At 69.0% G+C, this 55,918-nt stretch carries 52 protein-coding genes (2 of these 52 only partly in view); 28 read left to right on the forward strand and 24 right to left on the reverse strand.

Features of this window, described 5'->3' with window-relative positions; genetic code table 11:
- On the forward strand, positions 1–1,603 hold the 3' portion of the coding sequence (locus P7A99_RS10255) for an efflux RND transporter permease subunit (RefSeq protein ID WP_277793788.1). Its footprint begins 1,505 nt before the window's first position; the window shows 1,603 of its 3,108 coding nt (coding positions 1,506–3,108); its start codon lies off the left edge, out of view; its stop codon occupies positions 1,601–1,603.
- 43 nt (positions 1,604–1,646) lie between these two features.
- On the opposite strand, the gene P7A99_RS10260 is transcribed toward P7A99_RS10255, so the two are convergent.
- Positions 1,647–2,987 (reverse strand): PLP-dependent aminotransferase family protein, encoded by a 1,341-nt coding sequence (locus P7A99_RS10260; RefSeq protein ID WP_277793789.1) that lies wholly within the window; start codon positions 2,985–2,987, stop codon positions 1,647–1,649.
- Positions 2,988–3,048: 61 nt separating this feature from the next.
- Here P7A99_RS10260 and P7A99_RS10265 point away from each other — a divergent pair, with 61 nt between their 5' ends.
- Positions 3,049–3,462: a DUF983 domain-containing protein gene (locus P7A99_RS10265; RefSeq protein WP_277793790.1), complete on the forward strand. Its 414-nt coding sequence runs from the start codon at positions 3,049–3,051 to the stop codon at positions 3,460–3,462.
- 11 nt (positions 3,463–3,473) lie between these two features.
- Here the strand turns inward: P7A99_RS10265 and P7A99_RS10270 are convergent, their stop codons facing one another.
- Complete coding sequence (locus tag P7A99_RS10270; protein ID WP_277793791.1) at positions 3,474–3,785, reverse strand: polyhydroxyalkanoic acid system family protein; 312 nt, start codon at positions 3,783–3,785, stop codon at positions 3,474–3,476.
- 113 nt (positions 3,786–3,898) lie between these two features.
- Here P7A99_RS10270 and didA point away from each other — a divergent pair, with 113 nt between their 5' ends.
- The 3 genes from didA to P7A99_RS10285 are packed head-to-tail and all read left to right on the forward strand — an operon-like array spanning position 3,899 to position 6,507.
- Positions 3,899–4,120, forward strand: coding sequence for a DNA damage-induced SOS-independent cell division inhibitor A (gene didA, locus P7A99_RS10275; RefSeq protein ID WP_277793792.1), 222 nt, complete (start codon positions 3,899–3,901; stop codon positions 4,118–4,120).
- Positions 4,121–4,160: 40 nt separating this feature from the next.
- Positions 4,161–5,174 carry an N-acetyl-D-Glu racemase DgcA gene (gene dgcA, locus P7A99_RS10280; RefSeq protein WP_277793793.1) on the forward strand — a complete coding sequence of 338 codons (1,014 nt, stop codon included), beginning with the start codon at positions 4,161–4,163 and terminating at the stop codon, positions 5,172–5,174.
- Between the two features lie 40 nt (positions 5,175–5,214).
- Positions 5,215–6,507, forward strand: a complete 1,293-nt coding sequence (locus P7A99_RS10285) for a dicarboxylate/amino acid:cation symporter (RefSeq protein ID WP_277793794.1) — start codon at positions 5,215–5,217, stop codon at positions 6,505–6,507.
- A 160-nt stretch (positions 6,508–6,667) separates the two neighbouring features.
- On the opposite strand, the gene murB is transcribed toward P7A99_RS10285, so the two are convergent.
- Complete coding sequence (murB, locus tag P7A99_RS10290) at positions 6,668–7,570, reverse strand: UDP-N-acetylmuramate dehydrogenase (RefSeq protein WP_277793795.1); 903 nt, start codon at positions 7,568–7,570, stop codon at positions 6,668–6,670.
- A 6-nt stretch (positions 7,571–7,576) separates the two neighbouring features.
- Positions 7,577–8,995, reverse strand: coding sequence for a UDP-N-acetylmuramate--L-alanine ligase (gene murC, locus P7A99_RS10295; RefSeq protein WP_277793796.1), 1,419 nt, complete (start codon positions 8,993–8,995; stop codon positions 7,577–7,579).
- Between the two features lie 102 nt (positions 8,996–9,097).
- Between murC and lepA the strand changes: the two genes are divergently transcribed.
- Together lepA and P7A99_RS10305 are read left to right on the forward strand one after the other, a co-directional pair.
- Positions 9,098–10,906 carry a translation elongation factor 4 gene (gene lepA, locus P7A99_RS10300; protein ID WP_277793797.1) on the forward strand — a complete coding sequence of 603 codons (1,809 nt, stop codon included), beginning with the start codon at positions 9,098–9,100 and terminating at the stop codon, positions 10,904–10,906.
- 124 nt (positions 10,907–11,030) lie between these two features.
- A complete protein-coding gene (locus P7A99_RS10305; RefSeq protein WP_277793798.1) occupies positions 11,031–11,525 on the forward strand; it encodes a RebB family R body protein in 495 nt (164 codons plus the stop codon).
- On the opposite strand, the gene P7A99_RS10310 is transcribed toward P7A99_RS10305, so the two are convergent.
- Genes P7A99_RS10310 through P7A99_RS10320 form a run of 3 tightly spaced genes read right to left on the reverse strand, consistent with a single transcriptional unit; the run spans position 11,522 to position 15,119 of the window.
- On the reverse strand, positions 11,522–12,538 hold the full coding sequence (locus tag P7A99_RS10310) for a cytochrome-c peroxidase (RefSeq protein ID WP_277793799.1): 1,017 nt from the start codon (positions 12,536–12,538) through the stop codon (positions 11,522–11,524). The genes P7A99_RS10305 and P7A99_RS10310 overlap by 4 nt on opposite strands.
- 17 nt (positions 12,539–12,555) lie before the next feature.
- Complete coding sequence (locus tag P7A99_RS10315) at positions 12,556–13,080, reverse strand: homogentisate 1,2-dioxygenase (protein WP_277793800.1); 525 nt, start codon at positions 13,078–13,080, stop codon at positions 12,556–12,558.
- Between the two features lie 11 nt (positions 13,081–13,091).
- Positions 13,092–15,119, reverse strand: a complete 2,028-nt coding sequence (locus P7A99_RS10320; RefSeq protein ID WP_277793801.1) for a TonB-dependent receptor plug domain-containing protein — start codon at positions 15,117–15,119, stop codon at positions 13,092–13,094.
- 122 nt (positions 15,120–15,241) lie between these two features.
- Between P7A99_RS10320 and P7A99_RS10325 the strand changes: the two genes are divergently transcribed.
- The 6 genes from P7A99_RS10325 to P7A99_RS10350 all read left to right on the forward strand — a co-directional run bounded on the left by P7A99_RS10325 (position 15,242) and on the right by P7A99_RS10350 (position 19,622).
- Positions 15,242–15,868 (forward strand): glutathione S-transferase family protein, encoded by a 627-nt coding sequence (locus tag P7A99_RS10325; RefSeq protein WP_277793802.1) that lies wholly within the window; start codon positions 15,242–15,244, stop codon positions 15,866–15,868.
- Positions 15,869–16,234: 366 nt separating this feature from the next.
- Complete coding sequence (locus tag P7A99_RS10330) at positions 16,235–17,827, forward strand: flavin monoamine oxidase family protein (protein WP_277793803.1); 1,593 nt, start codon at positions 16,235–16,237, stop codon at positions 17,825–17,827.
- A 3-nt stretch (positions 17,828–17,830) separates the two neighbouring features.
- Entirely contained in the window at positions 17,831–18,265 is a 435-nt protein-coding gene (locus P7A99_RS10335; RefSeq protein ID WP_277793804.1) for a c-type cytochrome, read from the forward strand.
- 121 nt (positions 18,266–18,386) lie between these two features.
- A complete protein-coding gene (locus P7A99_RS10340; protein ID WP_109101518.1) occupies positions 18,387–18,563 on the forward strand; it encodes a hypothetical protein in 177 nt (58 codons plus the stop codon).
- A gap of 27 nt (positions 18,564–18,590) precedes the next feature.
- Positions 18,591–19,124 carry an AAA family ATPase gene (locus P7A99_RS10345; protein WP_277793805.1) on the forward strand — a complete coding sequence of 178 codons (534 nt, stop codon included), beginning with the start codon at positions 18,591–18,593 and terminating at the stop codon, positions 19,122–19,124.
- A 3-nt stretch (positions 19,125–19,127) separates the two neighbouring features.
- Positions 19,128–19,622, forward strand: a complete 495-nt coding sequence (locus P7A99_RS10350; RefSeq protein WP_277793806.1) for a GNAT family N-acetyltransferase — start codon at positions 19,128–19,130, stop codon at positions 19,620–19,622.
- A gap of 513 nt (positions 19,623–20,135) precedes the next feature.
- On the opposite strand, the gene flhA is transcribed toward P7A99_RS10350, so the two are convergent.
- The 10 genes from flhA to P7A99_RS10400 form a co-directional block, all read right to left on the reverse strand.
- Positions 20,136–22,253, reverse strand: coding sequence for a flagellar biosynthesis protein FlhA (gene flhA, locus P7A99_RS10355; RefSeq protein ID WP_277793807.1), 2,118 nt, complete (start codon positions 22,251–22,253; stop codon positions 20,136–20,138).
- Between the two features lie 142 nt (positions 22,254–22,395).
- Positions 22,396–23,781, reverse strand: coding sequence for a sigma-54-dependent transcriptional regulator FlbD (locus tag P7A99_RS10360; RefSeq protein ID WP_277793808.1), 1,386 nt, complete (start codon positions 23,779–23,781; stop codon positions 22,396–22,398).
- Positions 23,782–23,875: 94 nt separating this feature from the next.
- Positions 23,876–24,208, reverse strand: coding sequence for a flagellar motor switch protein FliN (gene fliN, locus P7A99_RS10365; RefSeq protein ID WP_058346608.1), 333 nt, complete (start codon positions 24,206–24,208; stop codon positions 23,876–23,878).
- A 5-nt stretch (positions 24,209–24,213) separates the two neighbouring features.
- Positions 24,214–24,861: a flagellar assembly protein FliH gene (locus tag P7A99_RS10370; protein ID WP_277793809.1), complete on the reverse strand. Its 648-nt coding sequence runs from the start codon at positions 24,859–24,861 to the stop codon at positions 24,214–24,216.
- Between the two features lie 10 nt (positions 24,862–24,871).
- Positions 24,872–25,888, reverse strand: coding sequence for a flagellar motor switch protein FliG (gene fliG / locus P7A99_RS10375; protein WP_101712594.1), 1,017 nt, complete (start codon positions 25,886–25,888; stop codon positions 24,872–24,874).
- 4 nt (positions 25,889–25,892) lie between these two features.
- Positions 25,893–27,557: a flagellar basal-body MS-ring/collar protein FliF gene (gene fliF / locus P7A99_RS10380; protein ID WP_277793810.1), complete on the reverse strand. Its 1,665-nt coding sequence runs from the start codon at positions 27,555–27,557 to the stop codon at positions 25,893–25,895.
- A 238-nt stretch (positions 27,558–27,795) separates the two neighbouring features.
- On the reverse strand, positions 27,796–28,077 hold the full coding sequence (sciP, locus tag P7A99_RS10385; protein ID WP_007675208.1) for a CtrA inhibitor SciP: 282 nt from the start codon (positions 28,075–28,077) through the stop codon (positions 27,796–27,798).
- A gap of 168 nt (positions 28,078–28,245) precedes the next feature.
- Entirely contained in the window at positions 28,246–29,925 is a 1,680-nt protein-coding gene (gene flgE / locus P7A99_RS10390) for a flagellar hook protein FlgE (protein WP_277793811.1), read from the reverse strand.
- A 132-nt stretch (positions 29,926–30,057) separates the two neighbouring features.
- Positions 30,058–30,765, reverse strand: coding sequence for a flagellar hook assembly protein FlgD (locus tag P7A99_RS10395; RefSeq protein WP_277793812.1), 708 nt, complete (start codon positions 30,763–30,765; stop codon positions 30,058–30,060).
- A 12-nt stretch (positions 30,766–30,777) separates the two neighbouring features.
- The gene (locus P7A99_RS10400) at positions 30,778–32,388 is read right to left on the reverse strand and encodes a flagellar hook-length control protein FliK (RefSeq protein ID WP_277793813.1); all 1,611 of its coding nucleotides are present in this window, start codon (positions 32,386–32,388) and stop codon (positions 30,778–30,780) included.
- 46 nt (positions 32,389–32,434) lie between these two features.
- Here P7A99_RS10400 and P7A99_RS10405 point away from each other — a divergent pair, with 46 nt between their 5' ends.
- The 4 genes from P7A99_RS10405 (at position 32,435) to mnmA (ending at position 37,141) form a co-directional block, all read left to right on the forward strand.
- Positions 32,435–32,803 carry a hypothetical protein gene (locus tag P7A99_RS10405; RefSeq protein ID WP_277793814.1) on the forward strand — a complete coding sequence of 123 codons (369 nt, stop codon included), beginning with the start codon at positions 32,435–32,437 and terminating at the stop codon, positions 32,801–32,803.
- Complete coding sequence (gene flgK, locus P7A99_RS10410; RefSeq protein ID WP_277793815.1) at positions 32,803–34,911, forward strand: flagellar hook-associated protein FlgK; 2,109 nt, start codon at positions 32,803–32,805, stop codon at positions 34,909–34,911. Before P7A99_RS10405 ends, flgK begins: the two co-directional genes overlap by 1 nt.
- A gap of 8 nt (positions 34,912–34,919) precedes the next feature.
- Positions 34,920–35,843, forward strand: a complete 924-nt coding sequence (locus tag P7A99_RS10415; RefSeq protein ID WP_277793816.1) for a flagellin — start codon at positions 34,920–34,922, stop codon at positions 35,841–35,843.
- A gap of 65 nt (positions 35,844–35,908) precedes the next feature.
- On the forward strand, positions 35,909–37,141 hold the full coding sequence (mnmA, locus tag P7A99_RS10420) for a tRNA 2-thiouridine(34) synthase MnmA (RefSeq protein ID WP_277793817.1): 1,233 nt from the start codon (positions 35,909–35,911) through the stop codon (positions 37,139–37,141).
- A 182-nt stretch (positions 37,142–37,323) separates the two neighbouring features.
- Here mnmA and P7A99_RS10425 read toward each other — a convergent pair whose 3' ends face one another.
- Both P7A99_RS10425 and P7A99_RS10430 read right to left on the reverse strand, forming a co-directional pair.
- Positions 37,324–37,854: a phosphoribosyltransferase gene (locus tag P7A99_RS10425; RefSeq protein ID WP_058346618.1), complete on the reverse strand. Its 531-nt coding sequence runs from the start codon at positions 37,852–37,854 to the stop codon at positions 37,324–37,326.
- 15 nt (positions 37,855–37,869) lie between these two features.
- Positions 37,870–38,841, reverse strand: a complete 972-nt coding sequence (locus P7A99_RS10430) for an MJ0042-type zinc finger domain-containing protein (protein WP_277793818.1) — start codon at positions 38,839–38,841, stop codon at positions 37,870–37,872.
- 57 nt (positions 38,842–38,898) lie between these two features.
- Between P7A99_RS10430 and ftsE the strand changes: the two genes are divergently transcribed.
- From ftsE to P7A99_RS10450, 4 genes are read left to right on the forward strand one after another with little or no spacing between them, the layout of a single operon-like run.
- Positions 38,899–39,633 carry a cell division ATP-binding protein FtsE gene (gene ftsE, locus P7A99_RS10435; RefSeq protein ID WP_277793819.1) on the forward strand — a complete coding sequence of 245 codons (735 nt, stop codon included), beginning with the start codon at positions 38,899–38,901 and terminating at the stop codon, positions 39,631–39,633.
- Positions 39,630–40,523 (forward strand): cell division protein FtsX, encoded by an 894-nt coding sequence (locus P7A99_RS10440; RefSeq protein ID WP_277793820.1) that lies wholly within the window; start codon positions 39,630–39,632, stop codon positions 40,521–40,523. Before ftsE ends, P7A99_RS10440 begins: the two co-directional genes overlap by 4 nt.
- Entirely contained in the window at positions 40,520–41,170 is a 651-nt protein-coding gene (locus tag P7A99_RS10445) for a YdcF family protein (RefSeq protein ID WP_116488107.1), read from the forward strand. The genes P7A99_RS10440 and P7A99_RS10445 overlap by 4 nt, the downstream gene beginning before the upstream one ends.
- Complete coding sequence (locus tag P7A99_RS10450) at positions 41,167–41,874, forward strand: lysophospholipid acyltransferase family protein (RefSeq protein WP_277793821.1); 708 nt, start codon at positions 41,167–41,169, stop codon at positions 41,872–41,874. Before P7A99_RS10445 ends, P7A99_RS10450 begins: the two co-directional genes overlap by 4 nt.
- 167 nt (positions 41,875–42,041) lie before the next feature.
- On the opposite strand, the gene P7A99_RS10455 is transcribed toward P7A99_RS10450, so the two are convergent.
- A complete protein-coding gene (locus tag P7A99_RS10455) occupies positions 42,042–42,590 on the reverse strand; it encodes a gamma-glutamylcyclotransferase (RefSeq protein WP_277793822.1) in 549 nt (182 codons plus the stop codon).
- Positions 42,591–42,628: 38 nt separating this feature from the next.
- On the opposite strand from P7A99_RS10455, the gene P7A99_RS10460 reads away from it, so the two are divergent.
- The 7 genes from P7A99_RS10460 (at position 42,629) to P7A99_RS10490 (ending at position 50,551) form a co-directional block, all read left to right on the forward strand.
- Complete coding sequence (locus tag P7A99_RS10460; RefSeq protein WP_277793823.1) at positions 42,629–43,648, forward strand: DUF2125 domain-containing protein; 1,020 nt, start codon at positions 42,629–42,631, stop codon at positions 43,646–43,648.
- A 123-nt stretch (positions 43,649–43,771) separates the two neighbouring features.
- The gene (locus P7A99_RS10465; RefSeq protein ID WP_277793824.1) at positions 43,772–44,563 is read left to right on the forward strand and encodes a chorismate mutase; all 792 of its coding nucleotides are present in this window, start codon (positions 43,772–43,774) and stop codon (positions 44,561–44,563) included.
- Between the two features lie 42 nt (positions 44,564–44,605).
- Positions 44,606–45,721 (forward strand): histidinol-phosphate transaminase, encoded by a 1,116-nt coding sequence (gene hisC, locus P7A99_RS10470; RefSeq protein WP_277793825.1) that lies wholly within the window; start codon positions 44,606–44,608, stop codon positions 45,719–45,721.
- Positions 45,718–46,659, forward strand: a complete 942-nt coding sequence (locus tag P7A99_RS10475; RefSeq protein WP_277793826.1) for a prephenate/arogenate dehydrogenase family protein — start codon at positions 45,718–45,720, stop codon at positions 46,657–46,659. The genes hisC and P7A99_RS10475 overlap by 4 nt, the downstream gene beginning before the upstream one ends.
- Positions 46,660–46,906: 247 nt before the next feature.
- Entirely contained in the window at positions 46,907–48,532 is a 1,626-nt protein-coding gene (locus P7A99_RS10480) for a phytoene desaturase family protein (RefSeq protein WP_277793827.1), read from the forward strand.
- Positions 48,533–48,704: 172 nt separating this feature from the next.
- A complete protein-coding gene (locus P7A99_RS10485; RefSeq protein WP_277793828.1) occupies positions 48,705–49,844 on the forward strand; it encodes an aromatic ring-hydroxylating oxygenase subunit alpha in 1,140 nt (379 codons plus the stop codon).
- Between the two features lie 122 nt (positions 49,845–49,966).
- Positions 49,967–50,551: a TetR/AcrR family transcriptional regulator gene (locus P7A99_RS10490; RefSeq protein ID WP_277793829.1), complete on the forward strand. Its 585-nt coding sequence runs from the start codon at positions 49,967–49,969 to the stop codon at positions 50,549–50,551.
- A gap of 70 nt (positions 50,552–50,621) precedes the next feature.
- Here P7A99_RS10490 and P7A99_RS10495 read toward each other — a convergent pair whose 3' ends face one another.
- The 4 genes from P7A99_RS10495 to P7A99_RS10510 form a co-directional block, all read right to left on the reverse strand.
- Positions 50,622–50,867 carry a hypothetical protein gene (locus P7A99_RS10495; RefSeq protein WP_277793830.1) on the reverse strand — a complete coding sequence of 82 codons (246 nt, stop codon included), beginning with the start codon at positions 50,865–50,867 and terminating at the stop codon, positions 50,622–50,624.
- 131 nt (positions 50,868–50,998) lie between these two features.
- A complete protein-coding gene (locus P7A99_RS10500) occupies positions 50,999–52,306 on the reverse strand; it encodes a metal-dependent hydrolase family protein (RefSeq protein ID WP_277793831.1) in 1,308 nt (435 codons plus the stop codon).
- Between the two features lie 10 nt (positions 52,307–52,316).
- On the reverse strand, positions 52,317–53,624 hold the full coding sequence (locus P7A99_RS10505) for an APC family permease (protein ID WP_277793832.1): 1,308 nt from the start codon (positions 53,622–53,624) through the stop codon (positions 52,317–52,319).
- Positions 53,625–53,703: 79 nt separating this feature from the next.
- Positions 53,704–55,918 carry the 3' portion of a TonB-dependent receptor gene (locus P7A99_RS10510; RefSeq protein WP_277793833.1) on the reverse strand. It continues 128 nt past the right edge of the window, so the window shows 2,215 of its 2,343 coding nt (coding positions 129–2,343); the start codon falls outside the window, past its right edge; the stop codon is at positions 53,704–53,706.

The raw sequence follows: 55,918 nt of genomic DNA on the forward strand, positions 1-55,918 counted from the left end.
CTGGATGCCGGGTTACCTGAAGGCGCTGAGCTGGGGCCTGGACAACAAGTGGAAGGTCGCCCTGATGGCCCTTCCGATCCTGGTCGGCTCGTACTTCCTGGCCAAGAGCCTGCCGTTCGAGTTCCAGCCGGCGGCCGACCGCGGCCGCGCGCCGTTCTCGATCGAACTGCCGCCCGGCGCCACGCTGGACGAGACCGACGCCGTGGCCCAGCGCGTCACCCGCGAGCTGAAGGCCCGCCCTGAGGTCAAGAGCGTCTACGCCTCGGTGGGCAACGACGGGGTGAACAAGGCCCGGATCACCGCCGACCTCGTGCCGAAGGGCGAGCGGATGAACCAGCAGCAGTTCAGCCGCCTGATGGTCGACCAGTTCAAGGCCATTCCCGGCGCACGCATCGGCGCGGGCAACAACAGCGGCGGCGGTCCCGGCGACGGCGGCAGCTACACCCTGCGCCTCGTGGGCGACGACGGCCCCGAGCTGGAAGCGGCCGCCCGCCGCGTCGAGGCCCAGATGCGCACGGTTCCGGGCCTGGCCAACGTGGTCAACACCGCCTCGATCGCCCGTCCGGAGATCATCGTCACCCCGCGTCCCGACCAGGCCGCCCGCATGGGCGTCTCGGCCGGCGCGATCTCGCAGGCCGTGCGGGTGGCGACCATCGGCGACATCGACCAGTCGCTGCCCAAGTACAATCTGGGCGACCGCCAGGTGCCGATCCGCCTGCGCCTGACCCAGAACGCCCTCGAGGACCTGTCGGTGCTCGAGACCCTGAAGGTGCCCTCGTCCACCGGCGCCTCGGTGCCGCTGAACGCGGTGGCCGACATCCGCTTCGGCGCCGGTCCCTCGCAGATCAACCGGCAGGACCGCGCCCGCGTCGCCGAGATCACCGCCGAACTCGACGGCATCGTGGTCGGCGAGGCCGGCAAGCTGGTGCACGCCCTCAGCTCGGTCAAGGACCTGCCCACCGGCGTCAAGGAAGTGGCCGCCGGCGACGCCGAGTTCATGATGGAGATGGCCACCGGCTTCGCCATGGCGCTCTTCACGGGCCTGCTGCTGATGTATGTCGTGCTGGTGCTGCTGTTCCGCAGCTTCGCCCACCCGGTGACCATCATGGCCGCCCTGCCGCTGGCCATCGGGGGCGCCTTCGCCCTACTGAAGCTGGTCAACAGCAGCTTCTCGATGTCGAGCCTGATCGGCATCCTGATGCTGATGGGCATCGCCGCCAAGAACTCGATCCTGCTGGTCGAGTACGCGATCATGGCCATGAAGGACGGCCAGATGACCCGGCGCGAGGCCCTGCTCGACGCCGCGCACAAGCGGGCCCGCCCGATCCTGATGACCACCGTGGCCATGGGCGCGGGCATGGTGCCGGTGGCCGTGGGCTTCGGCGCCGACGTCGAGTTCCGGGCTCCGATGGCGATCACCGTCATCGGCGGTCTGATCACCTCGACCTTCCTGTCGCTGCTGTTCATCCCAGTGGTGTTCGTGCTGATGGACCAGCTGAAGAACTGGTCCAACAAGCTGCTGGGGCGGTTCTTCCACCACTCCCACCAACACCCCGCCCATGGGACGCACCAGGATGAACCGGTGCTGGTCGGCCGGGACTGACGATCAGGGGCGGACCTTCGGGTCCGCCCCTTTTTCGTGCGCGTCAGGCAGGCGAGCCGGCGACGCGCCGCAGGGCCGAGGCCAGGATCGCGCGCTTGCCCGGCGCGCCCAGCGACAGCCGCGCGCCCCGCGCCTCGACGCCCGGCGCGGCGAACAGCGACGCCGCCGCCAGCGACAGCCCCTGGGCCGGGCCGCCCGCCGCCCGCTCCAGCCAGACGTGCAGGCAGCCGTCCGGGCCGATCGCCTCGGGCAGGATCTCGGCCGCCAGGGCCCGGCGGGCGGCGGCCTCGGCGCGGACCCCGGCCAGGATCGCCTCGGCGGTTCCGTCGCGGATCCAGGCGGTGGCCACGGCCGCCATCAGCGGCGCGGGCATCTGGCACAGGGCATGGCCGGCGGTCGCCAGACGCGCGGCCCCCGCAGCGTCGGGCGCGGCCACATAGGCGATCCGCAGGCCCGGCGTCAGGGCCTTGGCCAGAGTCGCCACGTGCCAGGTCCGCTCCGGCGCCAGACGCGCCAGGGCGGCCGGCGCGGGATCGGGCAACCGGCCGTAGGCGTCGTCCTCGAGGATGCGGGCGCCCGCCGCCGCGCAGACGTCGACGATCGCCGCGCGGCGGGCCGGGCTCATCGTCGCCGTGGTCGGGTTCTGCCAGGTGGGCGTGACCACCACCAGCCGCGCGCCCCTGGCCGCCAGACGCTCGGCCAAGGCCTCGGGGACGATCCCCTCCCCGTCCATCGGGCAGGACAACGCGCGGACGCCGCGCGCGGCCAGGGCCGCCAGCAGGCCAGGATAGGTCAGGGCCTCGACGATCACCGTATCGCCGGGCGCGGTCTCCACCGTCAGGATCGCCGATAGGGCCGCCTGCGCCCCGGCGCAGATCACCACCCGTTCGGGGTCCACTACGCCCAGGCCCGGCGCGAGCCAGGCCGCCCCCGCCGCCCGCTGGGCCAGGGAGCCTGGACCGGCGTGATAGGCCATCAGCGTCGCCGGATCGGTGCGGGCCAGCACGCCCGCCGTCGCCTCACGCAGCAGTGCGGCCAGCGACAGCCCCTCGGGCGGCGGCGGCAGGTTCATGGAGAGGTCGATGAGGCCGGCCTCCTCTTCGCCCGTCCGCCGGCGCACGAAGGTGCCGCGCCCGGCTGCGCCTTCCACCAGCCCCTGCTCGCGCGCCAGGGCGTAGGCGCGGGTGACGGTGGTGAAGTCGACGCCCAGCAGGCCGGCCACCGTCCGCTGCGGCGGCAACTGCTCGCCGGCCGACAGCTCGCCGTCGGCGATCGCGCCGCGCAGGGCCTCGAACACCCGGCGATAGATCGGCCCCTCCCCCGCGGCCACCCGCCGCAGCCATGCCGCGCCCGCCGGCAGAACGGCGTCTCTTGCGTCGCCCATCATTGATCCATACATTTATACAGTAATGTATGGATCAATTTTCGGATTGTAGGTAGGGGTCATGACGCCCGGACACGAGTTTTTCGATCCGCCCTCGCCCATCGTCAGCGGCTTTCGCCAGCGCTGCCCGCGCTGCGGCGAGGGCAAGCTGTTCAAGGGCTTCCTGGCGCTGGCCCCGTCCTGCGACCAGTGCGGCCTGGACTACGGCTTCGCCGAGCCGGCCGACGGCCCGGCCTTCTTCGTGATGAGCGGCGTCGGCATCCTGGTGACCTTCGTCTTCGCCTGGGTCGAGGTGGTCTACCGCCCGCCGATCTGGGTGCACTTCGTGACCGTGTTCCCGGCCCTGATCCTAGGCTGCCTGGCCACCTTGCGGCCGGTGAAGGCCTGGCTGGTGGCCTCGCAGTTCGTCAACAAGGCCGAGGAGGGCAAGTTCGAGAGCCTGGGCCGCCACGACCACGATCCGCGGCGGCTCTAGAGGCCCCTCGCCTACTTCTTCTCGAGCAGCAGCGTCCCCTGCTTCTGGACCTGGCCGGTGATCTTGCCGGCGATCATGCCCAGCAGGCCCGGCAGGACGATCTCGACGATCACCACGTTGGCGGCGACGTTCAGCTTGCCGGTGATGTTCTGGCCCATGACCAGGGCCGAGAAGTCGAGCACGTCGTCGCGCCAGGCCTTGGTGACATTGGCCAGGCCGCCGGGGATCTGGGCGCCCAGCTGCTCGAAGCCGTTCTCGATCCGTCGCTTGGCCTCGGCCACGCCGAGTTCGTGCGGGATGTTGATGGTGACGGGCTTCGACATGGGAACTCCAAAGGCGTGTTGCGCCCCTGACATAAGGATCCGAGGGGCGTTCGGCTATACGTCCAGTTCTGACGCACCAGAGGCGCAGGGTCCAAGCGTCCACGGAGGAAGCCATGACCGACATCGCCATGACCCAGTACTTCGACGCTCCCGTTCGCAGCGCCTCCGTCCGCCGGACCCGTCCGGGCCGCCCCTCGGGGCTGTGGGGCTCGATCAGCTACGCCGGCGTGCTGCTGGTCTGGGCCGGCCTCTTCGTCATCCGTCCGCGTCTGGCCTTGCAGGTCATGGCGGAGCGCCGCGCGGACTCGCCGATCCCGCGCCTCTCCAAGCGCTGATCCTCTCGCCAAACCCGTCGAACGGCGCCAAGCCAGGGGCATGAGCCGCCTCGTCGCCGTCCGCCCCGTCAGCTATCCCCTTGCCGCCCCGTTCCGCATCTCGCGCGGAGTCAAGACCGCCGCCGACGTCGTGATGGTCGAGATCGCCGAGAACGGCCATATCGGCCGCGGCGAGAGCGTGCCCTACGCCCGCTACGGCGAGACGGTGCAGGGCGTCGAGGCGCAACTGGCCCCCGCCGCCCGGCTGATCGCCATGGGCGGCGACCTTGCCGAGGCCCTGGCCCTGCTGCCGGCCGGCGCGGCCCGCAACGCCCTGGACTGCGCCATCTGGGACCTGCGGTCCAAGACCACGGGCGTGCCGATAGCCGCCGCCACGGGCCTTGTCGTCCCGCCCGCCCTCGTCACCGCCGTCACCGTCAGCCTCGATACGCCGGACGCCATGGCGGAGGCGGCCCGCAAGGTCGCCGAGGCGCCGCTGATCAAGATCAAGCTCTCGGCGGAGGACCCAGCCGCCCGCCTGGCCGCCGTAGCCGCCGCGGCTCCAGACTCCGCCCTGATCGTCGATCCCAACGAGGGCTGGACCTTCGACATCCTGCGCGGCCTGGAAGACCAGCTGTCGCGCCTGAACATAGCCCTGGTCGAACAGCCGCTGTCGGCCGGCGAGGACGCCGCCCTGGAAGGCTACGCCCCGCCCTTCCCGATCTGCGCCGACGAGTCGGTGCACACCGCCGCCGACCTGCCGGCCCTGCGCAAGCGCTATCAGGCCGTGAACCTCAAGCTCGACAAGTCCGGCGGCCTGACCGAGGCGCTGGAGATGCTGCGCGCGGCCAAGGACCTGGGCTTCACCCTGATGACCGGCTGCATGGTCGCCTCGTCCCTGGCCATCGCGCCGGCCCTGCACCTTGCCGCCGAATGCGCCTTCGCCGACCTCGACGGACCGTGGTGGCTGAAGGACGACCATCCCGGCGGCCTGCGGGTGGTCGGCGGCCGGATCACGCCGCCGGCCGCGGGCTTCTGGGGCGACGGCGTTGACGCCGAGGGGCTATGGCTGTGAGGGCTTGACCCGCCTCGCATAACGCCGTGCTCTGGCGGGCATGACCGACGCCCTCGCCGAGCCGCCTCCGTCCCCAGGCCGCAAGAACCCGCTGCAAGTCTGGTTCGGAATCTCGCTGTGGAAGCGGATCCTGGCCGCTCTGGTTCTAGGGGCCGTGGTCGGCTATTTCTGGGGCGAAGGCGCCACCAGCCTCAAGTGGATGGGCGACATCTTCGTGCGGCTGATCCGCATGATGGTGGCTCCGCTGGTGTTCGTGATCATCGCCTCGGGCGTGGCCCAGTTGGGCGACGCCAAGCGGCTGGGCGGCATCGGCGTCAAGACCATCGCCATGTACGTGCTGACGACCCTGATCGCGGTCTGCATCGGCCTGTCCATCGCCAGCCTGCTCGGTCCCGGCGTCGGCGCAGACCTGCACAACGCCGCCCCACAGGCCGTGGCTCCGCCCAAGTCGCCGGCCGAGCTGTTCATCGGCATCGTGCCGCTCAACCCGATCAAGGCCCTGGCCGAGGGCGAGACCCTGGCGATCATCTTCTTCGCGGTGCTGGTCGGGGCGGGCGTGATCGTCGCCGGCAAGGACGGCGAGCCCGTCGCCAGGCTGCTGGCCAGCGCCAGCGAGGTGATGCTGCGCATCGTCGGCTTCGTGATGGAGGCCGCGCCGTTCGGGGTGTTCGCCCTGATCGCTGTGGTCATGGGCACGAACGGACCCGAGACCTTCCTGCACGTGGCCAAGCTGGGGGTCTGCGTGATCATCGGTGCGGCGATCCAGACCTTCGTCACCCACGCCGCCGTGGTGCGGCTGGGCGCGTGGCTGCCGCTCCTGCCGTTCTATCGCGGCTGCATGGACGCCATCCTGGTCGGCTTCTCCACCTCGTCCAGTTCGGCCACCCTGCCGGTGGCGATCCGGGTGGCCGAAGAGAACCTGGGGATCAAGCCGTCGATCTCGTCCACCGTCCTGCCGCTGGGCGCCACGATCGGCATGGACGGCACGGCGATGTACGTGGCCATGCTGACCCTGTTCGCCGCCCAGGCGTTCGGCGTGCCGCTGACCCTGGCCGACTACGCCCTGGTGGCGCTGACCACCACCATCGTGGCCATGGGCGTGGCGCCGGTGCCGTCGGGCTCGCTGTTCGTGCTGGCCGCGGTGCTGGCCACCGTCGGCGTCGGCCCCACCCAGACGGCGATCATCGTCGGCTTCATCCTGCCCTTCGACCGCATCCTCGACATGATCCGCACGGTGCCGAACGTGACCTGCGACCTGTCGATCGCCACGGCCGTGGCGCGCTGGGAGAAGGAGATCGACGTCGAGGAATATCTGTCGAAGAAGGACGTGTGACCCTTCTCCCCTTGCGGGAGAAGGTGTCGACAAAGTCGACGGATGAGGGGTCGCACCAACGAAAAGCGCCGCGACGGCTGATCGGCTATCGCGGCGTCTGATTTCTGAGAGACCCCTCACCCGGCCCTTCGGGCCACCCTCTCCCGCAAGGGGAGAGGGATCAGGATCTGCCGATCCGCTTGATTTCCCAGTCCAGCTGGACGCCGGTCTTGGCCAGCACGTCGGCGCGGACGGTGTCGCCCAGGCCTTCCAGGTCGGCGGCCGTGGCCTCGCCGGTGTTGATCAGGAAGTTGCTGTGCAGCGGCGAGAACATCGCGCCGCCAAACAGCTTGCCGCGCCAGCCGGCCTCGTCGACCAGCTTCCACGACGAGTGGCCCGGCGGGTTCTTGAAGGTCGAGCCGCCGGTCTTTTCGCGGATCGGTTGGGTGGTCTCGCGACGGCTGGTGATTTCGGCCATGCGGGCCTTGATCGCCGCCGGCTCTTCGGCGGTCCCTTCATAGGTCGCATCGAGCACGATCACCGTCTCGCCATCCTGCAGGGCGCTGTGGCGGTAGGTGTAGTGCAGATCGTCGACCGACAGCTCGCGCACCACGCCCGCGCGATCCATGACACGCACCGACTTCACGACATTGACGGTCTCGGAGCCGTAGCAGCCGGCGTTCATGATCACCGCGCCGCCGATCGTGCCGGGGATGCCGGCGTAGAACTCCAGCCCGGCGATACCGGCCTCGGCCGCCTTGCGGGCCAGGATGGCGTCGGGCACGGCGCTGCCGGCCTTGATGCGATTGTCGCCCAGGGCCTCGACCGTGTTGAAGCCCTTGCCCAGCCGGATGATCACGCCCTCGACGCCGCCGTCGCGGACCAGCAGGTTGGAGCCGACGCCGATGGCCATCACCGGCACGGCCGGGTCCAGGCTTTTAAGGAAATCAGCCAGGTCCTGCTCGTCGGCCGGCAGGAACACCACGTCGGCCGGCCCGCCGACGCGGAACCAGGTGAACGGGGCCAGGGCCTCGTCGATCAGCAGCTTGCCGCGCACGGCGGGGAGATTGGTCTTCCAGGTCATGGACAACTACTTCGCCAGCGCTTCCAGCTGACCCGGCAGGGCGTAGGCCCACGAGGTAATGTCCCCGGCGCCCAGCAGCACCACGAGGTCGCCGCTGGTCGCCTCGGCCGCGATCAGCTCCGGCAGGGCGGCCGGGCTTTCCAGCGGCAGGGCGCGGCGGTGGCCGAACTTCTTGAGGCCCTCGACCAGGTGATCGCGGTCGACGCCCTCGATCGGCTGCTCGCCCGCCGTATAGACGTCGGCGACGACCACGGTGTCAGCGTCGTTGAAGCAGCTGGAGAACTCGGTCATCAGGTCGCGCAGGCGGGTGTAGCGGTGCGGCTGCACCACGGCGATCACCTTGCCTTGCGTCACCGCGCGGGCGGCCTTGAGCACGGCGGCGATCTCGACCGGGTGGTGGCCGTAGTCGTCGACCACGCGAATGCCGTTGGCCACGCCGGTGGTGGTGAAGCGGCGCTTGACCCCGCCGAAGGCGGCCAGGCCCGCGCGGATGGCGTCGGCGTCCAGGCCCAGTTCGCGGGCCACGGCGACGGCGGCGGTGGCGTTGAGCACGTTGTGGTGCCCGGCCATCGGCATCTTCAGACCCTCGTAGCGCACCGGCTCGCCTTCCAGCGGCGAGACCACGATGTCGAACTTGGCGCCTTCCGGGCCCATCTCGATGTTGGAGACGCGCACCTCGGCCTGCGGGTTGGTGCCGTAGGTCACCAGGCGGCGGTTCTCGATCCGCGAGGTCAGGGCCTGCACTTCCGGATGGTCGGTGCAGACGGCCGCGAAACCGTAGAAGGGGATGTTCTGGATGAAGTCCTGGAAGCCCTTCTTCACCGCGTCGAAGTCGCCCCAGTGGTCCAGGTGCTCGGCGTCGATGTTGGTGACGATGGCCACGGTCGACTTCAGCTTCAGGAACGAGCCGTCGCTCTCGTCGGCCTCGACGACGATCCAGTCGCCCTCGCCGACCTTGGCGTTGGTGCCATAGGCGTTGATGATGCCGCCGTTGACCACCGTCGGGTCCAGGCCGCCGGCGTCGAGCAGGGCCGCGACCATCGAGGTCGTGGTGGTCTTGCCGTGGGTGCCGCCCACGGCGACCGAGAACTGCAGGCGCATCAGCTCGGCCAGCATCTCGGCGCGGCGCACCAGCGGCAGGCGCTTGTCGCGGCCGGCGACCATCTCGGGGTTATCGGCCTTCACCGCCGTCGAATAGACGATGGCCGAGGCGCCTTCGACATTGGCCGCGTCGTGGCCGACGAAGATGCGCGCGCCCAGCTTCTCGAGCCGTTCGGTATTGGCGCTGGCCTTCGCATCGCTGCCCTGCACGGTGTAGCCGATGCGGATCATGATCTCGGCGATGCCGGACATGCCGATGCCGCCGATGCCGATGAAGTGCACGGGGCCGAGTTCGAAGGGGACGGGTCGTCGACGCTGGATCATCGCGTCGGATTAGACGATTTGAGGCCCGCCGTGAACGGGGTCGATGACGCAAACCCGTCACGCCCCCTCGCGAACCGGTGCAAATGTGATAGACGCACGCGCATGAGCTCTACGCCCCTCGACAAGATCCGCAATTTCTCGATCGTGGCCCACATCGACCACGGCAAGTCGACCCTGTCCGACCGCCTGATCCAGACCACGGGCGGCCTGACCGCGCGCGAGATGAGCGCCCAGGTCCTCGACAACATGGACATCGAGAAGGAGCGCGGCATCACCATCAAGGCGCAGACCGTGCGCCTGAACTACAAGGCCGCCGACGGCGAGACCTATGTCCTCAACCTGATGGACACCCCCGGGCACGTCGACTTCGCCTACGAAGTGTCGCGCTCGCTGGCCGCCTGCGAAGGCTCGATCCTGGTCGTCGACGCCTCTCAGGGCGTGGAAGCCCAGACCCTGGCCAACGTCTACCAGGCCATCGACAACAACCACGAGATCGTTCCGGTCCTCAACAAGGTCGACCTGCCGGCCGCCGACGTCGATCGGGTGAAGGCCCAGATCGAGGACGTCATCGGCCTGGACGCCTCGGACGCCGTCGAATGCTCGGCCAAGACCGGCATCGGCATTCCCGACGTGCTGGAAGCCATCGTCACCCGCCTGCCCGCCCCGAAGGGCGACGTCAACGCGCCGCTGAAGGCGCTGCTGGTCGACGCCTGGTACGACGCCTATCTGGGCGTGGTCGTGCTGGTGCGCATCTTCGACGGCACGCTGAAGGCCGGCCAGCAGGTCCGCATGATGCAGACCGGCGCCACCCACCGCATCGACAAGGTCGGCGTGTTCACGCCCAAGGCCACCGACGTGGCCCTGTTGGGCCCGGGCGAGGTCGGCTTCTTCACCGCCTCGATCAAGGAAGTTGCCGACGCCGCCGTCGGCGACACCATCACCGACGAAAAGAAGCAGACGGCCGAACCGCTGAAGGGCTTCAAGGAAGTCGTGCCGGTGGTGTTCTGCGGCCTGTTCCCGGTCGACGCCGCCGACTTCGAGGACCTGCGCGCCGCTGTCGGCAAGCTGCGCCTGAACGACGCCAGCTTCACCTTCGAAATGGAAAGCTCGGCCGCGCTGGGCTTCGGCTTCCGCTGCGGGTTCCTCGGCCTGCTGCACCTGGAAATCATCCAGGAGCGTCTGAGCCGCGAGTTCGACCTCGACCTGATCGCGACCGCCCCGTCGGTGGTCTACAAGATCAAGATGCGCAACGGCGAAGAGATCGAGCTGCACAACCCGGCCGACCTGCCGGACGTCATGCAGATCGAAGAGATCGCCGAGCCCTGGATCAAGGCGACGATCTTCACCCCGGACGAGTATCTGGGCGGCGTCATCAAGCTCTGCCAGGATCGTCGCGGCATGCAGCGCGAGCTGTCCTACGTCGGCAACCGCGCCATGGTCATCTACGACCTGCCGCTGAACGAGGTGGTGTTCGACTTCTATGACCGCCTGAAATCGATCTCGAAGGGCTATGCCAGCTTCGACTACCAGCTCGAGGACTACCGCGCCGGCGACCTGGTGAAGATGTCGATCCTGGTCAACAGCGAGCCGGTCGACGCCCTGTCGATGCTGGTCCACCGCAGCCGCGCCGAAAGCCGCGGCCGCGGCATGTGCGAGAAGATGAAGGAGCTCATCCCGCAGCACATGTTCGTCATCCCGATCCAGGCGGCCATCGGCGGCCGGATCATCGCCCGCGAAACCGTCCGCGCCCTGCGCAAGGACGTGACCGCCAAGTGCTACGGCGGCGACGCCAGCCGAAAGCGCAAACTTCTGGACAAACAGAAGGAAGGCAAGAAGCGGATGCGCCAGTTCGGCAAGGTCGAGATCCCGCAGGAAGCCTTCATCGCCGCCCTCAAGATGGACGAGGATTGATCGGCGGAAGGCCTCGCCCTCCCCGCCTTGTGCGAAATTTCCTATTCCGAAAGCCGCGGCCATCCATTGTGGGTGAGCCGCGGTTTTCATTTCGAAGGCCGCCGGGTCCAGCGCGGAGACGACCATGGCCTTCCCGACCAACGTCAACGACCAGATCACCGACTCCGTCAGCCAGGTGAACACCAAGGTTCTGGGCGACGCGCCCGCCATGGCGATGGGCAATCTGTTTCAGGCCACCTCCCAGGCCCTGTCGAACGCCGCCCACAACGCCACCGAAGGCCAGCAGCAGTCCGACCTGACGACACAGGCCTCGACGACGCAGGGCGTCTCGACGCTGCTGTCGGTCGACACCGCCAGCGCTGGCGAGGCGACGAAGGAAATCTTCGCCGCCACCCCGCCTGCACCGCCGAGCGAACCTTCCGAGCCGGCGATAGAACAGGCCCTCCGAGCCGCCCAGGCGGCGCAGGAAGCGGAGGAGGCGGCGATACAGGCGGCGATGGAACAGGTCGACCCAGCCATACGAGCCGCCATGGCGGCGCAGCAGGCGGCGATGGCGCAATCCGAAGCCGAGGTCCAAGCCGCCATGGCCGCTGCGGCGGCGGGCGTTCCGGAAGACTAGGATCCGCACCCAGGCTTGGGCAGTGAAAACCGCGAATCCTTGACGAAGGTCTCGTCGGTCAGCGTACCCAGGAACGCGACGAGGTCCGCAACCTGGCGATCCTCCAGCCGCATCGCCACGCGATGCCGGCGGATCGCCGTTTCCAGCGTCGGGGCCGAGCCGTCGTGCAGGTAGGGCGCGCTCAGGGCTGCATTGCGCAACGAAGGCGTGCGGAAGCGCCCCGCATCGGCCGCCTCGCCTGTGACGTCGGCGAGGCCCTGGTCGCCGGTGAACGGCGCATCGATGCGGTGGAAGCGAGGCTTGTCCGCGTCGGTGAACAGCGGGCCGGCATGGCAGCTGGCGCAGCGGGCCTTGAACAGCCGCTCGCCGCGCTCGGCCTCGGCTGACACCGCGACGTCCTCTCCCCGGCGCCGCCGATCATAGGGACTGTCGAAAGAGACGAACGTGCGCTGGAAGGCGGCAAGGGCCTTGGCGATGGTGGTCATGCTGACCTTGCCGCCCGCCTCTGGGAACGCCTCGCCGAACATCCTGCGATAGCAGGCTTGGCCGGCCAGGCGCGCGGTCAGCACCGCCTCCTGGCCCGCAAAGCCCATCTCGACCGGCTTGGTCCCGGCGATCGGGATCAGGGCCTGGCTCTCCAACGTCTTCACGCTCGCATCACCCCAGGTCAGCGCGCGGAAATAGCCGACATTGGCCAGGGTCTGGATGTTGCGACGCCCGGGATCGCCATGCACGCCCGGACGGGTGCGGTTGCTGTCGGTAAAGCCGCGCCGCTGCTCGTGGCAGGTGGCGCAGGACATCGTGCCATCGATAGAGAGGTCGGCATCGTAGAACAGCTTGCGGCCCAGTTCGACCTTGGCGTCCGACATCGGATTGTCGGCCGGGACCGGCGGCGGCGCGACGCCCGCCGGCAGCTTCCAGTCGAAGGTCGATACGGCGGCAGGCGCGAAGGCGGCGCTCAGCAGCAGACTGGCCGCCAGAGCCAGCGCCTTACCATAGACCTCCAGCCGCACGCCCCTCCCCCGCCGCGTCAGGGCTTGCGGGCGACCATGATCGGCAGCTCCGGCTGGGCGTTGGCCGAGATCTGGATCAGGTAGTCGCCGGGTGCCAGATCGAAGGTCACCATCTTGCGCACGGTCGAGCAGGCCGGACCCCGGCCGTGGGCGGTCGAGCGCTGGGCCGCGCCGTCCTTCAGAACGTCGATCCAGGCGCCGGTCCCCAGCGCGATCACATAGGCCCCGGCCGTCTCGACCTTCAGCGAGAACAGGCCGCCCTTGCTGACCGTGCCGCCGGGCTTTTCCGGCTGGACGGCGTAGACCACGTCCGGGGTCGGCGCGAGAGCCGCAGCATAGGCCTGGCCGGGCGCCAGCACGGCTTTCGGCAGGCCAGCCGTCGAAGTCGCCGCCGCCAGCGGGACCTTGGCCGCCCAGGCCGCCAGCTCCGGCGGCAGGCCGGCCTCGACGCCGGGCGCGCAGGCTGCGTCCGATTGGGTCTGGGCCAAGGCGGCGGGCGCGGCCAGGGCGAGACCGGCGGCGAGGATCAAGGCAAGACGCATGGCGGGGCTCCTCAGAACTTGACCCGCAGGTCGGCGCGGAAGTTGCGGCCTTCCTCGGGGAAGCCGTCGACCAGCTGGTACTTCTGGCCCAGCAGGTTTCGGGCGCCGAGGATGACGTCGATCTTCGGCGTCACTGTCACCTGGGCGGTCAGGTTGGCCAGCACGTAGCCGCCGGTGCGATAGTAGCGGGCGGGGCTGACCAGCGAGCTCGACGTCACCGTCCAGCGCTTGGACGCCGCCTCGATGCTGGGCGTCAGCGACAGGCGGTCGTTCAGCGTCCAGTCGGCATAGACGAACAGCCTGTGGGTCGGCACGCCAGTCGGGCGGAAGGCGGCGTTGGTCGGGTCGGTCAGCTTGCGGTGCAGGTAGGTATAGGCGCCGCCCAGGGTCAGGCGGTCGCCGGCCTTGAACCTCGCTGCGCCTTCCAGGCCGTAATATTCGCCGTCGCCGGCGTTCTTGGTCTGGTTGACCGTGCCATAGGGCGGGCCCAGCGCCACCGGGATCAGGATCAGGGCGTCGCGCACGTCGCTGTAGAACACCGCCCCCTCGATCTTCAGCAGCGGGGTGAAGTCGACAGAACCGCCCAGCTCGTAGTTGATCGCCCGCTCGGCCTTGACGTCCGGATTGGGCACGGCCTGGCCCATGCGGGCGCTGTAGCGTTCGAACAGGGTCGGGAAGCGGGCGCGCGACGAGACGCTGCCGTGCAGCTGCACGTCGGGCAGCGGCCGCCAGACCAGCGCCGCCTGGCCGTTCCAGGCCACGTCGTCGGTCAGCGGATAGAAGACGAAGGCGTTCGAATTGTAGTCCTGGGCCTGGCTCAGGTCGCGGCGATCGCGCGAGACGCCGACCACCAGGTCGACCTTGTCGCCAAGGCGCTGGGTGTCCTCCAGGGCGACCGAGGTGGTGTCCTCGATCACCGTCTGGCGAGGCTCGGTCCCCGGCGGGGCGAAGCTCTGCTGCCATTCGACGTGCTTGTCGCGACGATAGAAGGCGGCGGCCTTCAGGGTGTTGCTCGCCGTGATGTCGACGTCCAGCTCCAGGTTCCCGCCATAGGCCACGTCGTCATAGTAGGAGCGGAAGGCCCGCCCCAGGGTCTGGCTGTTCTGGCGGGCGTTGTCCCAAGAATAGAGCGCGTTCTCGAAGGTGTTGCGATAGACGCGCGCCTTCAGCACGGCGTTGTCGGCGATCTTCGTGCGCGTCAGCAGCGCCAGGCTGTCGATGTTCCAGTAGGGCCAGGACCAATAGCGCGTGCTGGCCGTGTCGGTGACGTGATAGGGCGCGTTCTTCTCGCCCTCCTGCCGGGTGTAGGTGACCGAGTATTCGTCGGTGGCGTTGGGCGTGAAGCCGGCTTTGAGATTGACGCGCCAGTCCTCGCTCTCGGAGTGGTCGCGGTTGCCGCCGTTCTCCAGCGCTGTGGCCTTGTAGTCGCCCGGCAGCCGCCAGTGGGTGCGCTCGCTGCGCGCGCCGCTGGCCTGGACGTAGAAGCGGTCGGCCTCGCCGCCGATGCGGCCCGACACGGTGTTGCTGCTGAGCGAGCCGTCTCCATCGAAGCCCGCGCCCAGCCGGATCTCGCCCTCGAAGGGCCGCGAGGGCTTGCGGGTCACGAGGTTGATGGCGCCGCCCAGGCCGCCCGGACCGTCCAGCACCGAGACATAGCCCTTGGAAACCTGGACCTCGGAAAGGTCGGCCGTGAGAAACCGCGCGAAGTCGATGCGGTTGTCGGCCGGCAGGAACACCCGCACGCCGTCGATCGACAGGGTGGTCTGGAAGCGGTCGAAGCCTCGAATGAACACCAGCCGCTCGTTGCGCGAGCCGCCGCTGGCGCCCGCCGCCGCGCCAGGGATCAGGTCCAGCGCCTGGTCGACGCTGGCCTTGTCGAACTTGCGCAGGTCTTCGCCCTTGACCGTGCTGCCGCCGATCGTCTCGCCGGCGGCGTTGCGGGCGGTCACCTGCACCTCGCCCAGCGCATAGACGTCGCCCTGGGCGTGGGCGGCGCCGGCCAGCAGCGAACCGGCGAGCAGTACGGAGCGAAACAGCATGAAATCCCCTCGTTATGTAAGTCGACTACATAACGAGTCGCGAGACGCCTCGCCTTGAAGAATTTCTCCACCGGCGCGTGAAACCGACAATGCTAGAGATCGCAGCGTCAACGGAGACCTCCATGCTCAGGATACTGGGCCGCACCTCGTCGCTGAACGTCCGCAAGGTGCTGTGGACCTGCGGCGAACTCGATCTCGCCTATGAGCGCGAAGACTGGGGAACCGGCTACGCCTCGACCAGCCACCCGGCCTTCCTGGCGCTGAACCCCAACGCCCTGGTGCCGGTGCTGATCGACGAGCACGGACCGCTGTGGGAGTCGAACACCATCTGCCGCTACCTCGCCTCGCGCCACGTCGGCGGCGAGTCCCTGCTGTCCACCGAGCCGCGCGGCCGGGCCGCCGTCGAACAGTGGATGGACTGGCAGGCCACCGAGCTGAACACCGCCTGGCGCTACGCCTTCGCCGGCCTGGTGCGCCGCATGCCCGGCTTCGACGATCCGGCCCAGATCGCCGCCAGCATCCACGCCTGGAACGGCGCCATGGTCCTGCTCGATCGCCAGCTCGACCGCACCGGCGCCTTCGCCGCCGGCGAGACCTTCACCCTGGCCGACGTGGTGCTGGGCGTCTCCGTCCACCGCTGGGCCGCCTCCCCCATCGACCGCGCCGCCCTGCCGGCGGTCGAGGCCTATTACGACCGCCTGAAGATGCGCGAGGCGTTCCAGCCCTGGGCGCTACCCGAGGTTCCTTAGGCCTCCCATAGGCCGTCATCCCGGCCGAAGCGAAGCGCAGAGCCGGGACCCAGTCTACGCGATGCGTCGGCCACCGCTTGAACGGCGACCCCAGCGCCGCGCCCAGCCCCCTGGGTCCCGGGTCTACGGTCCGCTCCGCAGACCTCCGCCCGGGATGACGAACTGAATGTGAGTCGTAAGCCGCCGCCCTCCCCTGCCCGTTTCCTGCGCAGCCCCATCGTCCGAACGCTGCGGAACGGTGATCCGCGAACCCATCCGCTCGCCACGCGAACAAAGTGGGCGGCGGGGGCGTAAGGCGGCCTGCTTAGCTCGGTCCCAGCACGCCGCCCGGTCGCGGGCGGCGGCGAAGGGGATAGGGCCGAGCACATGCCAGACGGAGTTCGCGTACCGACCAGAAGACAGCTCTTGACCGCCATCGCCCGGGTAGGCGGGACGGCGGCGCTGTATCAGGCCATCACCACCCTCGGCCACGCCGCCGAGACCCAGTTCCACGGCCCGCCGAACCTCGCGGGCGCAAGGCCCGGCGCCTCGGTGCTGGTGCTGGGGGCGGGCCTGGCCGGTCTGCTGGCGGCCTATGAGCTGACCCGCGCCGGCTACAAGGTGCGGATCCTCGAATACCAGGGCCGCGCGGGCGGCCGGAACTGGTCCCTGCGCGGCGGCGACACCTATACCGAGCTGGGCGGCGCGACCCAGAAGGTCGGCTTCGCCGCCGGCAACTACTTCAACCCCGGCCCGTGGCGGATCCCGCACCATCACCGCACCCTGCTGCACTACTGCAAGCAGTTCGGCGTGGCGCTGGAACCGTTCATCCAGTTCAACCACAACACCTTCGTCCATTCCTCGACCGCGTTCGGCGGCAAGCCGGTGCGCTTCAAGGCCGCCGCGGCCGACTTCGAGGGCAATGTCGCCGAGCTGCTGGCCAAATCGATCAACACCAGGGCGCTGGACGACGCGGTCACGCCGGAGGATCGCGAAAAGCTGCTCGAGGCCCTGAAGGGCTGGGGCATGCTCGACGGCGACTACCGCTACGCCAAGGGCCTGCGCAGCTCGGCCCACCGGGGCTATGACCGGCCGCCCGGCGGCGGGATCGACGGCGCGCCGATCCCCTCCGACCTCTACGCCCTGCACGACGTGCTCGACCCGCAGGTCTGGACCTCGATGGCCTTCTTCATGGGCCATGAGATGCAGACCACCATGTTCCAGCCGGTCGGCGGCATGGACATGATCGGCAAGGCCTTCGCCAGGCAGGTCGAGGGCCTGACGACCTTCAACGCCAAGGTCACGAAGATCGCCCAGGACGACAAGGGCGTGGCCGTCACCTTCAGCGACACCGCCACCGGCAAGGTCGAGACCGCCAAGGCAGACTGGTGCGTTTGCACCATTCCACTTTCCATCCTCGGCCAGATCGACAGCGAGATCAGCGACGACCTGGCCGCCGCCATCAAGGCCGTGCCCTATTCGGGCCAGGTGAAGATCGGCCTGGAGATGAAGCGGCGCTTCTGGGAGGAGGAAGACTCCATCTACGGCGGCCACAGCTTCACCGACCAGGAGATCGCCCTGATCTCCTATCCCAACAACAACCTGTTCGGGAACGGGCCGGCCGTGCTGCTGGGGGCCTTCGCCCGCGAGATGGGGGCCTATCGCCTGGCCGGCATGACGCCGCAGCAACGCATCGAGGTCGCCCTGCAACAGGGCTCGGTCCTGCACCCGCAGAGCTATCGCAAGGAGTTCGCCAACGGCGCCTCGGTGGCCTGGAGCCGCGTGCCCTGGGCGCTGGGCTGCTGCGCCCGCTGGACCGAGGAGACCCGCAAGCAGCACTACCAGACCCTGGTGGCCATGGACCGGCGCATCGTGCTGGCCGGCGAGCACGCCTCCTATGTCGGCTGCTGGATGGAGGGCGCGCTGCTCTCGTCGCTGGACGCTATCACCCGCCTGCACAAGCGCGCCCTGGAGGCCTAGAGCATGACCCGTCCCGTTCTCGTCGCGGCGTCGGCGCTGGTCGCCGTCCTCGCCTGCGCCATCCCCGCCGTCGCCCAGGCCCCGCCCGGCGGCGACACCGGCGGCGGCGTGGTCCGCGTCGCCAAGCCCCTTACCGGCCAGCAGGTCTACGAGGCCGTCTGCCAGGCCTGCCACATGGCCGACGCCAAGGGCGGAACCGGCGCGGGCACGATTCCCGCCCTCGCCGGCAATCCAAAGCTGGCCGCCGCCCCTTACGTCTCCATGGTGGTGGTGCGCGGCCAGGGGGGCATGCCGCCCTTCGCCGGCACGCTGGACGACGAGCAGATCGCTCAGGTCGTCACCTATGTCCGCACCCACTTCGGCAACGCCTACGCCAAGCCGGTGACGGCCGCCGACGTGGCTAAGGTCCCCCACCCGGACCGTTCGGGAGGGCACTAAAGCGTGGCAGCCGAAAGTGTGTGCGGTTTCGGCGTCCGCCACGCTTCAAGTAGATGGCTTGGCGACCGCCCCGGCGGTCGCCAAGCGGGACGTGGGGCGTCCGGCGTGCTACAGCGCGCCGATGAGCAACGAGACCAACGACGCCCCGCCGAACGAAACCCCGATGCAGCGCGCCCTGCGCCTGAAGAAGGCGGCCCAGGGCCGCCACGGCCATGGCCCCAAGGCCTCCAGCGGCAAGGTCGACAAGGCCGACGCCACCGCGCCGACCGGCAAGTCCAAGCCCTGGATGACCCGCTAGGATAAGATGCCGGCCGGAGGACGACTCATGGCCGACAACTTCGTCCTGATCACCGGCTGCTCGGGCGGCGGCAAGTCCAGCCTGCTGGCGCAGCTGGCCGCGCGCGGCTACGCCGTCGTCGAGGAGCCCGGCCGCCGCATCGTCCGGCAGGCGCAAGGGCCGGACGACACCGTCCTGCCCTGGAACGATCCCGCCGCCTTCGCCCGCCGCGCCGTCGAACTGGCCCTGGCCGATCGCGAGGCCGCGCGCGGCCTGCATGGCTGGGTGTTCTTCGACCGCGGCCTAGTCGACGCCGCCAGCGCCCTGGAGGCCGCCACCGGCGAGCCGAGCCTGCGGGCGCTGGACCGCGCCCACCGCTATCACCGCCGCGTCTTTCTCGCGCCGCCCTGGCCGCAGATCCACGTCGCCGACGCCGAACGCCGCCACGGCCTCGACGCGGCGCTGGAGGAATATCACCGCCTGGAAGCCGCCCTGCCCGCCCTCGACTATGAGGTCGTCATCCTGCCGAAGACCTCGGTCGCCGCCCGCGCCGACTTCGTTCTCGCCACCCTGGAAGCCTGAGCCATGCTGATCCGTCCCGAGCGCCCCGAAGACGTCGCCGCCATCGGCGCGGTGACGTCCGCCGCCTTCCTGGGCCGTCCCTACAGCAGCCAGACCGAAGCCCTGATCGTCGCCGCCCTGCGCGCGGCCGGCGCCCTGTCGCTGTCGCTGGTGGCCGAGGTCGACGGCCAGGTGGCCGGCCACATCGCCTTTTCGCCGGTCGATATCGAGGTCTCGTCGGGCGACTGGTACGGCCTTGGCCCGGTGTCGGTGAACCCCGACCAGCAGGGCACGGGCCTTGGCCAGGCCCTGATCCGCGAAGGCCTCAAGCAGCTGGAAGCGCGCGGCGCCGCCGGCTGCGTGCTGCTGGGCTCGCCCAAATATTACGAACGGTTCGGCTTCGTGGCCGACGAGGTTCTGACCTACGGCGGCGAGTCCTCGCCCTACCTGCAACGGCTGATCTTCAAGGGCCGCCCGCCGCGCGGCGCGGTGACCTACCACACGGCGTTCGGGGCTTAAGGTCGGATCCCTATTCCCGTCGCCTTGGAAGCGGACGAACTGACACTCCGCAAAGGGTGGTTATCAGACTTTAACGGCGCTCGACGAAAGCCGGTAGATGGGCGCAGGAAGGGCCGCTTGTGAAGTCGTGAGCTGTGTCGGTCAGCCACCCGCTGTGCCAGCGGTTGGGCGTCAGATGGTGAGCTGAAGGCGAGCGTGCGCGGGCGTCTTCCATATCCATCACGCGCGTCATGTCGGTCGCGGACTTGGATGACTGCACAACGACGAGGGTCTCGAACCGGTCGTGAAGCTTCCCCGCGTCAAACCACTCAAGTCGCCGATAGCAGACTCCCGTAGCATTTTCCGGCGGAGTCGATCGAACCGCATTCCGGTCACAGGCCGTTTGAGCGAACACAGAGAAGCCGACGAAGAGCATTGCGGCTAGATATGCCCGGTTCTTTTTCATGCCAGCACGCTAGCGCTTCGGCGAAGGTCCGCAATGGGTCGTGAACAGAAGTTGGCGCGTAGACGGCCCTAGACCATCCCCACCGTCTTCAGACGCGCCCGGGGGTGGATCTCGTTCTGGCTCATCACCACGGTCTGGCCGCGGAAGCGCTCGATGATCGAGCGGACGTAGGGGCGGATGCCCGGGCTGGTCAGCAGCACCGGCTGTTCGCCTTGCAGGGCGGCGCGCTCGAAGGTGTCGCGCACGCCGCGGATGAAGTCCTGCAGGCGCGAGGGGGCCAGGGCCAGCTGCTTGTCCTCGCCCGGCCCGATCAGGGCTTCGGCGAAGGCCTGCTCCCAGTCGGCCGACAGGGTGATGATCGGCAGGGCGCCGTCCTCGCCGCGATTGGCCCAGCACAGCTGGCGGGCCAGGCGCGCGCGCACCTGCTCGACCAGCTGGGTGACCGAAGCCGTGTGCGGGGCGGCCTCGCCGATGCCTTCCAGGATCTGCGGCAGGTCGCGGATCGAGACGCGCTCCTTGAGCAGGGCCTGCAGCACGCGTTGGATCGTGGCGGCGTTGACGACGCCGGGGATCAGGTCGTCGACGAGCTTCTTCTGGTTTTCCGGCAGCTCCTTCAGGAGCTTCTGCACCTCGGCGTAGGAGAGCAGGTCGGCCATGTTCTCCTTGAGGATCTCGGTCAGGTGCGTGGTCAGCACCGTGGCCGGATCGACGACCGTATAGCCGCGGAACGTCGCCTCTTCGCGCAGGTCGTCGGCGACCCAGGTGGCCGGCAGGCCGAAGGCGGGCTCGCGCACGTGCTCGCCGGGCAGCTCCACCTGGCCGCCGCGCGGGTCCATGGCCATCAGGTGGCCCAGGCGCACTTCGCCCAGACCCGCTTCCATCTCCTTGATGCGGATGGCGTAGCCCTGGTTGGCCAGGCGCATGTTGTCGAGGATGCGCACGGGCGGCATGACGAAGCCGAACTCGGTGGCCAGGGTCTTGCGCAGAGCGCGGATCTGGTCGGTCAGGCGGCGGCCTTCCAGGTCGTTGATCAGGGTCAGCAGGCCGTAGCCCAGCTCGATCTTGACGTCGTCGATGGCCAGGGCCGCGCTGATCGGCTCTTCTTCCGGCTCGGCCGGGGCGGCGGCTGCTGCTGCGGCGGCGGCTTCGGCGGCCTCCTTGGCGGGGGCGAGCTTGGCCTGCTGGGCCCGGCGATAGGCCAGATAGCCCGCACCGACCGCCAGGGCCGCGAACGGGATCAGCGGCATGCCGGGGATCAGGGCGATGACGCCCGACGAGGCCGAGACCATGCCCAGGGCGACGGGGTTCATGGCCAGTTGGGTGGTCAGGGCCTTGTCGGCGCTGCCCTCGACGCCCGCCTTAGACACGACCAGACCGGCGGCGATCGAGATGATCAGGGCCGGGATCTGGCTGACCAGGCCGTCGCCGATGGTCATCAGGGTGTAGGTCGAGGCGGCCTCGCCGAGCGGCACCTTGTGCTGCACGACGCCGATCAGGATGCCGCCGACGATGTTGATGCCGGTGATGATCAGGCCGGCGACCGCGTCGCCCTTCACGAACTTGCTGGCGCCGTCCATGGCGCCGAAGAAGGTGCTTTCCTGTTCCAGTTCCTTGCGGCGGATCTTGGCCTGGTCCTGGTCGATCAGGCCCGTCGACAGGTCGGCGTCGATGGCCATCTGCTTGCCGGGCATCGCGTCCAGGGTGAAGCGCGCGGCCACTTCGGCGATGCGGCCCGAACCCTTGGTGACGACCATGAAGTTCACCACCACCAGGATGATGAAGATGATCACGCCGATGACGAAGTTGCCCTGCATCATCAGGTTGCCGAAGGCGGCGATGACCGCGCCGGCCCCGTGGCCGCCCTCGTGACCATTGCCCAGGATCAGGCGGGTCGAGGCGATGTTGAGGCCCAGGCGGTAAAGGGTCGCGACCAGCAGCACGGTCGGGAAAGAGGTGAATTCCAGCGGCTTCTTGATCAGCACCGCCGTCATCAGGATCAGCACCGAGCCGGTCAGCGACACGGCCAGCAGGATGTCGAGCAGCGCCGGCGGCACCGGCAGGATCAGCAGGACGATGATGCCCACGACGCCGACGGCCAGGCCCATCTCGCCGCGCAGGATCCCTTCCCACAACGACTTGGCGCTGGGGATCGAGGATGCGGCCTTGGGGGCGGCGGCGTCAGCCATGGAAAGCCTTGCTGCTGTGTCTAGGACGGGACCGCTCCGCTTGAAGCGATTTGTGACGGCCCGCCATCTCCTTAATCCAAATTAGCCATGTTCGGCGCCGGACCGATCGTCGCGGGCGCCGAACAGATTCTACACTGGAGGTTTAGGCGGCCGCGCCGACGCCGCCCTGCGGCGGGGGCACGTTGACGCCGGCGTCGCCGTATTCCTTGAGCTTGTTGCGCAGAGTGCGGATCGAGATGCCCAGGATGTTGGCGGCGTGGGTTCGGTTGCCCAGGCAGTGCTCCAGGGTGTCGATGATCAGCGTCTGCTCCATCTCGGCCACGGTCTGGCCGACGAAGCTGCGGGCGACGGCGGCGCTGGCCACGGCTTCGGCCGCCGCCATCGAGGCGCCGCGGGCCACTGCCGCGTCGGGGGCCGGCGCCAGGGGCTGGCCGTCCGGCAGGCGGATGGCGAACTCCTCGATCTCAGCGCCGGTCGACAGCAGCACCGCGCGGTGCATGGCGTTTTCCAGCTCGCGCACGTTGCCCGGCCAGCGGTGGGCGATCAGGCGGCGCTTGGCCTCGGCCGAGATCGGCTTCAGGTCGATGCCGTTGGCGGCCGAGTACTTCTTCACGAAGTGCTCGCACAGATTGATGATGTCGCCCGGGCGCTCGCGCAGCGGCGGCAGGGCCAGGTTCACGACGTTCAGGCGATAGAGCAGGTCTTCGCGGAACACGCCTTCCTTGACCGCGTCGGCCAGGTTGCGGTTCGACGTGGCCAGGATGCGGATGTCGACCTTCACCGGCTTGGTGCCGCCGACGCGGTCGATCTCGCGCTCCTGGATGGCGCGCAGCAGCTTGGCCTGCAGGCGCACGTCCATTTCCGAGATTTCGTCCAACAGCAGGGTGCCGCCGTTGGCTTCCTCGAACTTGCCGATGCGGCGGGCCAGGGCGCCGGTGAAGGCCCCCTTCTCGTGGCCGAACAGCTCGCTTTCCAGCAGGTTCTCGGGGATGGCGGCGCAGTTGACGCTGATGAACGGCGCCTTGGCCCGACGCGATTTCGCGTGGACGTGGCGGGCCATCACTTCCTTACCCGAGCCGCTTTCGCCGGTGATCAGGATCGAGGCGTCAGACGGCGCGACCTGGTCGGCCAGCTTGATCACCTGCTCCATGTTCGGGTCGCGGGCGATCATCGGACGGTTGTCGTCGGTGACGGCGGCCAGGACGGCGGCGATCAGCTCGGCGTCCGGCGGCAGCGGGATGAATTCCTTGGCCCCCGCCTTGATGGCGCCGGCGGCGCGCATCGGGTCGGCGTCGACGCCGCAGGCCACGACCGGCACCCGGATGCGCTCGCTCTCGTTGGCCAGGATCAGGCCGGCGATGTCCAGGCCGTAGTCGACCATCATCAGGTCGGCGCCCTGCCCGGCGCGCAGCGCGTTGGTGGCCTGCTCCGTCGTCTCGACGTGCGAAACCTTGGCCCCGGCGTTCATCGCCATCTTCACGGCGACCGAGAGCTGACCGTTCAGTTTACCAACGACCAAGAGGCGCATTGTCTTGTCTCCGGGCGGCCCTTCCGGACCGATCTTCTACTGCTTCGCCCTCTTTCAGAAGGCGCGGACTGGGGTGGACGGAAAGCTGCGGGGATCAGCCCGCGGCGTCGCCGTCCTTGATGATTTCCGTCATGGTCACGCCCAGGCGCTCGTCGACGACGACGACCTCGCCCCGGGCGACCAGGCGGTTGTTGACGTAGATGTCGATCGCCTCGCCGACCTTGCGGTCGAGCTCGAGGATCGAACCGGCCTGCAGCTGCAGCAGCTGGGCCACCGACATGTTCGAGCGGCCGAGCACGGCCGAGATGTTGACGGGCACGTCGAACACCGGGGCCAGGTCGGAAGCGATCTTGTCGCTCAGCTCGACCGGGATTTCCGAGGCCAGCATGCCGCCGTTGAAATCGTTGAGGGTCAGGTCGTCAGACATGGCGGTCAGCCTTCGCTAGGAAGAAGGGGTTCGGCGTGCAGGCCCTCGGCCGCGATGGCGGCGTCCAGGGCCTCGGCGACGCGCTGCGCCGCCTCGTCGGGATTGAACTCGGCGCGGCCGTCGCCCCAGTCGAGGACGAAGGCGGCGGGCGGCTGAGCGGCGTCGGCGCGGGCGACGATCGCGCCCGGGAAGCCGATGGCGTGGGCGGTCTGCTCCAGGGCCGCCTGGGTGCGCTCCACCAGGTGCGGCGCGACGCGGATGGAAAGCTTCGGCTGGGCCTCGACCTCGCGGGCCAGGGCCAGCAGGGCCGCCGAGGCCGGGGCCTCGGGGAACTGGTCCAGGGCCGCGTCGGCGATCTTGTTGGCGCAGGCAAGCGCCAGGCGCGCGGCGTGCTCACGGTGCTCGTGGGCCACGGCCGACAGGGTCGCCAGCGCGCCGTGCACGGCGTGGGCGATGGCGTTCATGGCCTGGGCGGCTTCCTGCTCGGCGCGGGCCACGGCCGAGCGCTCGCCCTCGGCATAGGCCTCGGCGCGGGCGGCTTCGACCTCTTCGGGCGTGAAGCTCTTCTTCACCTTGGGGGCCTCGTAGGCCACCCCGCCACGGTCGTCGAAGACCGTGTCGAAGGCGAAGCGCTGATAGGTTCCGTTGGTCATGCCGCGCGCCTCAGTAGATCAGCTCGTCGTCGCTGCCCGAACCGGCCAGCATGATCTCGCCCTTGGCGGCGAGGTCCTTGGCGATCTGGACCATGGCGACCTGGGCCTGGTCGACGTCCTTCAGACGCACCGGGCCCATGCTTTCCATGTCCTCGCGCATGATCTTCGAGGCGCGTTCGGACATGTTGGAGAAGAACATCTCGCGCAGCTTGTCCGAGGCGCCCTTCAGGGCCAGGGCCAGCTGTTCCTTGCCGGTGGCGCGCAGCAGGGTCTGCACGCCGCCCGGATCCAGCTTCGACAGGTCCTCGAACACGAACATCAGGGCCCGGATGCGCTCGGCCGCCTCGCGGTTGCGCTCTTCCAGGGCGGCGATGAAGCGGGCCTCGGTCTGGCGGTCGAAGTTGTTGAAGATCTCGGCCATCATCTCGTGGCTGTCGCGCTTGGATGTGCGCGCCAGGTTCGACATGAACTCGATCCGCAGGGTCTGCTCGATCTTGTCGAGGATTTCGCGCTGCACCGGCTCCATGCGCAGCATGCGGGTGACGCATTCCAGCGCGAAGTCTTCCGGCAGGCAGGCCAGCACGCGGGCGGCGTGGTCGCTTTTCACCTTCGACAGCACGACGGCGACGGTCTGGGGGTATTCGTTCTTCAGGTAGTTGGCGAGCACCGCCTCGTTCACGTTGCCCAGCTTGTCCCACATGGTTCGACCCGCCGGACCGCGGATCTCTTCCATCAGCTGGTCGACCTTCTCGGGCGCCATGAACGACATCAGCAGGCGCTGGGTCTGCTCGTAGGAGCCCATGATCGCGCCGGTCGAGCTCATGCCCGAGACGAACTCGACCAGCAGCTCTTCCACCACCGAGGCCGAGACCGTGCCCAGGCTGGCCATGGCCTGCGAGACTTCCTTGATCTCCTCGTCGTCGAGCGCTTCCCAGATGCGGGTGTGCTCTTCGCCCAGGGCGAGCAGGACGATGGCGGCCTTTTCGGGCCCGGCCAGCTTGGCGATGTCTGTGACGGCGGCCTTCATCCGATCACTCCGACTCGTGCAGCCAGTTGCGCAGGATCGCGACCGACTCTTCGGGGTGCTTCTCGACGAACTCCGAGACGCGCTTGATGGACGAGGCCTTCACCTGGCCTTCGATCTTGGCGATGTCGATGCGCTGGTCGATGTCGGAGACCGGGCCGGCGATGGCGATCGGCTCGCCCGACTGGTCGACGACCACCTGCTGGGTGGTGCCGTCCGACAGGGTGACCAGGCGGGTGACCGGCTGGTCGCCCTGGCCCAGGGCCAGCGCGACGGGGTGCTGGCTGGCCGGCTGGGTCAGGCTCTTGATGAACGGACGCACGGCGAACAGCAGGATCAGCAGGGCGACGATGGCCAGCACGCCGATCTCGGCGACGCGCATCAGGTCGTCCTTGTCGAAGCCGGCCATCAGCCCGCCCTTGCCGTCAAGGCCCTGGTCCTCGGCGGTCGGGAAGCGGATGTTGGTGACCTTCACCTGGTCGCCGCGGCCGGCGTCGTAACCGATGGCGGTCTTCACCAGCTCTTCGATCTGGGCGATCTCCTCGGCGCTGCGCGGGGTGTAGGCGCCCGGCTTGCCGTCCTTGCCGGGAGCGGCGGTGACGCCGTCCACGGCCACGGCCACGGCGACCTTCTTCATCGAGCCCGGCTCGGTGACTTCGGTGCGGACCGATTCGGAGATCTCGTAGTTGGTGGTGGTCTCGTTGCTGCCCGAGTTCGAGCCGACAGGCTGGAAGCCGGCCGGCTGGCCGCCGGGGATGTTCTGGGTGGCGGTGACGCCGCTGGTGTCGTCGTTGCGGGTCTCGGACTGGTTGTTGGCGCTGGTGCTTTCCGAGCGCACGACCTGGCCGTCCGGATCGAACTTCTTTTCCTGGGTGGTGATGCGGTTCAGGTCGAGGTCGGCGGTGACCGTGACGCGGGCCTTGCCCGGGCCGAGCACGCCGTCGAGCATTTCCTTGACGCTCTTGGCGATGCGGGCTTCGGCTTCCGACTTGCGGTCCTGGGCCAGGCGGCCGGCCAGGCTCTCGTCGCCGCCGGCCGACAGGGTCTTGCCGTGCTGGTCGATGACGTTGACGCGCTCGGGCTTCATGCCCGGGACCGAGCCGGCGACCAGGTTCTGGACGGCGGCGACCATGTCCGACGACGGCTCGCGGCCGGCGGTGCCGATGGTGACGGCGGCGGACGGCTGCTCGGCGTCTTCCTCGAACAGCTGGCGCTTGGGCAGGACGAGGTGCACGCGGACGTCGCGCACGCCCTGCCAGCCGCGGATGGTGCGTTCCAGCTCGCCCTGCAGGGCGCGCTGGCGGTTCAGCTGCTGGACGAAGTCGGTCTGGCCGATGGCGTTGCCGGTGTCGAAGATCTCGTAGCCGATCGAGCCCGAGGTCACGAGACCCTTGCCCGAAACCAGCAGGCGGGCCGAATTGACCTTGTCGCGGGCGACCATGATGGTCGAGCCGTCGCCCTTGGTCTCGTACTTGATGCCGGCCTGGTCCAGCGCCTGGGTGACGGCCGAGGCTTCCTTGAGGTCGAGATTCGAATACAGCAGCTCGCTCGGCTGCTTGCCCAGCATCATCACAACCGCGGCCAGCACGGCGATGGAGCCGACGGCGACGCCCGCCAGGGCGGCCAGTCGACCGACGCCGAACTTCTGAATCGCGCTCAGGAATTTATCCACTGGGCCTGTCCCTCAAACTGCGTCCGAACGGAGCGCAAGCGAGACGGATGGAAGTCCGCCGTCGCTAGGCAGGATTTACCCAGTCGATGGTTAACGACGGCTTTAGATTTGGGGCGAGAACCCGCCTCCATAGGCGCCAAATGGTCGCGGCCGCGCCCCGGGGGGCGCGGCCGCTGAACAGACCGTTCGGGCGCTTGATGGAGCATAACTCCTCGCGCCCTTTCAGTTTTTCCGCCGTTTAGCGGTACTGCTGAAGCCGGGTGGTCCGCAGACCCGCCAGGCCGTGCCGGTCGATAGACTGCTGCCAGGCGAGGAATTCCTCGTTGGTCAGCTTGTAACGATCGCACGCCTCGTCGAGCGAGAGGAGACCACCGCGGACGGCGGCGACCACCTCGGCCTTACGCCGGATCACCCAACGCTGGGTTTCCGGGGGCGGAAGATCCGACAGGGTAAGAGGCGCACCGGTCGGACCGATGACGTACTTTTCACCCCGGCTGTTCGTGCGCTGCTGCTGCAACATGGCTTTACGCCTTTCCCACAACCATCACTGTTGACGAGGAATATAGGCGCCGGGGAATAACGGCGGCTTAATTCCGGTAGTAAAGAAAGACCTAAACAAGGGACTTCCTCCAGCCATCAGAGTGTATCGATGTGACACACTCTGATTAAGACAAGTTAAGACCTATGATCAGCGCTTAATGCTCAGAAGTTCTTCCAGCATCTGATCGGCGGTAGTGATGATTTTCGACGAGGCCGAGTACGCACGCTGCGTAGTGATCAGGCCGGTGAATTCAGTCGACAGGTCGACAGTCGAAGCTTCCAGCGTCGACGGCGCCAGAGAACCCGCGCCGCCCTGGCCCGGGGTCTTCAAGCTGTAGGTGCCGCTTTCATTGGTGACGCGGTAGGCGTTGCCGTTGACGCCCTTCAGACCGTTGACGTTCGAGAAGGTCGCGATGGCCACCTGGGCGATCCGGCGAGTCACCCCGTTGTCGAAGATGGCCGAGACGTAGCCGTCCTCGTCGACCTCGATGTTGGTCAGGTTGCCGAACGCGGTGCCGTTGGTGTTCACCGACTGGACGACCGACTGGCTGTTGTACTGGGTCAGGCCGCCGGCGGCGCTGGCCAGGTCGATCTGGATGTCCTGGGCGTCGATGCCCAGGCCGTCGGCCCAGCGCGGACCAGCGCCGGTGGCGGTCGGATCGGACGCGCCGATGTTGATCGCCGTCGGGGTCACGCCGCCGAACAGGTTGCCGACCGAAGCCAGCTTACCGTCCGTGGTGAAGGTGATCTTGCCCGAGCTGATCAGGCCGTTGGTGTTGTTGTCCAGGTCGCCCGGCTTGGCGCGCAGTTCGGCGAACCACTCGTTCGGGCCGGGGCCCTTGAGCAGCGACAGGGTCACGGTGCGCTGGCCGCCCTTGGAGTCCGAGACCGGGATCTGGATCTCGAAGTCAGGCTTGACGCCGGTGGTCGGATCCTCGGCGTAGTCGGCCATCGAGCGGGTGGCCGGGTCATAGGCGCCGGCGCTGACCGCGTCGGTCTTGTTGTTCAGGCCCAGGGCCGCGAACGACACGGTGGCGCCGCCGCCGGCGTTGATGTTGGCCGCCGGAGCGCCCGCGCCGGTCGGGGTGAAGCTGGTCAGGGCGCCCGTGGTCGGGTCGAACACGGCCGTGCCGGTGTCGACCACGACGCCCGCGCGGCGGACCTCGACCTGGTATTGGTTACCGGCGCCGGTCGGGCTGTAATAGACGGAGTAGTTGGCCGTGGCGGCGGCCGAGTCGGTCACGCCCGTCTTGTTGGAGACCGCGTTGGCGGCGGCCGACACGGCTTGCTCAGAACGCAGGTTGGCGTTGACGCCGACGCGCGTGGTCTTCTCGGCGGTGCCGCCGACGGTGCCGACGTTGATCGACGACAGCTGGGTCAGGTCCGACGGGTCGGGCGTGATCATGCCGGTGACCGGATCGGCCAGCCAGCCCTGCAGGTAGAGGCCGGCGTCGTTCTTCAGGTAGCCCAGGTTGTCCAGCTGGAACGAACCGGCGCGCGTGAACGAGCGGGTGTCGGTGGCGGTCAGGCCTTCCGGCTTCTCGGTGGTGACGAAGAAGCCCGAGCCGGCGATCGACAGGTCGAGGTTCGAGGTCGTCGACTGGGTCAGGCCCTGCTGGCTGATGAACTGGTGCGTCAGGGCCTTCACGCCGCCGGCGCTGTAGGTGTTGTTCTTGCTCTGCGAGGTGACCAGCGTGGAGAAGTTGGCCGACGAGCGCTTGTAGCCGACGGTGTTGACGTTCGCGATGTTGTCCGAGATCGCGGCCAGGGCCGACGAGTTGGCGACCAGACCGGAGACGCCCGAGAGCATGGCGCTGTTGATGGACATGACTGAAATCCTGCTCGTGAGGTTTGTGTCGAGGGGTTCAGCGCAGTTTGCGTTTGGGTCCCGGGTCGGCCGTCTGGCTCGGTGAGGACCGCGTCGGCGTCATTCTGACGCCCGGTTCATTCCGTGGAGGCCTTAAGCGGCCTCGGCTGGGGTTTCCGGTGTCTTGTCCGGAGCGTTGGTGACGCCGATCACCTGACTGATCGGCACTTTCACGCCGTCGATGGTGACCATGTTCTGGCCGCTCTCGTTGGTCACCGCGGTCACGATGCCCTCGATGCGGCCCTTGGAGGTGGTGGCGATCTTCGTGCCTTCGCCGTCGAGAGCGGTGACGCGCAGGGTGTAGGCGGCGCCGTTGGGCTGCTGGACGCCGGTGGTGCTGTCCTTGCCGTCCCACTCGAAGGTCTTGTCGCCCTTGCTCATGTCGTCGGGCAGCTTGGTGGCGATGACGTTGCCGTACTTGTCGAGCACCTCGATCTTCACCGAGGTGGCGTTGCGGCCGATGGTGTAGCTCCAGTTGGCCTTGCCGTCCTTGAGCACCGAGGTGTCGGTCTCGGCCGTGGCCTGCTTGCCCATCATGTTGACCGCGTCGGCGATGCCGCCGTCGTTCATGCCGACCAGGGCCGCCAGCAGGTCGTTGGTGACCAGCTGCTGCTCGACGCCCGTCATCTGGACGATCTGGCCGGTGAAGGCGTTGGAATCCATCGGCGACAACGGATCCTGGTTCTTCATCTGCGTGGTCAGCAGCTTGAGGAAGGTTTCCTCGCTGCTCGCCAGTTGGTTCCTCGAGTTGTTGATCTTGTCGATCACCGAGGCGCCGGACGTCGCACTGGTCGTGGCCATGACGCTAAACTCCTAGATCTTCACGTCGACGCCGTCGGACTCCGCGAAGCGGAGACCCGGGATCAGCGACGCGGCCGAAACGGTGGGGATGTCGTCGGCCATGGCGCCCGCGAAGGCGCGGCCGGCGAAGGCGCGGCGACCATGGTCACCGCCCTGGAAATCGAAGAAGGCGTTCTGCTGCTGGCCTTGGCCGCCGTTGCCGCCCTGGCTCGACACGTCGAACTTCAGGGCGTTCTCGGCGACGTCGAAGCCGGCCTGGCTCAGCGCCTGGCGCAGTTCGCCGGCGCGGTGGCGCAGATCGGCGGCGGCCTGCGGATTTTCGAAGGCCATGACGGCCGTCAGCTTGCCCTCGGCGCCGATGCGCACCTGCACGTCGACCTTGCCCAGGCCCTCCGGCGTCAGGACGATGTCGAAGCGGGTCGACTTGGCTTCCAGCTTCTTGGCGATCTCGGCCGACATGGCCGCCACGGTCTCGGGCGAGCCGCGCACGATGGCTTCGGCCGGAGCCTGGGCGGCTGCGGCGGCCTGGGCCTGGACGGTCGGGGCGAAGGTCGCCTCGGCCTTGGCGGCGGGCGCATCGACAGGCGCCGCGTCGGCGGCCATCTGGGCGAAGGCGTCGCCGGCGCCCGACTGGGAGCCGCTGTCGCTGTTGGTGGCCGCGTCGTGGGCGGCCTGCTCGGCGGCGACGGCGTGGGCGGTGACCACGGCCTCGCCCTTGGCGGCGACCTCGACCTTGCCGGTCTTGGGCGCGAGGGCCGCGGTCTCGGCGGGCTTGGCGGCCTCGGTCGCGACCTGAGCGACCGGAGCGGCGACTTCGGCGGTTTCCACGGGGGTCGCGGAGGCGGTCGCGGTAAGGGCCTCATCGGCCGAAACCTGAACGGCCTTCACGCTGGCGATCTCATCGCCCAGCGAGGCGGCGGCCGGCTGAGCGGCGTTGGAGGCGGCCTGGGCTTGCGGCTGGGCCTTCGGCGCGGCCGGAGCGTCGGCGGGCGCGGCGGCCGGCGCCTGGGCGGCCAGCTTGGCCAGGTCGATGGCGGGCGCTTCGGCTGCGGCGTCGGCTCCGGCGACCGTCGGCAGGACGGCCTCGGCGTCGATCTTCGGAGCGGCGGCGTCGGCCACCAGGTCGGCGGCGGCCTCCACGGCCTGGGCGGCGGCGGCGACCGGGGCGGCCCCGGCCAGCTTGGCTGCGTCGGAAACGGTGTCGGCCGCGTCGCCGACCAGTTCGGCGGCCTTGGCCAGCAGATCGGCGCCGCCGGCGGCGGACGCTTCGGCGTCGACGTCGGCGGTCTCGGCGGCCGCCTGGCCGGTCGCGGCGGGCTGCTGCTGCTGTTGTTGCGCGCTCATGGCGGCGACCACGGCAGCGCCGGCCTGGGCGGCGGCGGCGTCCTGGCCCGCGGCCTCGTCGGAAGCCTTGCGGTCGTCCCCACGGTCAGCGGCCGGCTTGGGCGAAGCCTTGCCGCCAGCGGCCGGGCGAGCGGCCGGCTTGTCCTGCGTCGCCTCTTCGTTCGCGCCCTTGGCGGCCAGCAGCGCGCTGAAGACGTCGCCCGCGCCGGAGGCGTCGGACGCGCCGGCGCCGCCCTGGACGGGCGTCGGGAGCGGAAGAGAGGCGGCGATCGCGTTCATGCGGGTCGGTACGCTCGGCTGGACGACGGCTCGAACGGAGCACGCCTTGATCCGCCGTCCTCTGAGCAATCACCGGGCCAACCCGGAAATTTCTTTCAACTCATTGATTCAAAAGGCTTTAACTCCTGATTTACCCTTTCATTTCGGCAGGTTGCGGCGGTTTTTGCCGAGCGGAAACGGAAAGAATGACCCCTCGCTTGCCGCGTCGGCGGGTCGCAGGCGGGGCTCGGACCGGGTTGGCGCCATCCTTGCGCTCCCCTTCTCGTCGTCCGCACGGCGCATGGAACCCAACGCCTTGTATTTCAACGGTTTGCACAACGGAAACGAGACGCTCTCGACGCTGACCCGGCAAGTTTCGCCGGGCAAGGTCGCGTCGCGTAGTCCGTGCTTTGCCGAGCGGACAGGAGATCGCTGATGTCGCTGAACACCATCCTGAACACCGCGACGTCGGGGATGATGGCCGCCCAGACGGGCATGCGCGTCGTTTCCGACAACATCGCCAACGTCAACACGCCAGGCTACGTCCGCAAGACGATCAGCCAGTCCAATCTCGTGTCGAACGGCATGGGTGTGGGCGTCAATATCGACGCGATCAAGCGCGCGACCGACCGCTTCCTGCAGTCGGCCAGCCTGAACGCCGCGTCGGACGCCGGGCGCGCCGCCGCTCTCTCGAGCGCGCTGGACAACGCCCAGGAGCTGTTCGGCGACCCCAGCGCCAAGACCAACTTCTTCTCGATGCTGGACGACGTGTTCAGCGCCTTTTCGCAGGCGGCCGACGAGCCGTCCTCGTCGCTGCTGCGCGCCCAGGCGCTGACCAAGGTCGAGGATTTCCTGGGCGACAGCAGCCGCATCACCGCCGGCCTGTCCAGCCTGGGTAAGGACACCGACACCAAGATTTCGGCCGACGTCGACCGCGTGAACGTGCTGCTCAAGCAGATCGACGAGCTGAACACCGACATCACCCGCGCCAAGACCACGGGCGTCGACGCCACCGGTTCGGAGAACATCCAGAGCGGCCTGATCGACGAGCTGTCGTCGCTGATGAACGTGCAGGTCAGCCAGCGCGCCAACGGCGGCGTGCTGATCCGTTCGACCGAGGGCATCAGCCTGGCCGGCGAAGGCGCAGCCGTCGTCAAGTACGAGCAGTCGCCCACCGCCAACGGCTTCCTCACCGTCACCCCGGCCAACAGCGGCGGCCAGGCCAGCCCGCTCTATATCAGCAGCGGCGAGATCAAGGGCCTGCTGGAACTGCGCAACACCGAGCTGCCGGCCCTGTCGGACCAGCTGGGCGAGTTCGTCACCCGCGCCACCGAAGAGCTGAACCGCGCCTCGAACGCCAACTCCTCGGTCCCCGCCCCGGCCACCATGACCGGCCGCAACACGGGCCTGGACGCCACGACCGCCTTCTCGGGCTTCACCGGCAAGACCACCATCGCCCTGACCGACGCCAGCGGCGTCATCCAGCGCCGCATCGAGGTGGACTTCAGCGCCGGCTCGATGACGGTCGACGGCGTCGCCGGCCCGGCCTTCACCCCGGCCAACTTCCTGACCCAGCTGAACGGCGCCCTGGGCGCCGACGGCCAGGCCACCTTCACCAACGGCGCGCTGAGCCTGCAGGCCAACGGCGGTCTGGGCGTGGCCATCGCCGATGATCCGACCAACCCGTCGACCAAGGCCGGCAAGGGCTTCAGCCACTTCTTCGGCATGAACGACGTCGTCCGCCAGACCGGCTATTCGCCGTACGAGACGGGCATGACCACGGCCTCGCAGCACGGCTTCACGCCGGGCGAAGAGATCACCCTGCGCCTGACCGATGTCGAGGGCGGCCGCATCCGCGACGTGAAGGTCACCGTCCCGGCCGGCGGCACCATGCAGGATCTGCTGAACGCCATGAACTCGCGCAGCGACGGCGCGGGCCAGTACGGGAACTTCTCGCTCGATTCCAAGGGCGCGCTGAGCTTCAGCTCGAACAACGCCTCGCCGGTGACCCTTTCGGTGGTCGAAGACCATACCCAGCGCGGCGTCGGCGGCCCTTCGCTCAGCCAGCTGTTCGGCCTGGGCCCGTCCGAGCGCAGCACGCGCGCCTCGGGCTACACCGTCGACGCGGCGATGACGAGCAACCCGTCCCGCCTGCCCTTCGCCAAGCTCGACCTGACCGCGGCCGCCGGCACGCCGGCCCTGGCCGTCGGCGATGCTCGCGGCGCCCTTGCCCTGGCCAAGGCCGGCGACAGTTCGGTGAACTTCTCTTCGGCCGGCGGCGTCGGCGCGGCGACCAGCAGCGTGCTGCGCTACGGCGCCGACTTCGCCGGTTCGATCGCCCGCAAGGCGGCCGCCGCCGAGTCCAAGAAAGACGCCACGGCTTCGGTCAAGATCGAGGTCGACACCCAGCGCCAGTCGCAGGAGGGGGTCAACCTCGACGAAGAGCTCATCAATCTGACGACGTACCAGCAGGCGTTCAACGCCTCGGCCCGCCTGATCCAGGCGAGCAAGGACATGTACGACGTCCTCGTGAACATCATCTGAGGTCCGCCATGACCCGTGTCTCCACCTCCGGCAACTTCGGCGTCATGACGTCGAACCTCATGCTGGCGCAGGTGCGCCAGAACCAGATCGGCGAACAGGTCTCGAGCCAGAAGGTCGCCAGCGACCTGAAGGGCTACGCCAAGAACGCCGAGATGCTGACGGCGATGAAGAGCGCCCAGGCCAAGATCGACGGCTTCCTCGACCAGACCAAGCTCGTCTCCAACCGCCTGGAGATGCAGGACATGGGTATCGAGCGTCTGGCCAACTCGGCCACCAGCGCCCGCGAGGCGATCGCCAACGCCCTGGCCGCCGGCAACGCCACCACGCTCATGCAGCAGCTGCAGAACGCCTTCGGCGACGCGGTGCAGGGCCTCAACACCAAGGCCAACGGCCAGTACGTGTTCTCGGGCGCCAAGAACGACACGGCGACCACCACGGCGACCAGCATGGCCGACCTGACGGCCGCGCCGTCCACGGCCTCTCTGTTCCAGAACGACCAGTACGTCGTCAGCAACCGCATCGACGAGTCGACCACTGTCTCGACCGGCGTGCTGGGCGACGCCCTGGGAACCGACCTGTTCGAGGCCTTCAAGCAGGTGCAAGCCTATGTCGACGCCAACGGCCCGTTCACCGGCAACCTGACCGACACCCAGCAGACCTTCCTCAAGGGCCTGCTGCCGGCCTTCGACGACGCCCACAAGGACCTGGTCACCGCCCAGGGCAAGAACGGTCTGAACCAGAAGCGCTTCGACGACGCCCAGGCCTCCCTTCAGGACCAGTCCGACAGCCTGACGGTGATGATCGGCGGCGTGGTCGACGTCGACATGGCCGAGGCGGTCACCCGTTTGCAGGCCGCCCAGCTGGCCGTGCAGGCCTCGGCCCAGGTGTTCTCGTCGCTGCAGGCCTCGTCGCTGCTGAACGTGCTGAAATAGGTCGAAAACAGGCTGCGGCGCTGCTCCACCTCGCAAAATCGGGGTCGAGGCTCTAAATAGCGCCGATGGACGCCGACCTCGCCCGTTTCGACCCCGCCCACGCCCCCGTTCCCGAGGGCGACGCCCTGATCGCGCGCGCCGCAGAGGCGGTGAAACAGGCCGTCGGCCTGCCCGAGGGAACCCGGATCGTCGCGGCCATGTCCGGGGGCGTCGATTCCACCGTCACCGCCGCCCTGCTGGCCCACGCCGGCTATGACGTGGTGGGCGTGACCCTGCAGCTCTACGACCACGGCGCGGCGATCTCGAAGAAGGGCGCCTGCTGCGCCGGCCAGGACATCATGGACGCCCGCATGGCGGCCGAGCGGATCGGCATCCCGCACTACGTCCTGGACTACGAAAGCCGCTTCAAGGAGCAGGTCATCGAGGACTTCGCCGACGCCTATCTGCGCGGCGAGACCCCGATCCCGTGCGTGCGCTGCAACCAGACCGTCAAGTTCCGCGACCTGCTGGACGTGGCCCGCGACCTGGGCGCCGAGGCCATGGCGACGGGCCACTACGTGCAGCGCGGCTTCACCGCGGCCAGCAACCGCCCGCAGTTGCGCCGCGCCGCCGACCCGGCCAAGGACCAGTCCTATTTCCTGTTCGCCACCACGCGCGAGCAGCTCGACTTCCTGCGCTTCCCGCTCGGCGGCTTTTCAAAGCCTGAGGTGCGCGCGGTCGCGGCCGCGCTGGGCCTGTCGGTGGCCGACAAGCCCGACAGCCAGGACATCTGCTTCGTGCCCGAGGGCAAGTACACCACGGTCATCGACCGCATCCGTCCGCAAGGGGCCGAAGCGGGCGACATCGTGCACCTGGACGGCAAGGTGCTGGGCCGCCACGAGGGCGTCACCCGCTACACCATCGGCCAGCGCCGCGGCCTGAACGTGGGCGGCGGCACGGGCGAGCCGCTGTTCGTCGTCCGCATCGACGCCGACAAGCGCCACGTCGTGGTCGGCCCGCGCGAAGCGCTGCTGACCAAGGCGCTGACCCTGAAGGAAGACAACTGGCTGGGTGGCGAAAGCGACCTGATCGAAGCCGCCAAGGCCCATGCGCCCGTCATGGCCCGCGTGCGCTCGACCCGCGAACCCGTGCCCGGCCGCCTGACGCTGGAAGACGACGGCGGCGTGCGTCTGGTGTTCGACGTCCTCGAAGAAGGCGTCGCCCCCGGCCAGGCCTGCGTGCTCTACGACCCCGCCGATCCCGAGCGCGTACTCGGCGGCGGGTTTATTGCGACGACGCAGCGGGCGATGGACCAATAGCGCCCCTCTCCCCTTGTGGGAGAGGGTGGCCCCACGGAGTGGGGTCGGGTGAGGGGTCGCACATGCGAAAACGCCGCGACAGCTGATCAGCTGTCGCGGCGTCTTGCGTTTGAGAGACCCCTCATCCGTCGGCTTTCGCCGACACCTTCTCCCGCAGGGGGAGAAGGATCAGGTCTCAAAAATCAGTCCAGCGCGCCGATGTACGGCAGGCCGCGGCTCTTGCCTTCGTCGTCGAGGCCGTAGCCGACGAGGTAGCGGGCCGGGGCTTCCCAGGCCACGAAGTCGGGCTCCATGCCGCGCGAGGTCGGCCAGGGCTTGCGGGCGAAGACGGCGGTCAGCACTTCGCTGGCGCCGGCGTCCTTCACGAGGCGCGCGGCTTCCGACAGCGACAGGCCCGTGTCGAACACGTCGTCGACCACCAGGGCGCGGCGGCCGACCAGCGGGCGCTGCAGGTCGGCGCGCACTTCGCAGCGGCCGGTGCTCTTGCGCTCGTCATGGTACGAGGCCAGCCACAGGGCGTCGAAGCGGACGTTGCGACCGGCCTTCCACAGGGCGCGGGTCAGGTCGGCGGCGAACCACAGGCCGCCGGTCAGCAGGCAGACCGCGACGGTGTCGTCGTCGATGCGCGGAGCGATCTGGCGGGCCAGAGCCTCCACCCGCTCGGCGATTTCTTGCTCGGAAATGAGCACTTCGGGGCGGGCGAGATCGGTCATGTCAGGGGATCTTGGTCAATGATGGTCGGCGGGGGCCGGTTCGGCCGCTCCGGTCTCATGACCAGGGGCGTCATGTCCAGCCCCTTCGGCCGCTGAATCGCCCCCATGGGCCTCTTCGGCGGCATGATCCGTGGTCGTCGTGTCCTGGGCGCCGCGCAGTTCGGGCTCGCCATGGCCGGCCTTGGCCGGACCAAGGCCCGTCTTGACCGCTTGGGCCGCGCCCTTCTCGACCGCGAAACCGACCTCAAGGACCTGGGCGCTGGACGGCGGGTCCAGCAGGGTGACCGAGAAGTGACGGGTCTGGCCCGGCGGAATGATCGGATCGGCGGCGGCCGCCAGCTGTCCGGCCACGCGCTTGCCGCCCTTGTTGAGCAGGGCGATGCGCAGCGGCGGGGCCGAGACCGGCTTTTCGGTGATGTTGCGGATCACGCCGGTGACGGTCAGGGCCGCCCGGCCGTCCTGCATCGAGGGCTGGGCGCGGATGCTGCTTTCCTCGACGATCAGGCCGACGGTGTTGATCGGCTGGCGCATCATCGCATAGGCGCCGGCGGTGCTCGGCATGAGCTTGCCGATATTGAGACGGAACACGAAGGCGCAGCCCAGCACCACCACCACGAAGGCGGCCATCGAGGCCCAGACGATGCCGGTGGTCTTGGCTTCCTTCAGGCGGCGCTCGGCGTCGGCGCGGGCCCGGAACACCTTGGGCAGTTCCTCGCCCGGCAGGGCGCTGACCGGCGGCTCGGTCTCCGGCTCGTCGTCCAGGGCGTGCAGCGGATCCATGACGGCCGAGACGGCGGCGTCGTTGGCCGGCCCGGGAGCCGACCCGCCGGCCGGGGCCGCATCGAACAGGTCTTCGTCGGCCGCGGTCTCGTTACGCGCGGTCCATCGCGCCCCGCACGAGGCGCAGCGCACGACGCGCCCGGTCGAACCGACCTTGGCGTCGTCGACGAAATAGCGGCTGGCGCACTCCGGACAGGTCAGTATCATGGCCGCGAATCGGTCATCCCCGCTTTACAGCATTGGAGGTCGCCGATTTTAACCCTGATGTCCAGAAACCCCATCGACACACCCTTGCGGACCGGCGCAGATCAAGACCCCGACGCCGTCCCCGTGGTCCGTTTCGAAGGCGTCTCCATGCGCTACGGGCGGGGCCCTGAAACCCTGCGCGACATCGGGTTTTCCCTTGCCCCAGGCTCGTTTCACTTTCTCACCGGCGCCTCGGGCGCGGGCAAGAGCTCGCTGCTCAAGCTGATCTATCTGGCGCACCGTGCGTCACGGGGTCGCGTCGAGCTGTTCGGCCGCGACGTCAGCCTGGTTCCGGGCGCCGACCTGCCCTTCCTGCGCCGCCGCATCGGCGTGGTGTTCCAGGAATTCCGCCTGCTCGAGCACCTGTCGGTGTTCGACAACGCCGGCCTGCCGCTGCGCATCGCCGGCCGCAAGCCCAATACCTATCGCGACGACGTCGCCGAGCTGCTGCACTGGGTGGGCCTGGGCGAGCGCATGCACGCCCTGCCGGCCACCCTGTCGGGCGGCGAAAAGCAGCGCCTGGCCATCGCCCGCGCCGTGGTCGACCGCCCCGACATCCTGCTGGCCGACGAACCCACCGGCAATGTCGACCCGGCCATGTCGCTGCGCCTGCTGCGCCTGTTCGTCGAGCTCAACCGCCTCGGCACCACGGTGCTGATCGCCACCCACGACGAAGAGCTGGTGGCCCGCGCCGGCCGCCCCGTCCTGCACCTCGAGCACGGCCGTCTGGTCGATGCGGGCGAGGCGCGATGAGCGGGCCTTTCGACCTCAACCGCTGGAAGCCCGGCCCGCTGCTGCCGCCGCGCGACGCCCGCGACGGGGCGCTGGTGTTCGTGGTCGCCGTGCTGTGCTTCCTGGCCTGCCTGACAGCCCTTGCCGCCCTGGCCGCCAACCGCGCCGCCGAGGGCTGGAGCGCCCAGCTGACCGGCTCGGCCACCGTTGTCGTCCGCGCCAAGGCCGGCGAGACCCCCGACAGCGCCGCCGCCCGCGCCGCCGAGACCCTGGCCGGGGTCAAGGGCGTGGTCCAGGCCCAGGCCCTGACCAAGGACAAGGCCGAGGCCCTGCTGGAGCCGTGGATCGGCCGCGACGCCCTGGTCGCCGACCTGCCCACCCCGCGCCTGGTCACCCTTGACCTCGACCCCAAGGCCCCAGCTACCGCCGAGGCACTGACCAAGGCTCTGCACGAGGCCGCCGTCGACGCCGTGGTCGACGACCACAGCCGCTGGATCGCCGACATCGAGCGCGGCGCGGGCCTGGCGCGCTGGGCGGCCCTGGGCGTCTTCGCCCTGATCGCCTCGGCCACGGCCGCCGTCATCACCTTCGCCACGCGCGCGGGCCTGGCCGCCCGCCACGAGGTGATCGAGGTGCTGCACCATTCCGGCGCCGAGGCCGGGTTCATCGCCAGGCTGTTCCAGAACCGGTTCGCCGCCATGGCCGCCAGCGCGGGCTTGCTCGGCGGCGCGGCGGCGGTCATCGTCGGGATCGCGGCGCGGCTGGCGGGGGGCGGCTCGGGCTTCACCCCTGTGCTGCCTCTGGCCTGGGTGGACCTTCTGGCGCCCCTGCCCTGCCCGCTGATCGCCGCCCTGGTCGCGGGGCTGGCCGCGCGCGCCGCGGCCCTCCGCCTGCTGAAGGACATGCCGTGAAGAGCATCGCCGCCTTCCTGATCGTGGTGATGATCTGGGTGCTGGGCCTCTTGGCCTTCACCTCGCGGGTCGAGCGCTCGACCCCGGCCGCCGACCCGCCCGTCGCCGATGGCGTGGTCGTGCTGACCGGCGCCTCGAACCTTCGCCTGGAAGCGGCCACCAAGCTGCTCGAGGCCGGCAAGGGCAAGCGCCTGCTGATCTCCGGCGTCAACCGCGAGGCCACCCGCGCCGACGTGCTGGACGTGACCAAGGCGGTCAAGCCGATCTACGACTGCTGCGTCGACCTCGGCTTCGCGGCCGCCGACACCGTCGGCAACGCCCGCGAGACCGCCGAATGGGCCAAGGCCCGCGGCTACAAGAGCCTGATCGTCGTCACCGCCGACTACCACATGCCGCGCTCGATGCTCGAGCTGCGCGCCACCATGCCGGACGTCGAGCTTTCCGCCTATCCGGTGGCCACCGAAAGCCTGAACGCCCGCCGCTGGTGGAAGCGTTCGCACACGGCCCGGCGGATGATCGTGGAATACTGCAAGTACCTGGCGATCCTGGGGCGCGAGGCGTTCCTGAACCTGGGTCCGAAAGACAAGCCCGCCGAGACGTCGGAGACCGGGCCCGCCGAGACATCGGCAACGGGGAAAGACTCTTGATCTATCTACGCTCGTTCCTGTTCCAGCTGTTCTTCTGGCTGTGGTCGGCGACCATGGCCATCCTGATGCTGGTGACCCTGGTCCTGCCGCGCCCGATCAATCGCGCCGCCATGCGCCTGTGGTCGCAAGGCGTGATCCTGGGCCTGCGCATCCTGGCGGGCGTGCGGGTCGAGGTGCGGGGCCAGGTCCCGACCGGCCCGGCCCTGGTCGCCGCCAAGCACCAGTCGATGTTCGACGTCTTCAGCCAGTTCGCCATCCTGCCCGACGCCTGCTTCGTGATGAAGAAGGAGCTCCTGATGGTGCCGCTGTTCGGGTGGCACGGCCTGAAGGCCAGGATGATCGTGGTCGACCGCGACGGCCATTCGGCGGCGCTGAAGAAGCTGGTGCGCGACAGCGTCGACCGCATGAAGGAAACCCGCCAGGTGGTGATCTTCCCCGAAGGCACTCGCGGCAAGGTCGGCGAGCCCGGCGACTACAAGCCCGGCATCGCCGCGCTCTATCGCGAGCTGGAGCTGCCGGTCACCCCGCTTGCCCTCAACTGCGGCCAGCACTGGCTGCACAAGAGCCTGCTGATCCAGCCGGGCGTCATCGTCTTCGAATACCTGCCGCCCATCCCCGCCGGCCTCAAGCGCGGCGAGTTCATGCGCGAGCTGCAGACGAGGATCGACGGCGCGACCAAGGCGCTGGAAGACGCAAACCTCTGATCCTTCTCCCCTTGCGGGAGAAGGTGTCGGCGACAGCCGACGGATGAGGGATCGCACCCACGAAAAACGCCGCGGCAGCTGATCGGCTGTCGCGGCGTCTTGCATTTGAGAGACCCCTCACCCGACCTCGCTCCGCGAGGCCACCCTCTCCCGCAAGGGGAGAGGGATCAGGCTTCTTTGGCCTCCACCATCTTCAGCAGCGCCTCCATGGCGTGGTCGCGCACTCCGTCCTCGCGCAGGTGGCCGACCAGATCCCGCAGATAGTCGATGTTCGGCCCCGACAGGCCCTTGGCGCCAGCGATCAACTGCGCCTGCTGCTCCAGGGTCAGCGCGCCGGCCCACTGGCCGTGCTTGCGGTCGGACAGAAACACCAGGGCCGGAACCTCGCCATTCCCGTCGATGCGCAGTTTCGACCAAGCCTCGAAATAGGTCTCGGTCGGCTGCTCGCGTTCGCGCAGGTAGGCATAGACCTCGGGCCAGGCGCTTTCGGCCACGCGATAGGCCACTCCGCGCACCGCCCCGCCGGGGGCCAGGCCCAGCACCAGGCCGGGCCGGTCATAGGTGCCCCGATGATGCACCGAATAGATGCAGAAGGCGCGCCTGCGCCCATGGAGAACCGCCGTTCTTCGGTCTATGAACGGGAACCCGGGCCGCCACATCAGCGATCCGTAACCGAACACCCAACGATCGCCGCCCTGCGGCTGCTCGCTCGCCACGCCCAAAACCCTCACCGACCGGAACAGCCCCTTCGCCCATGACCCATAGCGACCCGACGCCGTCCCGCAAGCCCCGCCGTCGCGGCCTCGCCTTGCCTTTCGTGCTCGCGGCCCTGGTCTGCATCGCCTGGAGCGTCGGCTGGTTCTATCTGCGCAACGAGATGATCAAGCGGATGGACGCGACTTCGGCGCACCTGAAGGCCGAGGGCTACGACCTGTCGTGGACCAAGCGCGAGGTCACCGGCTTCCCGTTCCGCCTCGACGTCCAGCTGGAAAACGCCCGAGTCGCCGAACCCACCGGCTGGGCCGTGCGCGCCCCGCAGCTGAAGGGCGAGGCGATGATCTACGGCATCGGCCACTGGATCATCGTCGCCCCCGCCGGCGTCGTCCTGACCCGCCCCGAGAAGGGCGACGTGACGGTCACGGGGCAGGCCCTGCGCGCCAGCCTGGCCGGCTTCGACCAGTATCCGCCGCGCATCTCGGTCGAGGGGGCCAAGCTCGCCTTCACCACCGCCGCCGGCGTCGAGCCCTTCCCGATCAGCTCGACCGAGGCCATGCAGTTGCACCTGCGCTCGGGCCCCGAAGACCAGGGCGCGATCCTGTTCAAGGCCGACGGCGCCAAGGTGGCCTTCACGGGCCTCTTGGGCCGCATCGCCCAGGACCGCACCGCCTCGCTCTACTGGGACTCGCGCCTGGCCAAGGTCTCGGCGCTGCGCGGCGACAACTGGACCGACGCCGTCCGCGACTGGACCGCCGCCGGCGGCGCCATCACCGTCGAGAGCGGCAAGCTGACCGCCGGCGACGCCCTGATCGAGGCCAGGTCGGGCGCCCTGACCGTCGACCAGAACGGCCGCCTGCAAGGCGCGCTGGACGTCACCGTGCGCGAAAAGCCCACCCCGACCGAAGCGATCACCGACGCCCGCTCGGCCGTGGCTGCGGTCGCCGCGGCGGCCGGCAAGGACCCGACGCTCAGCGCCACCCTGGAATTCCAGAACGGCCGCACGCGCCTGGGCCCGTTCGACACGGGGCCTTCACCGATGGTGTACGTGCCGAGATAGGATCTGCCCCCTCTCTCTTTGAGAGAGGGAACTTAAAACCACGCAATTTCCTTCCCCGGCGACGCGGCTATTGCACCCTTCGCGGCAAGGACTATGTTCCGCCCCTCATTTTCGGGGATAGACATGGGTCGCGACGCGGACGAGACGCCGCCCTCGCTGGACGAGGTCCGATGGCGCATCGACGCCATCGATAGCCAACTGCTCGCGCTGATCGACGAGCGGGCGGGTCTTTCGCGCGCCGTGGCCACGGCCAAGCAGGCCGCCGGCGACACCGGCTTTGGCCTGCGCCCGGGCCGCGAGGCCCTGATCGTCCGCAAGCTGCTGTCGGCCGAACGCCACAACGCCCCCGACGGCCTGGTCATCCGCATCTGGCGCGAACTGATGGCCGACAGCCTGTCGCGCCAGGGTCCGTTCCACCTGACGGTCTGGGGCGACGGCCGCACGGTCGAGCTGGCCCGTCTGCGTTTCGGCGCCGCCCCGCCCATGACCGTGGTCGCCGCCGACAAGGACGCCCTGGCCGCCGCCAAGACGCCGTGGGGCGTCTCGGTGTTGGGCCTGCAGCCGGGCAGCGCCTGGTGGGCGCGCCTGCTGGCCGAGCCGACGCTGAACATCTTCGCCGCCCTGCCCTGCCTGACCCGCTGGGGTCCGCAGGCCGCCTTCGCGGTGGCCCAGGTCGAGGTCGAGCCCACCGGCGGCGACCAGACCTTCTGGGTGACCGACAGCCAAAAGAGCGCCGGCGCCGTCGTCGAGGCCCTGGGCGCCGACGGCGTGGCGGCCGAGCCCCTGGCCGAGGCCGGCGGCCTGAAGCTGTTCTCGCTGTCGGGCTTCTACCAGCGCGACGACGAGCGCCTGGCCCGCGCGCCCGGCCAACTGTCTGGCGTCATCGGTGCTGCCCCCGTTCCGTTCGACGTGTAAGTAAGGCCGCGCCTTCTGCGAGGCGCGCCGCCGAGACCCGTGATGACCGCTTCCGACCGCTCCGCCTCGCCCCGCCCGCTGCCCAAGCCGGGGATCCTCGACATCGCCGCCTATGTGGGCGGCAAGTCGAAGGTCGAGGGGATCGCCCATCCGGTGAAGCTGTCGAGCAACGAGAACGTCCTGGGCTGCAGCGAGCAGGCCAAGGCCGCCTATCGCGACGCCGCCGACCGGCTGCACGTCTATCCCGACGGCAAGGCTTCGGGCCTTCGCGCCGCCGTGGCTGAGCGCTACGGTCTGGAGCCCGAGCGCCTGACCTTCGGCGACGGCAGCGACGAGATCTTCGCCCTGCTGTGCCAGGCCTATCTCGAGCCGGGCGACAACATCGTCCAGGGCGAGCACGGCTTCGCCGCCTATGCGATCGGCGCGCGCGCCTGCCAGGCCGAGGTTCGCTTCGCCCCGGAGCCGAACCGCACCATCGACATCGAGGAGATGGTCAAGTGCGTGGACGAACGCACCCGCATCGTCTTCGTCGCCAATCCCGCCAACCCCACCGGCGCCTGGCTGACCGGCGAGGAGATCCGCGACCTGCACGCGGCCCTGCCGCCGTCGGTGATCCTGGTTCTGGACGGCGCCTATGCCGAGTTCTGCACCGACCCGCGCTTCGAGGACGGCCTGGCTTTGGCGCGCGACACGCACAATGTCGTCGTCACCCGCACCTTCTCCAAGATCCACGGCCTGGCCGCCCTGCGTGTCGGCTGGGGCTATGCGGACGTGGGCGTCATCGCGCCGATCGAGCGCATCCGTCCGCCGTTCAACACCTCGATCCCCGCCCAGGAGGCCGCCATCGCCGCCCTGGCCGACCGCGCTTTCGAGGCCGCCTCGGTGGCCCTGGTCGAGCAGTGGCGCCCCTGGCTGGCCCAGCAGTTGGGCGGACTTGGCCTGGCCGTCACGCCGTCGGCCGCCAACTTCGTGCTGGTCGACTTCCCGACCGCGCCAGGCAGGACGGCGTTGGAGGCCGAGGCCTTCCTGGCGAGCAAGGGCTATCTGGTCCGCGCCGTCGCCAACTACGGCCTGCCCAATTCCCTGCGAATCACCATCGGCCGCGAAGAGCACAATCGCGCGGTCGTCGACCTGCTGGCGGAGTTTATGAACCGATGAGCCCCACCGGCCTGCTCTACCCCAAGATGACCGTCGTCGGCGCCGGCCTGATCGGCGGTTCGGTGATCCTGGCCGCCCGCGCCCACGGCGTGGTCGGCGAGGTCACCATCGCCGACGCCAGCGAGGCCCACCGCGCCCGCGCGCTGGAGATCGGCCTCGCCGACCATGTCACCGGCGACCTGGCCGAGGCGGTGAAGGACGCCGACCTGGTGGTCATCGCCACCCCGGTGCTGTCGATCGGCGACGTCGCCGCCGCCGTCGCCCCGCACATGAAGCCGGGCGCCACCCTGACCGACGTCGGCTCGACCAAGGCCACGATCGCCGAGGCCTTCCGCGCGCCTGAGCTGGCCAAGGTGTTCCCGATCCCCGGCCACCCGATCGCCGGCACCGAGCAGTCGGGTCCCGACGCCGGCTTCGCCGAGCTGTTCGAAGGCCGCTGGACCATCCTGACCCCGCTGGCCGACCGCGAGGACGAGGCCTACGCCGCCGCCGTCGCCAAGCTGTCGGCCTTCTGGCGCTCGTTCGGCGCCCAGGTCGAGCTGATGGAGGAAAAGCACCACGATCTGGTGCTGGCCGTCGTCAGCCACCTGCCACACCTGATCGCCTACACCATCGTCGGCAGCGCGGCCGACCTGGAGAACGTCACCGAGAACGAGGTCATCAAGTACTCGGCCTCGGGCTTCCGCGACTTCACCCGCATCGCCGCCAGCGACCCGACCATGTGGCGTGACATCTTCGTGGCCAACAAGGACGCGGTGCTGGAGATGCTTGGCCGCTTCACCGAAGACCTGCAGGCCATGAGCCGCGCCATCCGCTGGGGCGACGCCGACACCCTGCACGCCCACTTCACGCGCACCCGCGCCATCCGTCGCGGCATCGTCGCCGCCGGCCAGGAAAGCGCAGAGCCGAACTTCGGCCGCGACCGCGGAAAGCACTAAACTAGATCCCTCTCTTCGAGAGAGGGAGGGGCCCGCGCCGCAGGCGCGGGAGGGTGAGAGGTTTCACTGCTTGCCGGCGGAACCTCTGAATCCCGCACAAAAACCCGGCAATCTGAAACCCCTCACCCTCCCACTGCTTCGCAGCGGGCCCCTCCCTCTCCCTATGGGAGAGGTTTCTGGTGGGGCGCTGGACTATTTTACACTCGTATAGCAACCTCTCCCCAGCCGCCTCCTGGGGAGAGAGACGATGACCAACACCCGTGACGCCGTGATCATCGGCGGAGGCCACAACGGCCTCGTCTGCGCCTTCTATCTGGCGAGGGCCGGGATGAAGGTCACCGTCTGCGAGGCCCGCGGCGTGGTCGGCGGGGCGGCGGTGACCGAGGAGTTCCATCCCGGTTTCCGCAACTCGGTGGCCAGCTACACGGTCAGCCTGCTCAATCCCCGGGTCATCGCCGACATGGACCTGCACGGCTTTGGCCTGACCTTTCTGGAGCGGCCGATCTCCAACTTCCTGCCGATCAGCGACGACAAGTATCTGAAGCTCGGCGGCGGGCTGGAACGCACCCAAGCCGAGTTCCGCAAGTTCAGCCGCCGCGACGCCGAGATCCTTCCGGCCTATTACGCCATGCTCGACGAGATCGGCGACGTGCTGCGCGATCTGGCCCAGGAGACCCCGCCCAATCTTGGCGACGGCCTGCCGGGGATCCTGCGCGCCCTGCGCCAGGGCGGGCGCCTGGCGATGCTCTCCCGAGAGAGAAAGCGTGATCTGCTCGACCTCTTCACCAAGAGCGCGCGGGATTTCCTCAATGGCTGGTTCGAGAGCGAGCCGGTCAAGGCCGCCTTCGGCTTCGACGCCGTGGTCGGCAACTACGCCAGCCCCGACACGCCCGGCTCGGCCTATGTGCTGCTGCACCACACCTTCGGCGAGGTGAACGGCAAGAAGGGCGCCTGGGGCCACGCGGTCGGCGGCATGGGGGCGATCACCCAGGCCATGGCCAAGGCCTGCGAGAAGGCCGGGGTCGAGATCCTGCTCAACGCCCCCGTCGAGGCCGTGCATGTCGATGGCGCGAAGGCCGTGGGCGTGCAGCTGGTCGACGGCCGCCAGATCATGGCCCCGATCGTCAGCGCCAACGTCAATCCGGCCCTGCTGTACAGGAAACTCGTGCCGCCCTCGGCGCTGCCGGCCGATTTCCGCAAGGCCATCGACGGCTACAAGAACGGCTCGGGCACCTTCCGCATGAACGTCGCCCTGTCGGAGCTGCCGGACTTCACGTCCCTGCCCGGCAAGGCCGCCGCCGAGCATCACCAGAGCGGCATCGTCATCGCCCCCAGCCTCGACTACATGGACGCCGCCTATCGCGACGCCAAGGCCGGCGGCATGAGCCGCGCGCCCATCGTCGAGATGCTGATCCCCTCGACGCTGGACACCAGCCTCGCCCCGCCCGGACAGCACGTGGCCAGCCTGTTCTGCCAGCAGTTTGCGCCCACCCTGCCCGAGGGTCGCTCGTGGGACGACGAGCGCGAGGCCGCCGCCGATCTGATCATCGACACGGTCGACAGGTGGGCCCCCAACTTCAAGGCCTCGGTGCTGGGCCGCGTGATCCTGTCGCCGCTGGATCTCGAACGAAAGTTCGGCCTGATCGGCGGCGACATCATGCACGGCCACATGAGCCTGGATCAGCTGTGGGCCGCCCGCCCGCTGCTGGGCCACGCCAGCCACCGCGCGCCGATCAAGGGCCTCTACATGTGCGGCGCGGGCACGCATCCCGGCGGCGGCGTCTCGGGCAATCCCGGCCGCAACGCCGCCCGCGAAATCCTGCGCGACAAGGATTTCGCCACGGCGGTGAAGCTAGCGGTCGTGGGGCGGTGATGAAGAGGTTTGCGCCCCCTTCCCCCTCGATGGGGGAAGGGCCGGGGATGGGGGTGACCCCGGCGCTGGACGTCGCAACGGCCGCGCCCCCTCCGGACACGCTGTCACCCCCACCCCTGCCCCTCCCCCATCAAAGGGGGAGGGATCGCGCCTTGGCTGGAGAGGCCCTGGGATGAACATGATTTCCAACCACGACCCCCTCTCGGACTGGGGCCTGCCCGGCTGGATCTACGGCTCCGAACGGTTCTTCCGCGAGGAGCAGGACAAGGTCTTCCGGCCGTCCTGGCAGATCGTCTGCCACCTCAACGACATTCCGAAAGCCGGCGACTTCCACACCTTCGACTTCGTGGGCGAGAGCCTGGTCGTGGTGCGCGGCAAGGACGGCGGGGCGCGGGCCTTCGCCAATGTCTGCCGCCATCGCGGCGCGCGGCTGCTGGACGGCCCCACCGGCCGCTGCGGCCGCATCGTCTGCCCCTACCACGCCTGGACCTACGACCTGGAAGGCCGGCTGATCGGCGTGCCGATGCGCGACGACTACCCCGCGCTCGACATGGCCAAGGAGGGCCTGGCCAGGCTCGACACCGAGATATGGCGCGGCTTCGTCTTCGTAAGGCTGGAGGGTGACGGTCCCAGCGTCGCCGAGATGATGGCGCCCTACGAGCACGAGGTCGCCCACTACCGGTTCGAGGACCTGCAGCCCTTCGGCCGCGTCACCCTGCGGCCCCGCGACGTCAACTGGAAGAACATCAGCGACAACTACTCCGACGGCCTGCACATCCCCGTCGCCCATCCGGGCCTCACCCGCCTGTTCGGCAAGGGCTACGGCGTCGAGGCCCAAACTTACGTCGACAAGATGTGGGGCCAGCTGATCGACGAGCCGTCGAACAACCCGTCCGAGCGCCTCTACCAGGACATCCTGCCCGACGTCCCGCACCTGCCGGACGATCGCAAGCGGCTGTGGACCTACTTCAAGCTCTGGCCGAACTTCGCCTTCGACATCTATCCCGACCAGGTGGACTTCATGCAGTTCATCCCGGTCTCGGCCGGCAGGACCATGATCCGCGAGATCGCCTACGCCCTGCCCGACGAGCGGCGCGAGATGAAGGCGGCGCGATACCTGAACTGGCGCATCAATCGCCAGGTCAACGCCGAGGACACCGAACTCGTCGCCCGCGTCCAGCAGGGCATGGCCTCGCGCACCTTCACCGCCGGACCGCTGGCGACCAGCGAAGTGTCTTTGAGGAGCTTCGGGCGCAAGCTGCGGGCGCTGATCCCGGAGAGCCGGCTGCCCCGGCCGCCGGAGGGGTGGTGATGGGCGCGAGCACTCTTCCCCCTTCCCCCTTGATGGGGGAAGGGCTGGGGATGGGGGTGACACGGCGGTTAGGCCGCACCACCCCCACCCAACCCTCCCCCATCAAGGGGGAGGGCTAAACCTTGCGCGCCCCCTTCACCCGCGAAGCCCCCGACGTCCGCCGACAGGCCTTGGTCGCCGCCGCCGAGGCGGTGCTGGCCCGCGAGGGGGTGGCCGCAGCCTCGGTGCGGACGATCTGCGCCGAGGCCGGCGTCTCGGCCGGACTGCTGCGGCACTATTTCGAAGGCGTCGACGACCTGATCGCCGCCGCCTACGAGGCGGTGGACCAGCGGATCGACGCGGCGCTGGAAGCCGCGGTGGCGAGCGCCGCAAATGATCCCCGCGCGCGGCTGTCGGCCTATCTGGCCGCCAGTTTCGCGCCGCCGGTGCTGGATCCCAACCTGCTGGCCGCCTGGATCGGCTTCTGGGGCCTGGTGAAGACCAAGCCGCGCATCGCCGCCATCCACGCCCAATCTTACGCCGCCTATCGCGCCCGGCTGGAGACCCTGCTGGCCGACTGCGGCGCGAAGGACCGCCGGCTGGCGGCGATCGCCCTGACGGCCATGGTCGACGGCCTGTGGCTGGAGCTGTGCCTGGACCCCAGCACCTTCGCCCCGGCCGAGGCCGTGAGGGCGCTGGAGACGGCAGCCGGCGCCTGGCTGGGCTGAAACAGCTCAAGAAAAAGCCGCCCCGACGGATCGGAGCGGCTTCAAGTCGGCCTAGATTCGAATGCGAAGATCAGGCCGCGGCGGCGGCTGCGCCCGCCAGGCCCTTGCGGCCCCAGGTCGGGCGACGCAGTTCCGGCTCGGCCACCTCGACCTGGGCCGTGCGGCCCTGGCTGGTCATGTGGCGGGCCAGAAGCTGGGCCAGGGCGACGGCTTCGTGCTGGCTGGGGCACGAGCTGATCAGGTCGGGCGAGTCGTTCCAGGTCACGTGCCAGACGCCGGCGACGGGACGGACGTAGTAGGTGTTCGAGTCGGCCATGGGGAGGCTCCTTCGGCATCGCGCTGACGCCAGCTTTCCCCCACGGAGCGCTTCGCGACAGCTGTTTCAATGCTGCACAGCAACATCAAGTTGCGCCGCACAATGCACGCGCCGGGCCAGCCGGGAAATGGCTAATTCTCCGGCAAGGTTCCGCCCTTGTAGATAACTCCGCCCTTCATGACCTTGGTCACGTCGGCCAGCACGCCGACATCGGCCAGCGGATCGCCCGCCACCGCGATCAGGTCGGCGTAGCAGCCGGCCTGGGCGCAGCCGACGTCCTTCTCCTTGCCCATCAGGGCCGCGGCGCTGGTCGTCGCCGACTGGATCGCCTGCATCGGGGACATGCCGTACCTGACCATGTAGGGCATCTGCCGGGCGTTCAGCCCGTGCGGATAGACGCCGGCGTCGGTGCCGTAGGCGATGCGCACCCCGGCCTTCACCGCCTTGCGGAAGCCTTCCCTCTGCGCGTCCGTGGTCTCGCGGTTCTTGCGCAGGGTCTCGGCCGGCCAGCCGTTCTTCGTGCCGATCTCGTCGATATAGTCGCCGTTGTAGATGTCGGCGACCAGCCAGGCGCCCCTGGCCTTCATCAGGGCGATCCCCTCGTCGTCGATCAGCGAGCCGTGCTCGATCGAGCGCACGCCCGCCCGCACGGCCACCTTGATGCCCTCGGCCCCGTGCGCATGGGCCGTGGCGTAGGTCCCACGCTTGGCGGCCTCCTCGACGGCGGCCTCGATCTCCTCCTTGGAAAGCTCCAGCTGGCCAGGCTCGGTGCCGACGGTCAGCACCGCGCCGGTGGCGATCAGCTTCAGGAAATCGGCGCCGTGCACCAGGATGTCGCGCGTCTTGCGACGGGTGTCGGCCACGTCCTCGACGACGCCCCGGCGCATCTCCGGTGGAATGCCGACATCGGCGGCGATGCCGGTCACCTCCCCGCCGCCGCCGGGCGTGGTCACATAGGCCCCGGCCACCGACATACGCGGCCCGGGGACCAGACCCTTGTCGATGGCGTCCCTCAGCGCCACGTCGCCGAACGCCCGCCAGGTTCCGACATCGCGCACGCTGGTGAAGCCGGCCATCAGGGTCGCCCGCGCATGGGCCGCGCCGATATAGGCCTGCTCGGCGGCCGTGGTCAGCAGCGGCTCGGCGATGTTCTCGGTCTGCTCCTGGTCGACGATGTGGGTGTGCATGTCGATCAGGCCGGGCAGCACCGTCAGCTTCGACCAGTCGGCCACCGGGCCGTCGGCCGGAGCGCCGGTCCAGGCGGTGACGGCGGTGATCCGCCCGCCCTCGATGCGGATCAGCCGGTCGGTCGAGACCTTGCCCGCCGCCGGATCGATAAGCCTGCCGGCCCGCACGTACGAGACCTGCGCCAGGGCCGAGCCGGCCGCCAGCAGAGCCAGGCCGGCGACGCCGGCGGCCAGGATCGGGCGTGGGATCATCGGCAAGTCCTCAAGCACGCGCCGTCCGGCGCATCAGAAGATGAACGGGCAGGCCGGCCGCCAGCAGCACCAGGCCCCACATCACCGCCTCCCTGCCCGCCCCGAACAGGGTGAAGACCGCGTAGAACCCGGCCAGGATCGCCACCACGGTCAGCAGGCGCGAGCCCGGAACCAGTCCGTCCTTCTGCAACTTCAGCGCCCCCAGGGCGCAGGCCAGATAGGTGAACAGCGAGGCCGTGGTCGCCAAGAGGGCGATGAAGGTGAAGAGATCGGCCATCGACTTGGCGTAGTTGATCCCGACCAGCACCGTCAGGAACAGGCCCGAGACCAGGTGCGCCCGCACCGGCGTTCCGCGGCTGGACGACTTGGCCAGCACGGCCGGAAACACACCGCCCCTGGCCATGGCGTAGGGCATCTCGCCTTGCAGCAGCACCCAGCCGTTCAGCGCGCCGAAGGCGCTGATAGCGGCGAAGGCGGCCACGGCCATGGCCGCGCCCGAGCCCCAGAACCGGCCGATGAACTCGGCCATCGGAGCGTTGGAGGCCTTCAGGGCGTCGGGGGGCGAAAGCAGCACCACCGCCGAGCAGACCAAGAGGTAGACGACGCCGGTGAAGGCCGCGCCGAACAGGGTGGCGCGCGGGATGGTGCGGGCAGGATCCTTGACCTTGTCTGCCGGCACGGTGGCCGACTCCAGGCCCAGCAACGCCCACAGCGTCAGGGCCGAGGCGGCGACGAGGCCGGGTCCGCCCAGCTGCGCAGTGTCCAGCGGCGCGGTGATCGCGGCGGCGCCGTCGCGGCCCAGCAGCCAGGCCGACAGGCCCAGCACCGCCGCCAGCGGCAGGAGCTTGAGCACGGTGGTCACCACCTGCACCTCGCCGGCCAGTCGCGCGCCCAGGCAGTTGACGCCGATCAGGCCCCAGATCAGGGCCAGGGTGACCAGGGCGTGCAGGCCAGGGGTCTTGGCGATGGCCGGGACCAGGACGGACAGATAGCTGACCGCGCCGGTGGCGATGGCCGCATTGCCCACCCACAGCGAGATCCAGTAGGCCCAGGCCACGACGAAACCCGCCGTCCGCCCGAAGGCCTCCTGGGTATAGGCATAGGGCCCGCCCTCGCGCGGCAGGGCCGCCGACAGCCGGGCGAAGACGAAGGCCAGGCAAAGGCCGCCGGCGATGGTGATGATCCAGCCCAGCACGCCGTTCCAGCCGTAAGGCGCCAGCGACGCGGGCAGCATGAACACGCCCGAGCCGATCATGTTGCCCACCACCAGGGCGCTGCACATCCAGAAGCCCAGGGCCTTGGGAGACGAACTACTCATACGGCCATGCTTTCACCCCGGCACGGGACGCGCAACCGCCCCCGCGCGAGGCGGGGGCGACGCGGACTTCCGTCCGTGGTCAGAACTTCTGACCGAACTTCAGGCCGAAGGTCCGGGGCTGGTTGGGGATCACATAGACCTTGTCGGCGCAGACCGCCTCGGCGCACTGCACGAACCGGCTGACGCTGGCGCGCTCGTCCGTCAGGTTGGTCAGGTAGGCCGAGACCGACCAGCTGTCGCGCGAGAAGCCCGCCGACAGGTCGAAGGTCGCATAGCCTTCCTGCTTGCCCAGGATCCCCGCCTCGACCGTACGCAGGTCGGAATAGGACGAGGTCTGCCCCACAGCCGAGGCCTGCACGAAGGCGTCGAAATCGCTCCAGTCGAACTCGTAGCGGGCGGTCAGGTTGGCCTTGAACTTCGGCGTGATCGGCAGGCGCGTGCCCTTGGGCGCCTGCGGGCCGTCTGGGAAGTCGGCCGAGCCGACCGGACAGTCGGTGATCGGAACGCCCGCGCTGTCGGTGGCCCCGCAGTAGTTGGCCGTTAGCTTGGCGTCGGTGTAGGCGGCTGCGGCGTTGATCGTGAAGCCCTCGGCCACCGCGATCGTCAGGTCGGTTTCCGCGCCCTTGATCTCGGCCTCGTTGGCGTTCTTGATCTCGGTCAGGCCGTTGGCCCCCAGGATCGAGAACTGGAACTTGTTCCACTTCTCCAGATAGACCGCGCCGTTCCAGCGGAAGCGGTTCTGGGCCCAGCTGGTCTTCCAGCCGAACTCGTAGTTCTTCAGATAGTCAGACAGGTACGGCGGCAGCGTGCCGCGCCGGTTGATGCCGCCCGGCCGGTAGCCTTCCGAATAGGTCGCGTAGACCAGCTTGGCCGGGTCGATCTTGTAGGTGAGGGTCAGCTTGGGCGTATTGCCCGTCTCCTTCACCCGCTTGTCGAGATTGGTGCAGGGCGAGCCGGAGATCACCGGCCCCTTGAAGCAGGCCCTCTCGCCGGTCGAGCCGTAGCCCGCGCCGTAGCCGTAGAAGCCGACCAGCGAGTTGTCGGCCTCGAAGAAGCGGATGCCGGCCGTGGCCGTCAGGTTGGGCAGGATGTCGAACGACACCTCGCCGAACGCGGCCTTGTCGCGGTCGACGCGCTTCTGCTCGGTCAGCCAGATGGTGCCCGGATGCCCGGTCGGCGACAGAGACGGACCCAGGGCGTCGATCTGGTAGTCCTGGTGAATGCCGTGCGCCTGGCGCTGGTAGAACAGGCCCGCGACGAAGCGCAGGCGCTTTTCCTGCGGCGAGCTGACCCGCAGTTCGTGGCTGATGCGGTTGTAGCGGTCCTTGCCCTGGATGTACTGCGACGGATCCACCGGATTGCCGGCGTCGTCGGTCCAGTAGGCGCCATAGCCGTACAGCGTGTCGTAGAAGTACGAGTAGTCGGTGTAGTCCTGCTCGGTGTCGGTCGTGCGTTGCAGGTACGAACCGGCGTAGACGATGTCGAGGTTGCTGATCTTGCCCTCGATGGCCATCGCCGCCTGCCACCAGCGGTCGTCCGAGCTTTCCGGATAGTAGTGGCTGACCTTCAGGTCGCCGATGTCCGGATCATAGCCGAAGAAACCGCCAGATTTCTGCACCTGGCCCATGATCTGGGGCGTGATCGTCCAGTTCTCGCCCAGCTCGACCTTCACCGCCGCGCGGGCGCCGTGGGTTTCGACCTCGTTGTAGTCCTTCTTGACCACCCCGGCGTTGTCGATCGTCACGCCCGAGGTGGGATAGGTGCGGGTCGAGGCGACATTGTCGATATAGCCGGCGTCGCGCTTGCTCCAGCCGACCATGCGCACGGCCACGGTGTCGGACAGCGGCTGGTTGACGAAGCCCTCGGCCACATAGCCTGTGCCGCCCTGGTCGACCTTGTTGACCTCCAGGCTGTAGCCGGCCTTGAAGCCGGCGGTGCTGGGCTTGTTGGTGATGATCCGGATGGTGCCGGCCTGGGAGCTCGCGCCGTACAGCGTGCCCTGCGGCCCGGCCAGGGCCTCGACCCGTTCGATGTCGTAGATGTGGACGTCGAGCGCGCCCTGGATCGTGGTGATCGGCTGCTCGTCCAGATAGATGCCCACGCTGGGCAGCGAGCCGGAGTGGTTGCCGTCGCCGCCGCTGGCCACGCCCCGCATGTAGACCTGGTTGAAGCCCGGTCCCGAGCCCTGGAACGACACGCTGGGCAGGAACTTCACATAGTCGGCGAAGTCGGCGACCTCCAGCTGCTCCAGCTTGGCCTGGCCCAGCGCCTGGATGCTGACCGGCACGTCCTGA

Source organism: Caulobacter endophyticus (genome assembly GCF_029543245.1).
Lineage (GTDB): Bacteria > Pseudomonadota > Alphaproteobacteria > Caulobacterales > Caulobacteraceae > Caulobacter > Caulobacter endophyticus_A.

Excerpts from the sequence above, each read along its gene's own strand:
- P7A99_RS10475 (WP_277793826.1), top strand. The coding sequence starts at position 45,718 with ATGAGCCCCACCGGCCTGCTCTACCCCAAGATGACCGTCGTCGGCGCC.
- flgE (WP_277793811.1), bottom strand. The coding sequence starts at position 29,925 with ATGTCCATCAACAGCGCCATGCTCTCGGGCGTCTCCGGTCTGGTCGCC.
- hisC (WP_277793825.1), top strand. The coding sequence starts at position 44,606 with ATGACCGCTTCCGACCGCTCCGCCTCGCCCCGCCCGCTGCCCAAGCCG.
- P7A99_RS10345 (WP_277793805.1), top strand. The coding sequence starts at position 18,591 with ATGGCCGACAACTTCGTCCTGATCACCGGCTGCTCGGGCGGCGGCAAG.
- P7A99_RS10330 (WP_277793803.1), top strand. The coding sequence starts at position 16,235 with ATGCCAGACGGAGTTCGCGTACCGACCAGAAGACAGCTCTTGACCGCC.
- P7A99_RS10500 (WP_277793831.1), bottom strand. The coding sequence starts at position 52,306 with ATGATCCCACGCCCGATCCTGGCCGCCGGCGTCGCCGGCCTGGCTCTG.
- dgcA (WP_277793793.1), top strand. The coding sequence starts at position 4,161 with ATGAGCCGCCTCGTCGCCGTCCGCCCCGTCAGCTATCCCCTTGCCGCC.
- P7A99_RS10415 (WP_277793816.1), top strand. The coding sequence starts at position 34,920 with ATGACCCGTGTCTCCACCTCCGGCAACTTCGGCGTCATGACGTCGAAC.
- P7A99_RS10465 (WP_277793824.1), top strand. The coding sequence starts at position 43,772 with ATGGGTCGCGACGCGGACGAGACGCCGCCCTCGCTGGACGAGGTCCGA.
- fliG (WP_101712594.1), bottom strand. The coding sequence starts at position 25,888 with ATGAAGGCCGCCGTCACAGACATCGCCAAGCTGGCCGGGCCCGAAAAG.
- P7A99_RS10400 (WP_277793813.1), bottom strand. The coding sequence starts at position 32,388 with ATGAACGCGATCGCCGCCTCTCTTCCGCTCCCGACGCCCGTCCAGGGC.
- flgK (WP_277793815.1), top strand. The coding sequence starts at position 32,803 with ATGTCGCTGAACACCATCCTGAACACCGCGACGTCGGGGATGATGGCC.
- P7A99_RS10260 (WP_277793789.1), bottom strand. The coding sequence starts at position 2,987 with ATGGGCGACGCAAGAGACGCCGTTCTGCCGGCGGGCGCGGCATGGCTG.
- P7A99_RS10305 (WP_277793798.1), top strand. The coding sequence starts at position 11,031 with ATGGCCTTCCCGACCAACGTCAACGACCAGATCACCGACTCCGTCAGC.
- P7A99_RS10315 (WP_277793800.1), bottom strand. The coding sequence starts at position 13,080 with ATGCGTCTTGCCTTGATCCTCGCCGCCGGTCTCGCCCTGGCCGCGCCC.
- mnmA (WP_277793817.1), top strand. The coding sequence starts at position 35,909 with ATGGACGCCGACCTCGCCCGTTTCGACCCCGCCCACGCCCCCGTTCCC.
- P7A99_RS10350 (WP_277793806.1), top strand. The coding sequence starts at position 19,128 with ATGCTGATCCGTCCCGAGCGCCCCGAAGACGTCGCCGCCATCGGCGCG.
- murB (WP_277793795.1), bottom strand. The coding sequence starts at position 7,570 with ATGACCTGGAAGACCAATCTCCCCGCCGTGCGCGGCAAGCTGCTGATC.
- sciP (WP_007675208.1), bottom strand. The coding sequence starts at position 28,077 with ATGTTGCAGCAGCAGCGCACGAACAGCCGGGGTGAAAAGTACGTCATC.
- P7A99_RS10460 (WP_277793823.1), top strand. The coding sequence starts at position 42,629 with ATGACCCATAGCGACCCGACGCCGTCCCGCAAGCCCCGCCGTCGCGGC.
- murC (WP_277793796.1), bottom strand. The coding sequence starts at position 8,995 with ATGATCCAGCGTCGACGACCCGTCCCCTTCGAACTCGGCCCCGTGCAC.
- lepA (WP_277793797.1), top strand. The coding sequence starts at position 9,098 with ATGAGCTCTACGCCCCTCGACAAGATCCGCAATTTCTCGATCGTGGCC.
- P7A99_RS10265 (WP_277793790.1), top strand. The coding sequence starts at position 3,049 with ATGACGCCCGGACACGAGTTTTTCGATCCGCCCTCGCCCATCGTCAGC.
- P7A99_RS10335 (WP_277793804.1), top strand. The coding sequence starts at position 17,831 with ATGACCCGTCCCGTTCTCGTCGCGGCGTCGGCGCTGGTCGCCGTCCTC.
- P7A99_RS10480 (WP_277793827.1), top strand. The coding sequence starts at position 46,907 with ATGACCAACACCCGTGACGCCGTGATCATCGGCGGAGGCCACAACGGC.
- P7A99_RS10320 (WP_277793801.1), bottom strand. The coding sequence starts at position 15,119 with ATGCTGTTTCGCTCCGTACTGCTCGCCGGTTCGCTGCTGGCCGGCGCC.
- P7A99_RS10430 (WP_277793818.1), bottom strand. The coding sequence starts at position 38,841 with ATGATACTGACCTGTCCGGAGTGCGCCAGCCGCTATTTCGTCGACGAC.
- didA (WP_277793792.1), top strand. The coding sequence starts at position 3,899 with ATGACCGACATCGCCATGACCCAGTACTTCGACGCTCCCGTTCGCAGC.
- ftsE (WP_277793819.1), top strand. The coding sequence starts at position 38,899 with ATGTCCAGAAACCCCATCGACACACCCTTGCGGACCGGCGCAGATCAA.
- P7A99_RS10495 (WP_277793830.1), bottom strand. The coding sequence starts at position 50,867 with ATGGCCGACTCGAACACCTACTACGTCCGTCCCGTCGCCGGCGTCTGG.
- flhA (WP_277793807.1), bottom strand. The coding sequence starts at position 22,253 with ATGGCTGACGCCGCCGCCCCCAAGGCCGCATCCTCGATCCCCAGCGCC.
- P7A99_RS10270 (WP_277793791.1), bottom strand. The coding sequence starts at position 3,785 with ATGTCGAAGCCCGTCACCATCAACATCCCGCACGAACTCGGCGTGGCC.
- fliN (WP_058346608.1), bottom strand. The coding sequence starts at position 24,208 with ATGTCTGACGACCTGACCCTCAACGATTTCAACGGCGGCATGCTGGCC.
- P7A99_RS10440 (WP_277793820.1), top strand. The coding sequence starts at position 39,630 with ATGAGCGGGCCTTTCGACCTCAACCGCTGGAAGCCCGGCCCGCTGCTG.
- P7A99_RS10485 (WP_277793828.1), top strand. The coding sequence starts at position 48,705 with ATGAACATGATTTCCAACCACGACCCCCTCTCGGACTGGGGCCTGCCC.
- P7A99_RS10505 (WP_277793832.1), bottom strand. The coding sequence starts at position 53,624 with ATGAGTAGTTCGTCTCCCAAGGCCCTGGGCTTCTGGATGTGCAGCGCC.
- P7A99_RS10340 (WP_109101518.1), top strand. The coding sequence starts at position 18,387 with ATGAGCAACGAGACCAACGACGCCCCGCCGAACGAAACCCCGATGCAG.
- P7A99_RS10370 (WP_277793809.1), bottom strand. The coding sequence starts at position 24,861 with ATGACCAACGGAACCTATCAGCGCTTCGCCTTCGACACGGTCTTCGAC.
- P7A99_RS10325 (WP_277793802.1), top strand. The coding sequence starts at position 15,242 with ATGCTCAGGATACTGGGCCGCACCTCGTCGCTGAACGTCCGCAAGGTG.
- P7A99_RS10425 (WP_058346618.1), bottom strand. The coding sequence starts at position 37,854 with ATGACCGATCTCGCCCGCCCCGAAGTGCTCATTTCCGAGCAAGAAATC.
- P7A99_RS10395 (WP_277793812.1), bottom strand. The coding sequence starts at position 30,765 with ATGGCCACGACCAGTGCGACGTCCGGCGCCTCGGTGATCGACAAGATC.
- P7A99_RS10285 (WP_277793794.1), top strand. The coding sequence starts at position 5,215 with ATGACCGACGCCCTCGCCGAGCCGCCTCCGTCCCCAGGCCGCAAGAAC.
- P7A99_RS10360 (WP_277793808.1), bottom strand. The coding sequence starts at position 23,781 with ATGCGCCTCTTGGTCGTTGGTAAACTGAACGGTCAGCTCTCGGTCGCC.